Here is a 40731-nt window from a genome sequence, read left to right as displayed (position 1 = left end):
CCGGCGGGCTGCTTGCCCTCGGCGCCACCGCCGCCAGCGCGACGGACACCACGATCGGCTCGGACGGCATCCTGTCCGGCACGCAGATCATCGCCCCGATCAACATCCCCATCAATCTGGGCGCAGCGTCGTTGGGCCTGCTGGGTCAGTCAACGGCAACCAACACGGCTCCCGCGCCGGCGCCTGCTCCAGCACCGGGGGCAACCACCTCCGGCAGCCTCGGTGTGGCAGCTGGAATGCAAGTCGTGCCCCCGGTGACGGTTCAGGCAACCCTGGGCGCCACCTCGGTCGCCATGCTGGGTGCCTCCACGGCAGCAAACCCGGCTCCCGCTCCTGCCCCTGCTCCCGCTCCGGAGCCTGCTCCCGCTCCGGAGCCTGCTCCTGCACCGGAGCCTGCTCCTGCACCGGCGCCTGCCCCGGAGCCTGCACCGGAGCCTGCACCGGAGCCGGCACCGGAGCCGGCACCGGAGCCTGCACCGGAGCCTGCACCGGCGCCTGCACCGGAGCCTGCACCGGAGCCTGCGGTAACCACCTCCGGCAGCCTCGGTGTGGCAGCTGGAACGCAAGTCGTGGCCCCGGTGACGGTTCAGGCAACCCTGGGCGCCACCTCGGTCGCCATGCTGGGTGCCTCCACGGCAGCAAACCCGGCTCCAGCACCAGCCCCTGCTCCCGCTCCGGAGCCTGCTCCCGCTCCGGAGCCTGCTCCTGCACCGGAGCCTGCTCCTGCACCGGAGCCTGCGGCAACCACCTCCGGCAGCCTCGGTGTGGCAGCTGGAACGCAAGTCGTGGCCCCGGTGACGGTTCAGGCAACCCTGGGCGCCACCTCGGTCGCCATGTTGGGTGCCTCCACGGCAGCCAACGCGGCACCGGCCCCTGCTCCGGCACCGACCCCGGTAGTCACAACCCTGGCTGCGACTGTAGTCACTACCCTGGCTGCGTCTGTAACTGGGTCTGTTGGTTGAGCCAGGACTCTCGCCCAGCCAGGCGCTAACATCCAGTGAGGGCTGCTGGCAGGCATCCTGCCTCGGCCAGGCCTGCCGCTGAAGCTAGTGGGACGCAAGTCCCGGCGGCCACCCTCAGGGAGCCGGGACATAGTCGGAAGCCACACTGGTACACTGATGCACTCCGGCCGCCGTCCGCGCACTCAATCTGTTGGGTGCGTGGACGGACCGGCGGCGTCGCGGAACACAGGCCTATCGTTCACAGATCCAGACGGCGTCAACCGCGCTCGGACAGCTGATGCGGCCGCCTGCGGCGAAGGTCGGACAGGGCGGCCCACGGTTTGACAGTGCCAGGCCTGCCCGCCACCTAGTGTCCTGCGCCTGAAGTTCGGTTCAGAAGTCGGCCGATTGATTCGAGGATCTGTTCTGCCGTCTTTGTCCAGGTGAAGGGTGTGGGGTTGGTGTTCCATTCGCTGACCCACTTGCGGATGTCGGCTTCGAGCGACTGGACGCTGCTGTGATCGCTGCGGCGCAGCAGGTCCTCGGTGACGAAGCCGAAGAACCGTTCGACCTGGTTCAGCCAGGAGGAGTAGGTCGGGGTGAAATGCATGTGGAAACGTGGGTGGTTCTGCAGCCTTGTCTTCACGGCCGGAGTCTTGTGTGTCTGGTAGTTGTCGCAGATCAGGTGCACGTCTAGGCCCTCGGGGACCTGGGCGTCGATCCTGGTGAGGAATTTCCTGAACTCGGTGGCCCGGTATTTGCGGTGCTGATGAGGTTCGTAAATCCGGGCATCGTGTCCCACCTGCTGCATTTCCATGGCAACCACATCTGGACCGTGAGCCGCAACGGAACACTGCTCCCGCGCAACGGCGGTTTTTTCACGTCCGAGGGGCACGTGGCGCTGCAGCAGTGGGAGGACGTTACCGAGCTGGGTCCGCTGGAACGGAAGGACGCGATACTGCCGATGAAACGTCCCCGGAGTCCATCGATGAAGTCTGGAATACGCGCAGCGTGGACTGGAAATACCCGATGCACTGCCATTCCGAGCCGTCGCAGACCGCCACCGGCGAGGTGCTGCTGCGTCCCCCAGCACCGGGGAAATATCGACTCACAATCGATCTGGAGCACTGGATCACGCGCAGGGTGCTGGCCCGCAAGGAAATCCCAATAATCGCCGCATAAAGCCGCCTTGGAGGCCTAGGGGAGTTTTTCGCCTGCCTCGACAAAGACGTCGATGGAATTGCCCTTCACCGGCATGGGGCACGTTCCGTACGGGGTGAACGCGCTGGGGTAGTTGATGGCGCGGTTGAAGTCCAGCACCACGCTGCCGTCCGGCCGGGGCCGGGGCACGACGACCTTGCGCCAGTCGTCCGTGGTGTTGCCGTTCGTCTCGTCGTGGAACGTGACGTTCAGGGCACCGAGCTTTTCTGCCTCGGCATGCAGGCGGACCTCGTGGGGCACGCCCGGCACCCGGAACACGATCTCGCCCACGGAACGGTGCACACCGTCCACCAAGGGGTTGGCCGTGGCTATCGGCACATCCACGGGCTCGGGGTAGGCCTCGAACCGTCCCTCGAGCACCCAGGCAGGGTCGAACTCATAGGTGGGAACGCCGTCGAACTCCGTCAGCACGGGCGATGAATCGTCGCGCGTGCGGATGGCGTACTTGTCCGCCCGCATGGCCAGTTCCACCACCACCTGCGTGCCGTCGGAGCCGCCGTACTGCACCCACATGAGCGATTCCTCGTCCTGGAGCGTGGCTGAAATAGTCCCATCGACGGGCTCCCCGGTCTCCACGAGCGTGAGCCCGTCGGTCGCGCCCGCGGTGAGTGTCGCCGTCGTGCCGTCCGTGGACCACAGCCCGGGAACGAGCTCGACGGCGGAAGGCTCGGATTCGAGCCACTGGAACGAGGTGAGTGTCAGCCAGCCGTGCTCGGCCGCGAGCGCCTCGTTGCGGCCTGCGCGGAAGCGCTGCCAGCGTTCCAGCTGGGCGTCGGTTGCGGGGGCTGAGGTGCTCATGGTTCCTCCAGTGTGGCGGGCGGTGTCATTGCCTTCAACCATGCACCCACGGAGGCCATTCCCGGAAGGCCCGGCTGCCCTACCCGGACGCCAGCCGCATCCGCACCGTCCGGTACAGCGCGCCCGCGGCGAACATCACCAGGCCGGCAACGACGGCGGGCAGGGGCAGCGTCGCCACCAGGGCCACACAGGCTGCGGCCCCCAGCAGCTGCAGGAACCACGGGTACCGGCGGTCAGCGCGGGTCTGCGTCCAGGCCGCGATGTTGGCGACCAGATAGTAGATCAGCACGCCGAAGGAGGAGAATCCGATCGCGTTCCTCAGATCGGCGAACAGCACGATGGTGCAGATGACGCCGGCCAGGACCAGCTCGGCACGGTGCGGCACCCGGAACTTCGGGTGGACGGCGGCCAGCCAGCGCGGCAGATCGGCTTCGCGGGCCATCGCCAGGGTGGTGCGTCCGAGCCCTGCAATCAGGGCCAGCAGCGCACCGAGCGATGCCAGGGCGGCGCCGACGCGGACCAGCGGCCCGGCCCAGGACCACGAGCCCGCCACCACGGCGTCGGCCAGGGGTGTTCCGCTCGCGGCAACCCCCTCCGGTCCCAGCACGGAGAGGACCGTGACGGCGATGACGGCATAGACGGCCACGGCAATCCCCAGCGCCAGGACGATCGCGCGGGGGATGGTCCGCCGCGGATTCCGGACCTCCTCGCCCATCGTTGCGATGCGCGCGTAGCCGGCAAAAGCGAAAAACAGCAGCCCGGCGGACTGCAGGATGCCGTACCAGCCATGCCCCAGCAGGCCGCCCGGGCCCTCGGGCACGATCCGTTCCGGATCGGCGGCTCCCGGCACCCACGCGGCCGCCACTACAACGGCGAGCGCCGCGAGCACCGCCACCACAATGATCCTGGTCAGCGCGGCGGTACGGGTGATGCCACGGTAGTTGACCGCGGCCAGAAGCACGACGGCGGCGACCGCCGTCGGGCGCTCCCACCCGGCTGGCGCGGCATAGGCGGCGAAGGTCAGCGCCATGGCCGCACTGCTTGCGGTCTTGCCGATCACGAATCCCCAGCCGGCCAGGAAGCCCGGCCAGGCACCCAGCCGCTCCCGCCCGTAGACGTACGTGCCGCCGGACGCAGGGTATTGGGCGGCCAGCTGGGCCGAGGACGTGGCGTTGCAGAAGGCCACGATGGCCGCGATCACCAGGCCGATCAGCAAGCCGGAGCCCGCGGCTGTGGCGGCCGGCGTGAACGCGGCGAAGACGCCGGCGCCGATCATCGACCCCAGGCCGATCACCACGGCGTCGAACGTCCCCAGCCTGCGGAGCATCGCCGGTTGAGGGCTGCCCATCAGTACTCCATTCCTAGGCCGGGGTGGACACAACAGTGGACACCATGGCGCGTTGTCCCCGGGGGATACCCTAGCCCCCGCAGCTTAACCAGCGGTGGGCCGCCTCCGTGACGCATTTCCCGCCGTCGGGCCCGGGGCGGGTAAGATTCCTATGTAATCCGGCTCACGGTATCCAGCGCAGTGTACGAAGCCACACCCATACTTCGAAGGTACATTCATGGTTGACGCTGCCCATCAAGACACTGACCTCGCGGCGGAGCTGCGCGCCGACGTCCGGCGTGTGTCCACGCTGCTCGGCGAATCGCTGGTGCGCCAGCACGGCCCCGAGCTCCTCGCGCTGGTGGAGCAGGTCCGCCTGCTCACCAAGGAATCCAAGGAAGCCGCGCGGGGCGGCGCCGATGCCACCGGTCCGTGGAGCGCGCACGACGTCGTCGCCCAGGTCCGCGAACTGCTCGCCTCCCTGCCCCTGGACCAGGCGACCGACCTGGTCCGCGCCTTCGCCTTCTACTTCCACCTGAGCAACGCCGCCGAGCAGGTCCACCGGGTCCGCGGACTGCGCACCCGCCAGGAGAAGGACGGCTGGCTCGCCAAGGCTGTCACCGAAATCGCCGAGCAGGCCGGCCCGCAGACGCTGCAGGACGTCGTTAACCAGCTGGACGTCCGCCCGATCTTCACCGCCCACCCCACCGAGGCGTCCCGCCGCTCCGTGCTGGACAAGGTCCGCAAGCTGTCCGATGTGCTGGCCCAGCCCACGGCCGAGGGTACGTCCGCCCGGCGCCGCCAGGACCGCCAGCTGGCCGAAATCATCGACCAGATGTGGCAGACGGACGAACTCCGCCAGGTCCGGCCGACCCCCGTGGATGAGGCCCGCAACGCCATCTACTACCTGAGCAGCATCCTCACCGACGCCATGCCGGAAATGCTCACCGACTTCTCCGAGCTGCTGGCCGAACACGGCGTGGCGCTGCCGGCCCGGAACGCGCCCATCCGCTTCGGATCCTGGATCGGCGGAGACCGCGACGGCAACCCGAACGTCACCGCCGCAGTGACGCGCGAGATCCTGCAGCTGCAGAACCAGAACGCCGTGCGCATCAGCATCGCCCTGATCGACGAGCTCATCTCCACGCTCTCAAACTCCACCGCCCTGTTCGGTGCGGACCAGGAGCTCCTGGACTCGATCGCCGTCGACCTCAAGAACCTGCCCGGCCTGGACAAGCGCATCCTGGAGCTCAACGCCCAGGAGCCGTACAGGCTGAAGCTGACCTGCATCAAGGCCAAGCTCATCAACACCGGCCGCCGCATCGCAGCCTCCGCCTACCACGAGCCCGGCCGCGACTACGCAGCCACCTCGGACGTGCTGGCCGAGTTCGGGCTGCTCGAAACCTCGCTGCGCAACCACTCGGCAGGGCTCGCCGCCGACGGCGCCCTGGCCCGCGTCCGCCGCGCCATCGCCTCCTTCGGCCTGCACCTGGCCACCCTGGACATCCGCGAGCACGCCGACTACCACCACGACGCCGTCGGGCAGCTTATGGACCGGCTCGCCCTGGGGAAGCCCTACGCCTCGCTGAGCCGGGAGGAGCGCTTCGAGGTCCTGGGCGCGGAACTGGCCTCGCGCCGGCCGCTGTCCGGGCACCCGATCAAGCTCGACGGCGACGGCGACCGCACCTACGACGTCTTCCGCAGCATCCGCCACGCCCTGCACACCTACGGCCCGGACGTTGTGGAAACGTACATCATCTCCATGACCCGCGGTGCCGACGACGTCCTGGCCGCCGCGGTCCTGGCCCGCGAGGCCGGGCTGGTCGACCTTTTCGGAGGGGAGCCGTACGCCAAGATCGGCTTTGCGCCGCTGCTGGAAACGGTGGAGGAACTGCGTGCCTCGGCCGAGATCGTGGACCTGCTGCTCTCCGACCCCTCCTACCGCGAGCTGGTCCGGCTCCGCGGCGACGTCCAGGAAATCATGCTCGGCTACTCGGACTCCAACAAGGAATCCGGCGTCATGACCAGCCAGTGGGAGATCCACAAGACCCAGCGCAAACTGCGCGACGTCGCCGCCAAGCACGGCGTGCGCGTGCGCCTGTTCCACGGCCGCGGCGGCTCCGTTGGCCGCGGCGGCGGACCCACCTACGACGCCATCATGGCCCAGCCCAACGGCGTGCTCGAAGGCGAAATCAAGTTCACCGAGCAGGGCGAGGTCATCTCGGACAAGTACTCCCTGCCGGAGCTTGCCCGCGAAAACCTCGAACTGTCCCTGGCCGCGGTGATGCAGGGCTCGGCACTGCACCGTGCCCCGCGTACCTCCGAGGACGAGCGCGAGCGCTTCGCCCACGTCATGGAGACCATCTCGGACGCCGCGTTTGCGCAGTACCGCACGCTGATCGACGACCCCGATCTGCCGGCCTACTTCCTGGCCTCCACGCCCGTGGAGCAGCTGGGCTCGCTCAACATGGGTTCGCGCCCGTCCAAGCGCCCGGATTCCGGCGCCGGCCTGGGCGGCCTGCGGGCCATCCCGTGGGTGTTCGGCTGGACGCAGTCGCGGCAGATCGTGCCGGGCTGGTTCGGCGTGGGCTCGGGCCTGAAGGCTGCGCGCGAGGCCGGGAACACGGCCGAACTCGCCGAGATGATGGGCCGCTGGCACTTCTTCCAGTCCGTGATCTCCAACGTCGAAATGACGCTGGCCAAGACGGACATGGACATCGCCGGGCACTACGTGTCATCGCTGGTCCCGGAGGAACTGCACCGCCTGTTCAAGGTGATCCGCGAGGAATACGAGCTCACCGTGGCCGAAGTGGAGCTCCTCACCGGCGAAACCGAGCTGCTGGAAGCCCAGCCCACCCTGAAGCGCTCGCTCGAGATCCGCGACCAGTACCTGGATCCCATCAGCTACCTGCAGGTGGAGCTGCTGCGCCGCGTCCGCGAGGCCTCCATCTCCGGCGCCGAGATCGACGACCGCCTGCAGCGCGCCATGCTCATCACCGTCAACGGGGTGGCCGCAGGCCTGCGCAACACGGGGTAAGACAGCCGGGGGCGGTCGGGTTCGCCGGGCAACGGCCCTCCGCCGTCGCTTAGACACGGCCGATATGCGCCGCTCCGGTCGCTGAGCGACCTATGCGACGCGATCGACCGCGATGCGCTCCTTCACGGAGGCCCGCGGCCCGTCTCGTGCGGGAGTCACCGCGCGCCTATTAGGGTTGGTGGATGCCGTCGTTCCAAGCCAAGTTGAAGGTCACCGGGCTCAAGCCGGGAAATCCGCCCGAAGCCGTGATGGCCGCCGCCGTGGAGGCCCTGGAAACGCGGCACCACGTGGAGTCGAACCAGCTGGACATTGTGGGCGGCGTCCCCCAGATCAGCCTCCGTTTTCTCGTCGATTCGCGCGACTACCGGGGCGAGAACAGCGAGGCCCGCGAGTCGGCAGCCATGATGCGCGACGCCGTCGAACGCGTTGCGCTGACCGGGAACCTTTACGTGCTGCGCCGCAGCCGCGGCAAGTGGGCGCCTGTCTGAGGGCAGGGATAGGATCTCTGGGAACCCAGTCCCAGAGAAAGACAGCTCCGCATGCCGCACCTTGACGCCACCCTCCCGCTCCACACCCTGCCCCAGATGCTCCTGGACGTTGCCGCCGTCGAGCGCAATATCGGCATCAAGGAGGCCTGGACGCAGGAGCACGGCATGGTGCTGGCGCCGCACATCAAGACCACCATGACCGGTGAAATTGTCCGGCGGCAGCTGCCCGGGTCCTGGGGCGTGACCGTGGCGACCACCGCGCAGGCCGCACAGGCCATGGAGTGGGGCGCCAGCCGGATCCTCATCGCGAACGAGGTGCTGTTCCGCGGCCACCTCGAGCAGCTGCGTGCCTGGCTGGCGGCCTCGCCGGAGCTGGAAATCTACTGCCTGGCCGATTCGGTGGCGGGCGTGCGGGCCATGGCCGAGATGTTCGACGGCGCGCCCCGGCCCCTTAACGTGCTGATCGACGTCGGAACCCCCGGCGGCCGCACCGGCATCCGCAGCGAAGCCGAAGCCGGGCCCCTGGCCGCGGAGATTCTTACCGCCGGCGGGCTGCTGCTGGCCGGCGTCAGCGCCTACGAGGGCGTGGCACCGAACACCCGGACGGATGAAAACCTGGCCGGGATCGATTCGCACTGCCGCCTGGCCCGCGACATTTTCGATGAACTGCACGCCACCTTCGAGGTGGAGCCGCCGGTCTTCAGCAACGGCGGCTCGGCGTTCCAGGACCGTGCGGCGATGTTCCTGCCGCGCAAAGCTTCCGTCAACGTGCTGCGTTCGGGCTGCTACGTGGTGCATGACCACGGAACGTACCAGGGCGTCTCCCCGGTCCCCGGCCTCACCGCCGCGGTGGTGGTCCGGGCGCTGGTGATCTCCGCCCCGGAATCCGGGCGGGTGGTCCTGAACGCGGGCAAGCGCGAGCTGGCGTACGACGCCGGCCTCCCGGTGATCGTGGCCCGGTACCGTGACGGGGCCCTCCTGTCTGCCGGTGCCGGCGCCACACTGACCCGCCTCTTCGACCACCACGCCATCGTGGACGACGCCGCAGGGCTGGAAGTGGGCGACGTCGTGGACCTGGGCATCTCCCACCCCTGCTCGGTGTTCGACCGCTGGCGCGAGGTAGTGGCGGTAGGTGATGACGCCGTCGAGACCTGGCGCCCGGTGTTCTAAGAGGTGCTCCCAGCGGCAGGGACTATTTTGCGTAGGCGCGCATCGCCGACCAGAGCATGGTGGAAGTCGCCCAGCGACTGAGGCCGTGCGGCGGGAGGAAGAGAAGCCCCAAGGACCCGAGCTGAGCTTGCGAAGCTTGGGGAGGGGCTGAACGCTAAGCGCCGGCAAAACAGTCCCTGCCGCGGACCTAGCCACCGCCTCAGTCGGCGCCCGGCTCGTCCACCGGCGAGCGGTTGCCGCGCCGCCGCGTGACGATCACACCTACGCCGACGCCGATCAGCAGACCCACGCCGACGCCGATCAGCGAGCTGGCCCAGAACGGAAGGTTCGTCGTCGAGCCGGCAAAGTAGCCCAGCCCGGTCTGCCACACCGCCCACAGAATCCCGCCCAACCCGGCACAGAGGCTGAATCCCCGCGTCGAAACGTCGGCGATTCCCGCTGCGGCAGAGGTCGCGAGGCGCCCGCCGGGGATGAACCGGGCGCCGATAATGGTGCCGTAGGTGGAGGACCGGCCTGCCTTGGCGATGGCTTGGTGGATGCCGCGGTGCACCTTGCGGCCCCACGCCCAGCGGTCCAGCACATGGCTGAGACGGCGCTTGAAGAGCTGGAAGACCAGCATGTCCCCGACCCATGACGCAGAAGCCGCGAGCAGCCCGATCAGCCAGGGGTTGACGTGCCCGCCTGCCGCCAGCGCGCCGCCGGTGATGACCACCATCTCGGAGGGCACGGGCGGGAAAATGGCATCGCCGAGCACCACGGGGATGATCCAGAGGTAGATCGCGGTTCCCCAGCCCTCGGCGGTGGTCATGTCCATGGGCACAAATTACCGCATGTGGGCCCGCCGCCGCGGGCCGGTCGCCGGCCGCTGCTCAGGTGCCGGCCCGCCAGGAAATACCAGTAGGGCCACGCCAGCCTCTGCCATCCAGTGATGCCGGGTGTCATCCAGAGCTGCCCGGTGGCAGACTGGCGGCATGCGTATCGAGATTGTTGAAGGCGACATCACCGCCCGGCCCGTGGACGCGATCGTCAACGCCGCCAATTCATCGTTGCTGGGCGGCGGAGGTGTGGACGGTGCCATCCACCGCGTCGCTGGTCCCCGGCTGTTGGAGGCCTGCCGTGAACTACGTGCCACGGTGCTGCCGGACGGACTCCCGGTGGGCGCCGCCGTCGGGACCCCCGGCTTCAATCTGCAGGCGCGATGGGTCATCCACACCGTGGGCCCCAACCGTCACGCGGGCCAGACTGACCCCGCGCTGCTGGCTTCCTGCTTCAGCGAGAGCCTGCGCGTGGCCGACTCGCTGGGCGCCCGCTCGCTTGCCTTCCCGGCGGTGAGCGCTGGCGTCTATGGCTGGGATGCCCGCGAGGTCGCGTCAGTGGCGTTCGACGCCGTCCGCGGCTACGGGGCAGCGGCGCCGGACAGCGGCGTGGAGACGGTGGAATTCGTGTTGTTCAGTGCGGAAACCGCACAGATTTTCCGCGCGGTGCTGGGCTAACTTCCGGCCGACGCCGGTATGCCCGGCAACCGTGCAAGCGTCCCGGAATCACCATGCGGTACAGAAAAAGGCCCCGGGCGGGGCCTTTGTCCGGTTGGAGAGGGATGTGGAATGGGTGTGACTCAGTCCTTTGCTCCCGTGGACAGCACCTCGAATTCGTCGTCCGTTACGGTCTGGCCGAAGATATCCTTCGCCTCGGAGATGATGAACGGCAGCGGATCCTTGGAGCAGCGCGGCTCTTCGGTGTCACAGGGAGGATTATCCGAGTGAAGAGCCCGGGCGAGAGTCACCCGCGCGGTGAGGCCGTCAGGCGACACCTTGACGGCGGTCACAACATGGGCGTGGGGAAACCTGTGGTTGAAGTGCGGCACGTTGAAGACAGCCGACGGAATGGCCTCCATCACGCCCCGATCCAAGGGGTTGTTGAACACGGCCTCGACGGTCGTGGCGTCAAGGACCACCACGTTTACAAGCTCCAAAGGCGCGGGCTGCGTTGCGGGGGTCGTGGACACGGCCGCCGCCAACGGGGACAGGAAGGCTACCGAAGCCACGGCGCCCCCGACAATGATTTTGGTGAATTTCTGCATGAGGGTTTTTCTCGTTCCCAGAGAAGGGACGGCCACCCGTAGGAGACCCCGAATCGGCCCCAGTCTTCGATCCCCAGCGGGGCCACATATGGTTCGACATGCCATGTTGTTTCGACATACCAAACTTTACTTCAGCACAGTAATATGATAGCCCCATCCGGCTTGGAAAGCCGCTGACCGTGGTGTCTTATGGAAGATGCCCGTGCAGTCGGCCGGTGTACTCGCTTAGCTCCAGCCGGCTGCGGTATTCCACCGGCTCCTTGGCGATGGGGTCCACGAAACGGATGCCGCGGGCCAGCAGCTGCAGCGGCCTGGTGTAGTCGTCCGGGGCCTTGTCCAGCAGATCGGGGTAGAACGCGTCATTCACGATGCCCAGCCCCAGCGAGGCCATGTGCACGCGCAGCTGGTGGGTCTTGCCGGTGTGCGGCTCCAGGCGGTACAGCGCGCGGCGCGCCGCGCCTGGCCGGGGACCGCCGCGATGACCGTCGCCGCCGTCGGGCATCCCGGCGTCGAACGCTTTCAGCAGCTCAATGCGGGTCTCCGCATTCGGTTCGCCGTCGACCACTTCGGCCAGCAGGTAGCTGCGGGACTTGGTCATGCGGTTGCGCACGACGGCGGGGAACTCGACGGCGGGATACCCCGGCGCAGGTGCGGCGGCCGAGACGCACTCGTACTCCTTCTGCACCTGGCGCTTTTCGAACAGGACCTGGTACTTGCCGCGCGTCTCCGGGTTGGTGGAGAGCAGCAGCACGCCGGCGGTCATGCGGTCCAGGCGGTGCATGGGGATGAGGTCCGGGAGGTCGAGCTGGTTCCGGAGCCGGACAAGCGCGGATTCCTGGATGTAGGTGCCGCCCGGGGTGGTGGGCAGGAAGTGCGGCTTGTCCACCACCAGCAGGTGCTCGTCCTGGTGCAGGATGCTGAGCTCCACCGGCATGCGGGTCTCCGGCGGCAGCGTGCGGTAGTACCAGATGAAGGTGTGCTCCTCGAGCTTGGTGGCCCGGTCTAGGGGGACGCCAGCCTCGCCCACGATCTCGCCGGCGTCGAAACGGTCCTCGATGCCCTGGGGGTCGATGTGGCCCCAGCGGTGCATCATGTAGTCCATCGCGGTGGCCCAGGGCCCCTCGTCCGGGAGGCGCAGACGGGTGGCGTTGACGCCGTCGCGCACGGGGAGGGGGGATTGCATCACCGGTCCATTCTACTTTGACGTGCGGGGGCCGCGTTGCGGGCGTGGGCCCGGGCCTCCCGCCCGTGCCCCCACCGCCGTTTCGATGGTTCCCTTCGTGCCAGATGTTGCCCAACGCCGAACGTGCAGGGAACCATCGAGTCGGATGCCGACGAGGAAAAAGTTCTTGACAAGAAAAGTTGTCGGTAGGCAGAATGGAAGCATGCTGGACATCGAAGTGATCGAGGACCCGGCCGCGGCGGAAGCGTCGCTGGACCCGATCCGCACGCGCATCCTCCGGGAGCTGGCCGAGCCCGCTTCGGCCACGCAGCTCGCCGCCAGGGCGGGCCTGCCGCGGCAGAAGGTCAACTACCACCTCAAGGCCCTCGAGCGGCACGGGCTCGTGGAGCTTGTGGAGGAGCGGAAGAAGGGCAACGTCACCGAACGCATTGTGCGCGCGACGGCGGCGTCGTACCTGATCTCGCCGGTGGCCCTCGCGTCCGTGGCGCCGGATCCCCGCCGCTTCGCCGACCGCTTCTCCGCCTTCTGGCTCCTGGCGCTCGCCGCGCGGACCGTCCAGGAGATGGGCAAGCTGATCGCCGGGGCAGCCGCCGCCAAGAAGAAGCTCGCCAGCTTCGCGATCGACGGCGAAATCACCTTCCGCACGGCCGCAGACCGCGCCGCCTTCGCCGAGGAGCTCGGCGTCGCGGTAACGCGGCTGGTAGACAAATACCACGACGGTGGCCCCGGCGCGCCGACTGGCACCGCGGCGGGCGGGGCACGCAAGCACCGGCTCGTCGTCGTACTTCACCCCACACTCAAAGCAGACACGCAGCACTCACCAGAAAAGGACCAAGGCAATGACTGACAACCACGAATTTGAAATCGTCTTCGACGGCGAAGTCCCCGGCACGCCCGAGCGCGTCTGGGAGGCCGTCACCAACGCCACCGCGGCTTGGCTGTTTCCCACGGATGAGTGGCCGTCGGTCAATACCGTGGAGGAGTACCCCAACCACCTGGTCAACCGCATGGAGGGCCCGGACGGCTGGTTCAACCAGCTGGAGCACGTGATTGAACCGCTCGACGGCGGCCGGGCCAAGCTCCACTACGTCCACAGCGGCATCTTCGCTGACAACTGGGACGAGCAGTACGACGGCGCCAGCAAGCACACAGAGTTCTACCTGCACACCCTGGGCCAGTACCTGCGGTACTTCGACGGCAAGCCCGTGGTCTTCACCGACATCCAAGGCCCTGCTGCCTCGCAGGTCCCGGACGGTTTCGTGGCCTTGAAGCGCGCGCTGGGCGTTGACGGCGTTGCCCAGGGGGCCGTCGTTGAGCTGGACGTCGACGGCGTGGGGCGGCTGAGCGGGGAGATCGACTTCTCCAACCAGCACTTCCTGGGCCTGCGCACGGCCGATACCCTGTACCGTTTCTTCGGCCGTAACTCCTTCGGCGCTCCCGTGGGCATGACCGTGCACGAGTTCAGCGGCAGCGGCGACTCCGAGGCCACAGCCCAGGCCTGGGGCACCTTCCTGGAGAGGGTCTACGCGTAGGACGCGTTCTCAGCGACGCGCATAGCTCCTAGTGACGCGGAAGCGGCCTGGCGACACCCGAATTCGGGTGTCGCCAGGCCGCTTGCGCGTCGTCAGTCAGCTGCCGTGTTCGGAGAAGCCCGCTCAGCGCGCCCAAGCGCGGACCACGGCTTCGAGGGATGCTTCGTAGATGCCTGCCCAGTCCGTCCCGGGGATGTCCATTTGCGCCAGCTCCAGGCTCACCAGCCCGTGGACCTGCCCCCAGATTCCGGTGGCGACGGTTTCCACGCGGTCGTCGCGCATCGTTCCCGCGGCCTGCCCGGCGGCCACCGCCTCGATGAGGGGCAGCATCGCCTCGGAGGCGACGGCCGGCGTCGGGCTGCAGTCCACATAGGCGGCCATGGCGCTGCCGAACATGAGCCGGTAGAGCGCCGGATGCTCCAAGGCCCAGATGCGGTAGGCCCGGCCCAGGGCGAGGAGTCCGCCTCCCGCCGCCGCGCGCTGCGACTCGCCGAAGGAGCGGAAACCGTCGTCGACGGCGGCCGTCAGCAATTGTGCCTTCCCGCCGAAGAGTGAGTAGATCGCCGTCGTGGAGGTCTGTGCGCCGGAGGTGACGTCGCGGAGCGTGACGCGGGCCGGGCCCTCCCGGTCCACGAGTTCGGCGGTCACTTCCAGGAGCCGCTGCCTGAGGGAATCATCGTGCACGATGGGTCTTGCCATGTCATCCATTGTTTCATAACCTTGTTTTATAACGTCGTTACGAAAACCAATTATCAGCACCGGAACTCCGCAGTGGGTTCCCGAGACCGAAGGAACCTCATGGCACAGGAAGTCTTCCCGGGCCGCTTCACGGCCGACCCGGAACGCGAATCCGTGACCGTGTTCCTCATTGGGATGCGCGCCAATCGATGGTGGAAGCTGGGAACGGTACTGCGCGTCGCCTCGGCCATGCCCAGGATGCTGGGGCACCTCGCCGCCAACCCCGACGCCGGGATGCTCGGCTCCGAGCAGTGGTTCGGGCGCACCACCATGCTGCTCAGCTACTGGGAGAGCCCCGAGCACCTGCGTCGCTTCGCCGCGGACCGTGAGTCACCCCACTTGGGGCCGTGGCGGCGCTTCATGAAGGAGGTCGCGGGCAGCGGCGACGTGGGTGTCTGGCACGAGACCTACCAGGTGCCGGCGTCGGGCATTGAAGTGGTTTACAACGGCATGCCGGAATTTGGGCTGGCCAAGGCAACCTCGCATGTGCCCGTCGGCCCGGGCAGCAACACTGCGAAGCAGCGCATGGGCCATGCGGCGGCTCCGCGACGCTAGCAATCAGCGTTCGTTGCTGGGCCTGCTCTACGTCCCCGGATCCCTCCGAAGCACGTAGAGCGGGCCTCGCAACGCAGGGTTGGTGGCTTTGGGCAGGGTTGGGTAACCGGTCAGGCGATCGCCGCGATTTGCGGTTCCTTCAGCGTCCGGCGCAGCTGCGGCGAGGCGTCGAGCCGGGCCTGCGCCGCGCTCAAGGCCCGGACGGCGGTCTCGAGTTGCTCCGGCGGCAGCGTGAACGGCACGCGCAGGTACTGCTCGAAGGCCCCGCCGGCGCCGAAACGCGGCCCGGCGGCCAGCCGGATGCCGAAGTCGGGGGCGATGACGGTCAGGGCCGTGCTCGACGGCGTCGGCAGCCGGCACCAGGCCGTCAGCCCGCCGCGGGGCTGCTCCGGCTGCCAGTCCGGCAAGTGTTCCGCCAGCAGTTCCAGGAGCGCGGCCCGGTTCTCGCGGAGGGTGGACAGCCGGGCGCCGAGGGGCTCTTCGAACGAGCCCACCAGCCGCGCCGCCGCCAGCTGCTCGACGACGGGACCGCCCAGGTCCATCGTGGTCCGTGTGGCGATGAAGCGGCTCAGCATGTCCCCGTCGGCGCGGATCCAGCCGGTCCGCAGCCCGGCCCAGTGCGACTTGCTGAGCGAGCCGATGGACACCACGGCGGGGCTGAAGGCAGCAAGCGGCGAGGTGCTGCCGCCGTCGAGGTTCAACGCCCGCAGGGTCTCGTCCACCACCAGCACCGTGCCGGAGGACTCCGCGGCGCGGACCAGCCGGCGGCGCTGGAGATCGGACATGAGCCGGCCCGTGGGGTTGTGGAAGTCCGGGACGAGGTAGGCCATGGCGGGCCGCTGCTGCTGCAGGGTGGCCACCATGGTGTCGAGGTCCCAGCCCGCGTTCTCGGCGCCCGGTCCGGCTGGCGGCAGCGGCACCGGCAGGATCCGCGAGCCGGAGGCGCGGATGGCGTCGAGCGCGTTGGGGTACGTGGGGTGGTCCACCAGCACCTTCTGCTGCCGGCCCGCGAGTGTCCGCAGCACAATGTTCAGCGCATGCTGCGCGCCCGAGGTCACCAGGATCTGCTCCGCCGTGGTGGGCACGCCCGCGGCGGTGTATCGTTCCGCGATGGCCTCCCGCAGCGCCGGGATCCCGACGGCGTCGTAGCCGAAGCCCGGCAGCAGCGCCGGCAGGTCCGCCAGAGCGTCCGCGAAGGCCCGGTGGACCACCTCGCCGGTGGCCGGCAGCGAGGCGTAGGCCAGGTCCAGGATCCCGTCCGGCAGGGCAATGCCCGGCACGCTCACCGGGATGGTGCGGTGCGGGATGCCCGTCCGGCCGCGGCTGCCCTGGCCCCCGCTGAGGAAACCCTGTTCCCGCAGGCCCGCATACGCGGCCGTGACGGTGGTCCTGCTCATCCCCAGGGTCTCGGCGAGGGCGCGCTCGCTGGGCAGTGCGACGTCCAGCGGGATGCGGCCGTCCAGGATCAGCAGGCGCACGACGTCGGCCAGTTCGCGGTAGGCGGGCGAGGCGCCGGTGTTCCACGGACCGAGGAGCCGGGCCAGCGCGGTGGGGTTCAGGGAAGCGGACATAAGACCAGTATTGCAAACTGGCTATGGAAAACAAGGCCAGTTTTCGGGGAGCATGGTTTCATGATGACCCGCAGAATCACCCAGCTCCTGATCGGCCTCGCGATGTATGGGATCTCCCTGGCCATGTTCATCCGCGCCGGCCTCGGACTGGACCCCTGGGATGTGTTCCACCAGGGTGTCGCGGGGCTGAGCGGGCTGAGCATCGGCACCGTGGTGGTGGCCGTCAGCTTCCTGGTGCTCCTGCTCTGGATCCCGCTGCGGCAGAAGCCCGGCTTCGGGACGCTAGCCAACGCCGTACTGGTGGGCGTCTTCGCCGACGTCGGGCTTGCGCTGATCCCCGCATTCTCGCACCTGGGCGGCCAGATCGCGATGCTCGCCGGCGCCGTGCTGCTCAACGGCATCGCGTCCGCCTGCTACATCGGTGCCCGCCTTGGCCCCGGTGCCCGCGACGGCCTCATGACCGGCCTGGCCCGCCGCACCGGCTGGTCCGTGCGGCTTTCCCGTACGCTGATCGAGGTTGTGGTTCTGGGCGTCGGCTGGCTGCTGGGCGGCTCCGTGGGGGTCGGCACGGTGGTCTATGCCGTGGCCATCGGCCCTCTGGTCCAGCTGCTGCTGCCGCTGTTCACTGTGCCCGAGAAGGTGGTACCGGAGAAGCTCGAGGCTAAAGACGTCGATACTGGGGCCGCCGAAGCGTCGGAGAAATCGGCTCCGCAGGCCCGGGAATCGCTGACGGCCCAGACGACGCAATAGAGATTCCGAGCGTCGTTTCAGGCCCGCGGCGGCACGACGAGGACCGGGCAAGCCGCGTGCCGTACGCACTTTTCACTCACGGAGCCGAGCAGCATCCCGGCTAGAGCGCCCCTCCCGCGGGATCCGACGACCAGCATACGGGCGTCCCGTGAGAGGGCGATGAGAGTCTTGACGGGGCCGGCGTGAACGGCGTGGTAACTGACTTGAACCGTGTAGTAGTTCTCAACGATGGCACGCGAGTCCTGCACCAGTTCGTCGTGGACCGCTGCGGAATACTCATCGAACGAGGGTACATACCCGAATTCCCAACTGGACGGCCGCGCAGCGGTTGCGATCGACCATGCCCGCACGACGACAACGGGGAGGTTCAGCTGCTCGGCAAGCCCGAGCGCCTGTGCCAGTGCGTAATCTGCGCCATCAGATCCATCGTGCCCGACCACAATGCTATGGCTCGGATATGGCACTTGTTTGGCACTGTCGCTCCCTCCTTCATGACTCATTAACGGTCCTACCGGTTCAGATATTCGTCGTGTTTCCGGTGAGCTTCCGCTACCTGCTCACGGATCCTGTCCACGTCCTTGGCCTTGTCGCGGTATTTCAGCTCCATTGTCAGAATCTGGGCTTCCTCCAGAGTCAGGGCGCCGTAGATCCGCTCCCGCTCGGCAGCATCTGCGGTGTAGTCAAGATCGAGGTAGTTGACCGCGTGCCTGCGTGCATTGTTGATGGCGGTCTGGGCTTTGCCCGCCTTGCTTAGCAGCGAGAGCACCACGGTGATGATGAGCGTTCCCACGATGACGCTCAGGGACAGGCCTGTGGAGATTTCCACGACCGGGACCGGCTCGCCGCCGCTGATGAACGGCAGGTTGTTTTCATGGAGGGCATGGAGCACCAGCTTGATGCCGATGAACGCCAGGATGGCCGCCAGGCCGTAGGAGAGGTAGATGAGCCGGTCCAGCAGCCCGTCGATGAGGAAGTACAGTTGGCGCAGTCCCATCAGGGAGAACGCGGTGGCGGTAAAGACAATGTACACATTCTGGGTCAGTCCGAAGATCGCGGGAATGGAGTCCAGTGCGAACAGGATGTCAGTGCCGCCGATCGCCACCATGACCAGCAGCATGGGGGTGAGCGCTTTCTTGCCGTTGTGCATGGTGAAGAGCTTGTCGCCGTCGTATTGCTCTGTGGTGTGGAAGATCCTCTTGGCCAAAACGATCATGAAGTTGTCCGCCTGCTTCTCACCGTGGGGTTCGGGCTTGAGCAGATTGCCTGCAGTGATCAGCAGGATCAGGCCAAAGATGTAGAACACCCAGGCGAAGGAATTGATCAGCGCCGCGCCCAGGAAGATGAACCCGGTCCGGGCGATCAGCGAGAAGACGATGCCGAAGAGCAGCACCTTTTGCTGGTCCTCGCGGGGGACCCGGAAGCTGGCCATGATGATCAGGAAGACAAACAGGTTGTCCACGGAAAGGGCCTTTTCCGTGATGTAGCCGGCGAAGTACTCCGACCCCATGTCGGTACCGCCGAAGAGCAGGACCAAGATGCCGAAGAGGACGGCAATGCCCACGTAGATGGAGGACCAAAGGGCCGCTTCCTTCAGCGTGGGGACGTGCGTCTTGCGGATGTGGAAGAAGTAGTCGAAAGCGAGCAGAGCCAGAATGCCGACGACGGTGATGCCCCAGATCAGAGAAGGAACAGTCATGTCACTCAGCTTACGTAAGGCGTGAAGGGGATCAAGGCCAGCCCACTGGTTCTTTTCGCGGTTTTCGGCTGTTGTCGCGGCCTACATGGCAGCGGGAAGAGCAGCGGTGAGGGTTAGCCGGTGGCGAACCAGGCCTGAGTCTTTCAGACCAGCGGTTGGCAGTGCGGGCAAAAGTAGATGTTCCGTTCCTCGCTGCCGTCCGCTGCGCCCAGCACTCCGCGCCGGATGGGGGTCCGGCAGCGCAGGCACGGCTGGCGTTCGCGGCCGTAAACCCAGTGCGAAGGCCGCCGGGGCACCGCAGACAGTGTGACCCCGACGCCCACCGTCTGCCGTGCCCCGGGACCCAGATTGGCCTCCAGCAGCCGCTTCGCGTTGGCCAGCACAGCGGGCAGGTCCTTGACCGCAGAGACTGGGCTGGCTGGATGCACCCCCGCCAGGTAACACAGCTCGCAGCGGTAGATGTTGCCGATCCCGGCCAGGTTCCGCTGCTCGAGCAGGGCGAGCCCAAGCGGAACCTCCGGCGCCGCGAGCAGCCGGCGCATGGCCTCGGCGGCGTCCCAGTCCGGGCCCAGCAGATCCGGCCCGAGATGCCCCACCGCCTTGTCCTCCTCGGCTGTGGGCAGCACGTCGAGGATGCCCAGAGAGAATCCGACGACGTCGGACGTGCCGGTGCGGAGCACGCACCTGGCCGTGTGGCCGGGCCTCTTCCAGCGCCCGCCGGGTGGGTAGATCTGCCAGGCTCCTTCCGTCTTCAGGTGCGAGTGGATGGTCAGGGCGCGGCGCTTGCTGGCAGGCTCCGGCGGGCTGGGTTCACCTGGAGCGTGCTCCCCGGGCGCCAACAGCCGCATGAGCAGATGCTTTCCGCGCGGCACCACCTCGGCCACCGTCCAGCCGGTAAGGTCCAGCGTGGCAAAGCGGGGTACGCGGAAGTCCGAGGCCGTCAGCACGCTGCCGGCCAGGGCCGCGTGAAGTTCGGCCGCAGCACGCCAGACGGAGTCGCCTTCAGGCACGGATTCTCAGCCCCTTCGGCGTGGAGTAGGCCCCGGCGTGCAGCAGCGCCGCGGCCACCGGGGTGTCCAGGAGGTCGTGGCCGTTGACCTTTTCCATGATCAGTTTGTCCACGGCCCCGCGGTGCACCACCCCCACCAGGGCCGCAGCGGCCGCCGCCAGCACGGCGTCGTCGTGGCTGAAGGCGAGCAGTGTCTTGCCGCCGCGTTCCACGTAGAGCGCCAGGGCGCCGTCGACCATCACCACCAGGGCCCCTGCCTTGCGGCCGGGCCGGTGGCCGGATCCGGCGTCCACGGACATCCCGGGCCAGGGCAGGGCCGCGCCGTAGGGGTTGGCGGGGTCCGTGGCGGCAAGGGCCAGTGCCAGGGGTTCGCCCTTGGCGAGCTGGGAGTCCTCGGTGAAGGAACGCAGCCGGTCCACGGTGGCCGGGACCGCGAACTGGGCAGCGCCGAGGTGCTCGATGAAGTAGCCGCGGCGGCAGCGGCCGGCTTCCTCGAGCCTGGCCAGGACCTTGTACATAAGCCCGAAACCGCCCACGATGTTCTCCGCCATGACCGATCCTCTGGTCACTACGCCGTACCTGTCCAGCAGGAGCTCGGCGGTGCCGCGGGCGTGGATGGTGGGATCGAGTTCCGGCGACGGCAGGGCCGACCAGCGCCCGACCGCCAGCGGCGGGGTGGGCGCCGTGCCGGTGACGGAGCCGTAGCGTCCTCCGCTGAGCCCGGGGGAACCGCCCAGCCCGGGGGATCCCATGAGGCCGGTGCCGTGCGAGCGCCCCAGCCGGCTCATCCGCAGCGACCGTGCCCGCGGCGGCCTGGCCACCTGCTTGTGTGCCGTGCGGCCGCCGGCGATCATCGCCCGGACCGGGGCGAAGGTATCGCCCGTGATGCGGCCCGCCCAGACCAGGTCCCAGAGCGCCGCCACCACGGCGCCGTCGCTCAGGACCGCGTCCATGCCTCCGGCCACCTCCGTCAGTTGGCGGAAGAAGTAGGCGCCGCCGGGCTGAAGGTGCTCGAGGAGCCTGCGCTGGGCATCGCCGGGCTGGTACTCGGGAGCCGGGTTGAGGGTGAGCTCGGCGGACTCGGCCACGTGCAGGCTGAGCCAGCCGTCGTTTCCGGGCAGCGATCCGGCCCCGGACCAGAGCAGCTCCCCGGCCGCCATGAGTTCGTCCAGCATGGCCGGCTGGTAGTCGGCCACGCGGCTGGCAAGAACCAGCGGCTCCCACGCCGACGCCGGAACGGGCACCCCGGACAGCTGGTCCACGGCGGTCATGATGCCGTCCAGGCCGCGCAGAGCCGCACCGTTCCGGGGCCCGCCGGGGACGGAGACGTTCTGCCAGGCCGGCAGGAACCGCCCGTACGCGGAGGTGTCCACGGGCTCCACCTCGGCCCGCAGCGCAGCGAGGGAACGGCGGCGGAGCCTGCGCAGGACCTCGGCGTCGCACCATTCGCTGGCCGGCGGGGCCGCGTTTGAAGGGGCTGCGTCGGGGAACACCCCGGCCTGGACGGGGGCATCGGGTGCGGCCACGGGGTGCGGTCGGAACTCGCCCTCCACCACGCGGCCGTCGGCGGCGAGCCGCTTGAGCGCGGTGCCCACGACGGCGACACCGAGTCCCAGCCGGGCTGCGGCTTCGGCGGCGGTAAACGGCCCGTGGGTGCGGGCGTAGCGGGAGACGAGGTCCCCGAGGGGATCGTGCACCGGCTCGATGAAGGCCAGCGGTACGCCCATGGGCAGCGGCACGCCGATGGCGTCGCGCAGGCGCGCGGCGTCCTCGATGGCGGCGTAGCGGTCCGCCCCGCCGATGGTCACGCGGAGGGCACGGTTGGCCTTGTGAAGTGCCGCGAGGTGTGCGCCCGCCTCGGCGATGCTGGCCCTGGCCGCGTCAGTGGCCGCTGCCGTTTCCGCCGCGGAACCCGGAACAGTTTCCGCCGTCGGACCCGCCGCTCCGGCAGAGGCAGGCTCGAGCCGCGCCGCCACTTCCTCCACGCTGAGCGGTCCCAGCAGCCGCAGGAGATCAGCCACGCCTTCCACGCGCCGGACGCGACGGTCCGGGGCCAGCCGCTGCAGTTCGAGTTCGGTGGCCTCGATGACCTTGGCATCCAGGAGTTCGCGCAGCTCCACCCGGCCCAGCAGTTCGTTGAGCAGCGTGGAGTCCAGGGCGAGGGCGGCGGCCCGGCGTTCTGCCAGCGGGGAATCGCCCTCGTACAGGTACTGGGCCACGTAGCCGAACAGCAGGGACTTCGCGAAGGGCGAAGGCTGCTGGGTGGTGGTCTGCACGATCCGCAGTTCGCGGCGCTCCACGGCGGCGGCAATGTCTTTCAGGGCCGGCAGATCGTAAACATCCTGCAGGCATTCGCGCACCGTTTCGAGCACGATGGGGAACGAGGGGTATTTCCGGGCGACATCCAGCAACTGGGCGGAACGCTGCCGTTGCTGCCACAGGGGCTGGCGCTTGCCGGGGTTCTGCCGCGGCAGCAGCAGGGCCCGCGCCGCACACTCACGGAAGCGCGAGGCGAACAGGGCGCTGCCGCCGACCTCCGCCGTCACGATCTGCTCGAGTTCCTCAGGATCGAACAGGAACAGCTCGGCCCCCGGCGGCTCGTCCTCCATCATGGGCACGCGGAGCACGATGCCGTCGTCGGCGGCCATGGCGGAGCCGTCCAGTCCGTAGCGCTGCTGGAGCCGCTGCCCGACGGCGAGCGCCCACGGCGCGTGCACGGGCAGCCCGAAGGGGCTGTGCAGGACCACGCGCCAGTCGCCGAGTTCGTCGTGGAAGCGCTCGACGACGAGGGTGCGGTCGCTGGGGACCACCTCCGTGGCCTGTTTCTGCTCGCCGAGATACTGCAGCAGGTTTCCGGCGGCGAAGGCATCCAGCCCGCTGGCCTCGCAGCGTTCCATGGCCGGGGCCGGATCCGAGGCGGAAAGCTCACGGATGAAGGCTCCGAGGGCGCGGCCCAGGTCCACGGGCCGTCCCAGGGAGTCGCCCTTCCAGAACGGGAGCTTGCCGGGTTGCCCGAAGGCGGGGGAGACCAGGACGCGGTCGTGCGTGATGTCCTCGATCTTCCAGCTGGTGGCGCCGAGCGCGAAGATGTCGCCCACGCGGGACTCGTAGACCATCTCCTCGTCGAGTTCGCCGACGCGCCGCCCGCCTTTCGCCGCGCGCGCCGCGGCGCTCGGACCGCCGTCGCCGGAGGAATCGGCACCTGAGGAGCCTTCAGTCTCCGTGCCGATGATATAGACGCCGAACAGCCCGCGGTCCGGGATGGTGCCGCCCGAGGTCACGGCCAGCCGCTGCGCTCCCGGACGGCCGGCGATGGTGCCGGCATGGCGGTCCCAGACGATGCGCGGCCGGAGCTCGGCGAACTCGTCCGAAGGGTACCGCCCGGCCAGCAGGTCCAGGGTGGCCTCGAACGCGGACCTCGGCAGGGTGGCGAAGGGCGCGGAGCGGCGCAGGGTGCTGAACCATTCCTCGACGTCGATGCTGCCCAGCGCCGTGGCCGCAACGGTCTGCTGGGCTAGGACGTCCAGGGGATTCGCGGGGATGCTGAAGCGTTCGATCTGGCCGCTGAGCATCCGCTCCACCGTGACCGCGGTGTGCAGAAGATCGGCCCGGTGCTTGGGGAACAGCACGCCCTCCGAGATCTCGCCCACCTGGTGACCGGCCCGGCCCACGCGCTGGAGGCCGCTGGCCACCGACGGCGGGGACTCCACCTGGACCACCAGGTCCACGGCGCCCATGTCGATGCCGAGCTCCAGGGACGAGGTGGCCACGACGCAGCGGAGGCGCCCTGATTTCAGGTCATCCTCGATCAGGGCCCGCTGGTCCTTGGACACCGAGCCGTGGTGGGCGCGGGCCAGGACAGGATCCGCTCCGCTGGTGCTGCCCGCCTGCGCCATCATGTGCGCCGGGGTAGCGGTGGACGCCGGCACCCCCACCGCCATCAGCTGCCGATCGGCATGGATTTCGTTGAGCCGCGCGGTGAGGCGTTCGGCCAGCCGGCGTGAATTGGCGAACACGATGGTGGATTGCTTGGACAGGACGAGGTCCACGATCTTCTCCTCCACATGAGGCCAGATGGACGCCTGCGGCTGGAGCCCGGAGGCCGGGCCGGAGTCGAAGGCGCCGGCGGCGCCCTGGAGATCGGACATGTCCTCCACAGGGACGGTGACGGTGAGGTTCCAGTTTTTCCTCGACGGCGGTGCCACGATTTCTACGGGTGCCTGCCCGGCGAGGAACTGGGCCACGAGCTCGCGCGGTTCCACCGTGGCCGAGAGGCCGATCCGCTGGGCAGGCTTGGGCAGCAGGGCATCCAGGCGTTCCAGGGACACAGCGAGGTGCGCCCCGCGCTTGGTGCTTGCCACCGCGTGGATCTCGTCCACAATCACGGTGTCCACCTCGCTGAGCGTCTCCCGGGCCTTCGAGGTGAGCATGAGGAACAAGGACTCGGGTGTGGTGATGAGGATGTCCGGCGGGTGGCTGAGCAGCGCGCGCCGGTCCGCCGTCGTCGTGTCCCCGGAACGCACGCCCACCGTCACGAGAGGTGCCGGGAGTCCCAGCCTCTTGGCGGTCTGGGTGATGCCGATGAGCGGGGAGCGGAGATTGCGTTCGACGTCGACGCCCAGGGCCTTCAGCGGCGAGATGTACAGGACGCGGGTCCTGCCCTTGGGCCGCTTGGCCCGCCCGGAAACCGGCCCGGACACGGGCTCCAGCCCGGGCAGGGTATCCGAGGGCAAGGAATGCAGGCGGTCGAGCGCCCAGAGGAACGCCGCGAGGGTCTTGCCGGAGCCCGTGGGCGCGACCACCAGGGCATGCGAACCGGAGGAGATGGCGTTCCAGGCGCCGTCCTGGGCGGGGGTCGGCGCGGCGAAGGCACCCAAGAACCACTCCCTGGTGGCCCGGCTGAAGCGGTCCAGTGTGCCCTGCGGTCCGGCCGCGCCGGCTAGCTCCTGCATTCCTCCATCATGCCCCACAGCCCTGACAGAATAGCCGCCGCGGCCGCCCGGGCCCCGGCAGGCTAGGAAGCCTGGAACGTCGTGACGCTCAGAAGCTTGATGACCGCGTTGCTGCAGGCCCGCTGCGGCTGGGCGATGAACAGGGACGCGGTGTCGTTGGGCGGGTAGACGCGGTAGCCCGCGGCGTCGACCGCCGTGCAGTCCGAGTAGTTGCCGGCCTGGGTGTAGCGCAGCACCGCGACGCCGGCCTGGCCGGGGGCCAGCTGCACCTGGACGACCGGCTGTGTTTCGTCGCGCTCGGCCGGCGCACCGATCGGTTCGCCCGTGGCGTCGGCGGTCAGGGAAACTCCGGCGAAGCCTTCCAGGACGCAGGGAGTGGTTCCGGAGTTGGTGAGGAGAAGCTTCATGTAGACGCTGCCGGCAGCTCCGCCGCCGCTGGAATCAAGGGATCCCTTCAGCGAGGCGGCCTTGCAGAGGCCCTCCGTGGCGGAGGTTCCGGTGGCGCTTCCGGTGGGGCTCGGTGAGGCCGACGGCGACGGCGGAGCAGACGTCGATCCGGTGGCCGGGGACGTTGCCGGGCTGGTCGAGCCCTGCGGCTGCGCAGGCCCGCAGGCCGTCGCGGCCAGAACGCACGCCGCCGTCGTCGTGATTAAAAGACCGGTCTTGAATCGCTGAGTCCACATGCGCACCAGCCTTCCGACGGCGCCGGGGCGAGTCAACCGCGCCACGGCGGGAGACGGAAATGGCGTCCGGATCGTGATGATCCGGACGCCATTCTGCGGGTTACTTGCCAACGCCGCCAGCAGCGCCGCCCGTGCTGCCGGCCTTGGCCGCGCGGCTGCGGAAGAAGGCCGCGCCACCCAGCCCCAGGCCCGCGACGCCCGCAATGAGGCCGGCCCAGCTGCGTGCCTGTGAACCGTCGTCGCTCACCGAAGCTGCCTGCGCCGTGCCCTCGGACGTCGATGCGATCCCGGCCGCCGCGGGGGCCCCGTGGCCGTCAGCCTCCGGTGCGGCGGCCGTGACGGTGACCGAGGGGGCCGGGGACTTCAGCGAGTGTGCGTCCTGGCCCTCCTTGGGGATTGCGGCCCAGTCGGTCTGGCCCTGCTCGCAGTTCTGCAGCGTGGGGAAGTACAGGGTCTTCCCGGCGGCGTCGGGCAGCTTCACGGACAGCACCAGGGCGTCGCGCAGCTGCGGGTCCAGGGGTGCCTTGGCCGTATAGACGATCTGGCTGGTGCGTTTGGTGATGGACGTCCCGTCGGCCAGCTTCTTGGGCTCGGCCAGGGTCTGCGTGACCTTCTCCACCGTCCAGTTCGCGTTGACCGTGGGTGTTGCGTCGTCCAGTTCCTCGGGCAGCGTGATGGTCATCTTGGTGGTGCCGAAGGTGTCGCAGCCGTGCGGGACGCCGAACGTCAGCAGGGCGTAGGAGTTGGCCTCGGTCTTGTTCGGATCGATGCCCACGTGCGCGGACGCGGCGGAGAGGCCGGCCAGCATCAGGGCGGCGGTGCCTCCGGCAACGGCGGTAGCAGAGAGGGTGCGGCGGAGCGAGGACGTGTTCATGGTGTTGCCTTTCGGTGGGCGCGAAGGGGCGCCAAAGTACGGGAGGTGCCCGTCACCGTGAAGGGAGGTGCCGGGCGGAATCAGGGAAGTACGACGACGGCGGGCGGGCCGCGGCGGCTGTCTTGCCTGAGGTTCCGCCAGGGGCGGGGGACGAAAAGGGAAGGTGCGCTGGACGCCACCGGCGGGCTGCCGGCGTCGGGCCTGAACACGGGCCGAAGCACGCGCAGGAGCGGCCGGAGCCACGCGGCCAGCTGCCAGAGGGCCTGCTCGCCCTTGGCCAGGGCCAGCGCCGAAGCGGCGCTGGCCAGGATGTGGCCGGCGAGCATGAGCCAGCCCAGCGGGGCGTCGAGCTCAGGCAGATGGGCCGCGCCGGCCTCGACCCCCGGCACGGCGGATCCGCCTCCGAGGTGGTGGCCGGACTGCCCGGGGGCCGCGACGCTGAGCGGGCTGAACGCGGTGAAGGCCTCGTGCAGCACCAGCTGCCCGGCACCCAGAAGGGCAGCCAGGGCAGGGAATCCGAGTTTGAAGCGGGTGGCAGAGGTGGTGACCAGGCCGATCAGCGCGAGGAGCGCGAGCAGCACGGGGGCCGCCGGAAGCTGCCCGCCGGCCAGGACGTGGGCCCCGGCAGCGAGCGCCACGATCGTGGTGGACAAGGCCGCGGACCGCAGGGCGTGGAAGGGGGCGAGGCGCGCGGGTGTTTCAGCGCAGGTCATCCAGCTCTTCGTCCGCCAGTTCCACATCGAAGGCCTTGGGGTCCAAGGTTTCGTCCGGCGCGAGACCCAGCCATTCCCTGATTTCCTCATGGTCTTCGTGCGCGGGGTCGTTGGCGATGGCGACCTTGTCCGCCCAGCCCCATACGCCCCCTGAGTCCTCGGCGGGCGCCAAGCCCCGGCCGCCGGTGCAGCGGGGCAGCTCCTGGCCGTCACCGCCGTCGAGGACTTTTTCAAGGGTGATGACATGCACCCAGTCGTCGCCGAAGTCGTAGACGTAGTCCAACTTGTCCCCGGACTTTGCGAGAACCGCATGCAGGGCAGTCCTGGCTTCGTCGCGCATGCCGTCGTCTCCCCGAGGGCCGTACCTTGTCCCGCGCCGTCCGCCGACGTCGAAGGAGTGAAGGTGGTAGTCCTCCCAGTCAAAGACAGTTTGGATGACTTCGTGGAGTTCGCTCAGCCGCATGCTTGCCGGCACCAGCACACGGCGCCACACGGGCGGCGTGGATCCCTTCAGCTGGATCTTCAGCTGGAACGTTGAATCGTTCTGGACCGGTTTTCCGGCTGTTTTGGCGGGCCTGGCGTCCCGCATGTGAATAACGTTCGACGGCGGTGCTGCCGCCGTCGCGCGGTAAGCCTCACCGTCGCCGTCCGTCAGCTCCGCGAACGCGGCGAAGTCCGGGTCATCGCCAAACTCCTCCGCTGCGAAGTCTTCGTCCACTTCCATCAGGACCAGCGCGATCGCTGGAGGCAGGCTCCCGATGACCACAGGGGGCACTGTGTAATGGGTTCCGGCCGTGATCAGCCCGAGCTCGGCAAGGTCCGCCAGCTTGGGGCGGGCGCGCATGGCCGCGATGGTCATGAAGATGTCTCCGCCGGCACCGTTCTCTGCCATGTCCGCAATCTCGGAGACTTCCAGGGGCTCCGCTGAGGAGCCCTTTACCAGGACCATGGCAAGCACGTTGTCCAGTTCGGGTTCATTGGACCAGAATCCACCGGACGTGGTGAGGGCATCGACGAGGAATGCCGTCAGGAAGACCCGCAGGTTCCTGATCCTGGCCGTGAGGTCCTTGCTGTTCCAGTGGGCCGCTTCCGCGCCAGGCACGGCCCGGGTCGCTCCGACGGACAAGATGCCCGATTGGGCCAGCGCCAGCCAGATCTCGCGGAGCACGGGAACATCGTGCATGGACCCGACCTCCAGGACGGCACTGAGGTTCTCCTCGTCACCTTCCCACAGCTCCAGTGGCCGCTTGGCGTTTTTCCTGCCCTTGGCCTCGACGCCGACGGCGGCCGCCGCGGCCTCGATGTCCTTCAGCCGGAGCGCACCCGTGCTGGTGACGTCTTTGCCCGCCCCGATCCATTCCAGCAGACGGGTGGTCCGCTTGATCAATGGAAGCTCGGAGAACGCCCGGAGCTGTTCTTCGTCCGTGAGTTCCGGAATCTTGATGTCCGGAAGATCCGGGCCGTTGTCATCCGTTTCGTCGGAAAGGAGGGCATGAACGTGGTCGTAGTCTTGCTGGCTTCCGGTCCATTGGCCCGATTCCTTGAGGTAGTCCACATAGACGTGCAGCGCGTCGTAGAGCCCGTCCAGGATGCCGTCGTCGTCTCCTGCGAGTGTTCCCGCAAGTGTCTCGGCAACTTCCTCGAGGTCTGCTTCCTGCAGGTGGGTGGCTGTGCTCCCGGAGCCAAGGGCCTGGCCCGTGGTGAGGAACAGCCTGACGACCTCAAGGCACTGCATGGCATCGGCGGCCTCGCCAATTCCACCTTCGAACCAGTGGACAAAGTCCGGGGTCAGGGAATCCACCACCCGCAGGTTCAGCGCAAGCTGCAGCGGCATCTTGTTCGCCGAAGGGACGCTGCTGAGGTGGCCGCCGGGCTTGCGGCCCGGCCTCTTGCTTTTCTTCGACATTCCTGCGCCTTCTGGGGATCCATGGTTCGTACGGGCTCCGTTGCATGCCGCACGGATCCCTCCCGCGTGGCACACTGTCGCTCCGAGAGTACCCGACGTCCCGTTTTCCCGCAGTCCGTGAACTGCGTGAGTCGGCTGGTGCCGGGGCCATCCAAACCTGTCACAGTCAAGCGTCCCTGTTCCTGTGAGCCAGAGCATAAAGGAAGGTCCGCCGACAGGCATCGACGGACCTTCGAATGCACCCAACGTGCGGAATTGCGAATTCAAGTAGGCCAGACTGACCGTGAGACGTCTGTCCGCCTCGGGGGCTGCTCCGGCATCAGCAGGTCAGTGCCACCTGTCCGGTCAGCCCGGTTGAGTTGCTAGCGGAGCACCTGAAAATTTCCTCACCCACAGGCTGTTCAATCACGAGCAGTATGGAGGTCACCGTCAGTACAGGATTAACACCTGTCCAGTTGGGGTTCGGGCAACCAGCCTCAGCCCCCGTGACTGTTTCTCTCGTGGTCAGGAGCGCGGGTTCAGTGACAAGGGTCAGGTTGCCGTTCTTGAACGCACCGCTGTCGATCTCAGTGGGCGCTGTTGCAGGGCCTACAAGGACCTTGTTCTGCCCGGGCGCAACGTTGCCACCCTGATTCTGGCACTGGTAGACGGCGAAACCTGAAGTGGTCACCGTGGCGAGCAAATCATCATTACCGAGTCCGGCGATTACCGCTCGGCAGGTTGTGGACGCGGACGCCCCTGATGTTGTGATCGTACAGACCGGAGAGCCGTTCTTTTTGAAGTGCGGGCTGGCGGCCTGTGCTGCGGACAGCCCTGTCGTGAAGACGAGGAAGATGGCTGCGAACAGCATGAGTAGTGGTCGGAGATGGCTTTTCATGACTTGTCTCTCTGAAAGAGCATGAATTTCTTTAGCCGCAGTCGCGTTTTGGCGACTCGGCGAATGGCCGATCCGTTGCCCCAGCTGCGTGGGCCGAAACCGGGCGCTCATTCCAGCAACAAGAACCCTCAACATAAGCAACCGCAGCATCTTGACTACTTCAAAAATCTGCTGTTGCAAGAGATAGATTACTGAGCTGCAGAGCCGCCGTCCAAGCCCCAGGCACATAAAAAATGGATGTGCCCCTATCGTCTAAAGCGAGCGCTGCCCACAACCAGGATGACGCGGCCAGGCGCAGGTCAACGCTGTGCTGACCCAGTCGTCCCGAGTACTCGGGGTCGGCCTGCCGCGCCGGACCTCTACAGTGTTTCGGGGATCGGGCGTCCCGGGAAGAGTGTCGCGTATTGCCGCCGGTACATCTTGCGGCCGATGAGACGGTAGCCAAGGCGGACAGGGGCGGGGATCTCTTTGAAGAATATTTCCCTTCGGTCGTCGGGCGGGTTCGTGGCCAGAACCATTCCGAGGTAGGTGACCAGGAACTTCTTGTCGTGCTGCTTGACCCCGTGCTGCACGAGTGCTTTCAGTTCCTTTTCCGTCATTACCCGATCTACGGCGGGCATCACCTCGGTGACCTCGCGGCGCAGATGCTCGTTGAGAACGGACTGCACGTCTTCGTAGCCTTTTGCGAGTTCTTCTCTGTTCTCTGCGTCTGCCGTCTGCATCCAGCGCTTACGGACGGGCTCGATGCTTTGGACGCGTTCTCTGACCTGCTTGTGGTGGTCGAGCATCTGCTCTACGTGTGACGCGCTTGCCGGTGCCCGCTCGGCCAGTTGCGGGTACATGAACAGGTCCTCGCCCTCCTGATGGATGAGGAGCACCTTGTCGAAGTTTCCGAGCACTTCCCCCACGTAGGCGGCGCGGGCAGTGTCTCCGGGCGCGGTCGAACGCACCAAGTTAGGCGCCTCATCGTATGCCCAGAGGAGGAAGCGGTGAACCCGCCGCATGCCAGTCGACCCTGTAGACAGGACGGGCCCCGGTGGCACAGGAGCTGCGGTCTCGCCGGGCTGCATGGTGAAGAAGTCGGTCATTGGGTGGCCTCCATTTCAGAAATCAGGCGAGACCCGCCCCGCTCCCGCGGAAGCATTCCAGGAGCTCAGCCAAGCGGGGGGATGACGGCGCACGTAATCAGCCGGCGTCTCACGCAGGCAGGCTGCGGCATGGTGGTTCCGGGCTGGGTCTCGGTCACGTTGTGGTCCTACCGGGCGCGTAGAGGACGCCGGTGTGCGCCGCGGGTTCCTGACCGGATGAGGAGGGTATCGCATGATGAACCCGCGGGAATGCCCGGGCGCTACACGAGGATCGAGCGCCGTAGGCTGGAGGGATGACAGCTATGCCTGCCATGGACACACCATACTACTTCCGTAGTGACATGTCACTACGGAAGTAGTATGGACTATGTCTACTCGTGAACGGGTTCTGGAGGCCGCCGTAGAACTGCTCGGCACACAGGGTCTGAGAGCCCTCACGCACACCAGGGTTGACGAGGCGGCCGGGGTACCGAGGGGCTCGACGTCGAACTATTTCCGCACTCGTGCCGCGCTCCTGACCGGTGTGGTCGAGTGGCTTGCGGAGCAGGATCTGGCCGCGCTCGGAGCGCCACCAAGCCCGCCGGCCGATGTCGCCGCCTTCGTCGCTCTGCTGGCCCACACCGTGGAGACCACCACCACCGCATCCCGGACCCGGACCATTGCCCGGTATGTGCTCTTCCTCGAAGGCACGCACAACGAAGACGTCCGCCGCCCGCTACTCGCCGGCCGAGTGTACTTCCGGGCCTTTGTCGAAACCGCAATGGCGCGCCTCGGAGCGCCTGATCCCGTGGCAGCGGCGACTGCCATCACCGCAGTGGGCGAGGGCATGATCATCCAGCGGGTGGCGGTAGACCCGGATGCGGACGTGCTCGCGCCCATTGATGCGGTCGTGCGGGCGTTTGTGCCGCACCGACGCGGTCGCGCATCGAGGTGAGACGAAGCCAGGAGCGGGTCGCGGTGCCCGTCCGTCCGATCACGATGCCCGCCAGCAGCTGGCCGAGCACCACGGGCAGGTGCCATTTACGCGGCAGCGCGAGCAGGGGTCCCAACAGCGCGACGGCGGAGATCAGCGAAAGCTGGAAGAACTGCACCTTCCTCCTTTCCGCCGGCGATGTGGGCGCCGTGATGCGGCTCAGCGGCCCTTTTGCCCGCCGCGGCGGGCGAGCCAGGCGAAGGTGGGGCCCGGCGGCTTGGGGATCCTTCCGGGATCCGTTCCGGCCCGACGTCGGCGCAGCTCAAGTGCCAGGCTTTCCTGTCCGCGGGCCATGGCCCAGTGGTGGTTGGCGGAGAACGCCGGTTTCAGGAGCCAGCTGAGGCGCCGGAGCAGGGGCTTGGCGGTGCTGACGATCCAGTCGTACCGGATGACGACCTCCGGGCCGTCCTTTTCGAAGGTCCAGCGGCCGGTCCCGTTGAGGTCGCCGGCGGCGGTGAGTGCGAAGCCGTGGGTGGTGATGGGTTCGGTGACCGTGAGTTTCCAGCGGAGCGTGTAGGGCAGCCAGCCCTTGGTGAAGAGGTCCACCACTTTTCCGGTGCCATCGGGGTTTCCCGGGTTGAGGGTGGTGACGTTGAGGTAGACAGAGGGCCACCAGCGGCCCAGCGAAGCGGCGTCGCCCAGGACGTCCCTGACCTCCTCCAAGGTGCCCGCAACGCGCCAGACCGTAACGAATTCGTAGTCGGTACTGCTCCTGGACGTTCGGCCCACAGTTGCCTCCACGGCCCCATTTGGATAGTGGATTCACAGTACTCAGGGCGCTGCGGGTGGTCAACGGTGCCGGTGCTCCCGGCCGGCGCAGGGCTGGTAGTTTGGGTGCTACCCAACCCCCAGGAGTCTTCTCGATGGCGCGCCCGCTCACACCACTGATCTCCATCGACGCCGTGGTGACGGCCGCCCTGGAACTCATCGACGAGTCCGGCGACTTCAGCCTTCCCAAACTGGCGAAGCGGATCGGCGTCAGCCAGTCTTCCATCTACAACCACGTATCCGGCCGGGAAGAGATCCTGGAACTGGTCCGCGGGCGGCTGCTTGAGGAGAGCCCGCTGGTGGTAGCTGCCGACGCCGGCTGGGAAGACGTGCTGCGCGAAGCGATCCGCGTGTACCGCGGGAGTTTCGCCCGGCATCCGCGTACGGCGCCGCTGATGGTGATGCAGACGGTCCGGGACCCACAGGCCATCGCGCTCTATGAGCGGATCGCCGGCGCGCTGGAGGCAGCGGGCTTCGAAGGGGCGGACGTCGCCTCGGCGATTGCCATGATCGACAGCTTCGCCCTCGGCTCGGCCCTGGATCTGGCCGCTCCCGGCAGTGTCTGGGAGGCCGCACAGGGCTCCTCGCCGGCGCTTGGCCGGGCAGTTGAAAGCGCCGCCAGGCTCGGGAGCAGGGCCGATGCCGCCTTCGAATTCGGGCTCGAGATCCTCATCGACGGCCTGCGGCTCCGGCACGAGCGGGCAAACCACATCTAGAAAGTTTCCTCCGGGCTCTTGTGCGGAACGGGAATGCGTTTCATACTAAACGAAAGCCTTTCGTTTAGTGATCCGGCTCTCACCCCAACTGCATCCCCTGCCGCAATGACGCGGCGATCCGCAACAGACGTGGAGACCTCCTGTGAGCAAGACTTCCCCTTCCCTTGATTCCGGGGGCCGCGTGCCCCTGACCTTCAGCCGAGGAATCTCGACCTTCGGCATCGGCGTGGTCGGATTCATGGCTGCCAACCTCGTGCCGCTCATGATCATTGCCCTGATGGACGGGCACGGCCTCAGCCCCACCGCGGCCGGCACCATCATGACCGCCTGCCTCCTGAGCTCGGCGGCCAGTTGCCTGCTTACCTCGCGCTGGACGGCCCTCACCGGCCGGTACGTGGTGGCCCGGGCCGGGCTGCTCCTCGCCGCGGCGGGCTTTGGCGCAGCCGCTCTCATCCCGTCCACGCCCGTGGCCATCGTCGGCATCATCCTCGGCGGCCTGGGCGGCGGCGGCGCCGTCTCCGCCGGTGGTGCGGCCCTCGCGGCCCTGCGGAACCCCAACCGCGTTTCCGGCATCAGCGGCCTGGCCAACCGTGCCGTCGTCACCGTGGTCCTGGCGCTCATCCCGTTGTTCGGCACCGGCATGCTCAGCGCCTTCGGGTTCCTGGCCTGCCTGGCCTTGGCGGCCTTCTTCAGCGCCGGGTGGCTGCCGGTGGCCGAGGCAATGCCCGCCCGAAACGTTCCGGCCGCCCGGGAGACTGGCGGAAGGCCCGACGTCGGGCGCTCGCCTGCCGCCCCGCGGCGCCTGACGCTCGCCGGCTTCACCCTGCTGGCGTGTTTCGCATTGTGGGCGCTGGGCGAGGACTCGCTCTGGGCCGTGGCCGGCTCGATGGGCACGGCCCAGGCGGGTGTGGGGGAGCAGGAATTGGGGCTGGTCCTCAGCGCCTCCACCGCCGGCGGACTCGTGGCCGGTGCCGCCATGACCTACGTGGGCAACCGGCTGGGCCGGACGGTGCCGCTGGCCGCCCTCCTGGTGCTCGGCGGGGTCCTCAAGCTTGCGGCCGGCCTCGCCACCGACCCCACCTGGTACATGGTGTCCGTCATCGCCTGGAACACCGTCTACGCGATTGCCTTCATGTACGTGGTGGCGGTGGCTTCGGCGCTGGATGCCTCCGGGCGCTGGTCGGCGCCGCTGCTGGGCGTGTACCTCATTGGCTCGGCCTTCTCCCCGCTGTTCGGCACGCTCATCGCCGAGACCCTCGGCTACGTTCCGCTCGCCGTCATCCTGGCAGGCTTCAGCTTCGTCCTGCTGGTGCCGTTCGCGGTGATCGCCCGGCTGTCCACCCGGGTGGAGCGGGAGGCCTCGGTCTCCCAAAGCCCCGGATTCAACCACGCCGCCATCGCCTGAGCCCCCGCTTAGCCAAGACCCAACCGCCTGAACCAGAAGGACCACCTGTGACCACCGCAGCCCGCACCCTGTACCGCAACGCCAAGATCTTCACTGCCGACGGCCCCGCCATGGCCGAGGCCATGCTCGTCGACGGCGACCGCCTCGCCTACGTGGGCGAAGAATCCACGGCCCTCCGCCTGGCCGGAGCTGCCGCGCAGGTGGATCTGGGCGGGGCCTTCGTCCTCCCCGGCTTCATCGACGCCCACACGCACCTGCTGATGATGGGCCAGGCCATGCAGAAGGTGGAACTGCGCGACGCCGCCAGCCTCGCCCAGATCCAGGAACGCCTCCGTGAGGCCGCCAACGCGGCTCCGGACGCCGCCCGCATCCTGGGCCGCGGCTGGCTGTTCCCCGCGATCCCCGGCGGGATGCCGACGGCGGCGATGATCGACGTCGTGATCCCCGACCGTCCGGTTTACCTCGACTCGAACGACGTCCACTCCATGTGGGTCAACAGTGCCGCGCTCGCCGAAATGGGGATCGACCGGGACACGCCGGACCCCATCGGCGGCAAGATCCAGCGCGATCCGGCCACCGGCGAGGCCACGGGCCTCCTCTACGAAACAGCGGCGCAGCAGTACGCCTGGCCCACGCTGGCATCCGTAACCACCGACGCCGAACGGGACGCGCAGCTGGCGGGCGCCTTCGGGCACTATCTCTCCACCGGCGTCACGGGCGGGATCGACATGGCCATGGGCGAGGACGACCTCGCAGCGATGCGGCGGGCGCTGACGGCGTCCTCCGGCGGGCCCGACGGCGGCGGGACCCTGCCGCTGCGCGTCACCGGGCACTGGCTCATCACGCAGACCGGCAGTGTGGCGGGCAACCTCGCCCAGGTGGCCCGCGCCGTGGAGCTGAGCCGCGAGGTCAACTCCCCGTGGCTGCGGATTGCCGGGATCAAGATCATTGTGGACGGCGTGATCGACAGCTGCACGGCCGCCATGAAGGAACCCTATGCGGACGGCAGCAACGCCGGGCTGATCTGGGAGCTCGAGGACCTGACGCCGGTGGTGGCCGCGGCCGACGCCGCAGGGTTGCAGATTGCGATGCACGCCATCGGCGATGCCGCCTCTGACGCCGCGCTGGACGCCCTCGAGCACGCCTGCCTGGTGAACGGGGAGCGGGACCGGCGGCACCGGATCGAGCATTTGGAGACGGTCACGCCTGAGAACGTGCAGCGACTGGCCCGATTGGGGGTGGTGGCGTCGATGCAGCCGGTGCACTCTGACCCGGCCATCCAGGACAATTGGCGGGCCATGCTCGGCGACCACCGCGTTGACCGCGCCTATCCCTGGACGGAGTTCACCGACGCCGGGGCCACCCTGGCTCTGGGCTCGGATGCACCCACTGCTCCGCACCAGCCGCTGCCCAACATGTACGTTGCCACCACCCGGAAGTCGGCCCTGGACCAGAGCCTGCCGGCCAATCTGCCGCAGTACGCCCTGGGGCTCGCCGAGGCCCTGGGCCATGCCACCCGGGACGCCGCGTTTTCCTGCGGTATGGAGCAGGAGCTCGGCCGCCTGGCCACGGGGATGCTGGCCGACTTCGTGGTGCTGGACACCGACCCGTTCGACGCCGGCCTCGACTCGCTGCTGACGGCGTCCGTTGCGCTCACGGTGGTGGGCGGACAGGTGCGGTACCGGGGGTAGCTGCGGGCTGCGTGGTTGTTTCCCGGCGGCCCGCGCAGGTCACCGGTAGATGGCCAGCACATCCAGCATGAAGGCCGGGCCCTCCAGCCAGTTCTGTTCCTGGCCCGGCGCGGGGCCGTTCTGTTCTGTTTCCCGGCGTTTTTCGCGGGCGGCGGGGTCCATGCCGGGCGTTGAGATGAGTGGCTTCCACCGGCCCGCGTCCCACTGCGTGGTGACCTTGCCGACTACGTGCGCGTAGCCGTCGATGTCACCGCGCAGGTGTGTGCCGAGGAGCTTCCCGGCAATCCGCACGTCTGTTCCTTCGAGTTCGCCGACAAACACCAGGTGCGATCCAAACGGAGCGCCCATGCCCTTGGCCGCGCGGAAGTGTTCCTGCATGTTCCGCTTGGCTCCGGGGTTCATCATGCCCGCAAACGGCGGCCAGTATGCCTCCAGCTGTTCCATGAGCTGCGGGAACGAGGCCCAGGGGGAGAAAGCCTTGGCGGCGTCGGGCACGAAGATCTCACATTCGAGCTCCAGGATGGCGCCCCGGTGGGCTTCCTTCAGATCGGCGTCGACGTCTGTCACGTCGATCCACGCGGTGGCCTTGGCATGCCGCCGTGCCAACTTCAGCAGCTGCTCGAACTTGGCTTCTGGGGTGGCGGTTCCGTCTGTTCTTTCGTGGCTGTCCTGCTCCAGGCCGGACCCCGTACTGGGGGTCTTCGGGCTACCGGTTCCGAGTGCGCTGAGGAAGCCGTCCAGCATGGGTTCGTTGAGGTAGAGAAAATTCTTCAACATGATGCAGTCTATGGCGGGGCACGTGGGCATTTACAGGGCTGTGGGGAGACGAATCCGCCGAACTGCAAGGTACCACCAGAAGGCCGGCGTCGGATTCTGCACGATCATTCGCCTTTCCGAGTCTGGCTGCCCCGTGATTCCAAGGCTCCGAACCGTGCCAACCTGAATGATTGAGCAGAATCCGACGCAGACCGAGCGGCTTCGTTGAAGCTACCCCCCAGCGGCTCCTACACCAGCCGCAGCGGCCGTTCGCCCAGTTGCACCGTGATTTCCTGGCCCCAGGATGCGGTGAGGCGGTCATCTTCCATGCCGTCGCCGAACACCACGAGCTGATCGGATGCCACGGTGATCCGCAGTGTTTCGCCCGCCTCCAGCATGCCTTCGGTCAGGGAGGTGCCAGTGATGGGGGAGGGCCAGGCTTCGCGGACGAACCAGGCCAGCCGGGGATCCGTGGGTGCCGGCAGCGCCCGTCCACCGCGTTCGATGGCGATGGATGCGCACCAGCCGGTGGCGCCCGTTCCGGTGGAGATGATCAGCCCGGAGGAGGACTGCCGTTCGGTCCGTCCGTCCGGTGCCGTGAGTTGGTACCTGGCCGACTGGTGCGAGGCGTGCCCGATGAAGACCTCGTTGAGTCCCGAGAGTTCCTGTCCGTCGTCGAGCCATGCCGTCACGGTGGCGAGTTCCTGGCAGCGCAGCCGCTCCGGCCCGGCCGGGGCGGCATCCTGGAGCAGCTTTGCCGCGGCGCCGGGCGTGTGCCGGACCAGGACTCCCGGGTTTGTTCCCGGCTCCGGGTCGATCCCGATGACTGGCTGGCCGTTGAGGTATTTGGCCGCGTTGGCCACCAGCCCGTCCTGGCCCACCACGGCGATGATGTCCTCCGGCGTGAGCAGGAAGCGGCTGAGGTCCGCGCTGCTATCAGGATGTCCAGTCCGGGGGAGTGTCGTAGGGCCTTCCCCAGACCGTGGGGGTTTCGTGCGGTCCGTCGAGCGGCGGCGTGGATCCTGAATAGAGCCATTCATCAAAGCCATCTCCATGGATGCCCACTGCGGCTCCCAAGACCCATCCCGACATGGTGGTTCTCCAGAACCAGATGATCTTGCCGTCCGGGGAAAGGCTTGTGTGGATGCCTGGGTCGGCTGGCAGCCCGGCTTTCACGAAGTCCTTTACCGTATATACGTTCCCAACCAGATCCCGCCGCAGTTCTCCCGTTGAGGCGAGCCAGCCCATGGCTGATGTGAGCAGTTTGCGCAGGAAGTCTTTGGTTTCGCGGAACTCGCGGTTGTCTAACCGTCGACCGTTCGCGTCAACGTCCTGGCTGCCGGCCGACGCGGATTCCCGTTCTCTTCGGAGTCTTTGTGCTTCTTGCTGAGCCATGGGCCGTGCCCACTGAACGAGAGCATCGAGCACGGACCAGTACTTTGCGGAGTTCACGCGTGTGTCATAGGCCAGCTCGCGACCATGTGCGACGCCATGACGGGACAGGCTGCCCGCTGCCTGCGTCTGGCTTACGCCTTCGCCGAGAATCTTCTGTAGCGTGGCGAGGCAAGCTTCGATGCCGACGAGTTGCAGTGGGTCCAGCAGGTCAGCTTTGTATTTGGGATCCTGTGTAAAGAACTTCCTTCCACCTGCAACGTCCATCACGAGCCCCTCCATCTGGTTTTGCATCAGTGGAATGGACGCTTCGTAGTTTCCTGCTTCGTGATGTTCCTTGGCCTTTCGGACAAGTCTGGCCCTGTCTTGGAAAAGGGCGTGATACTCAGTCTGTCCTTCGCCGGCGCCAAGGACGGAAACACGTTGCCATACCTGCTTGGTTCGCCAACTTCCTTCGCCGTCCCATTGATCGGCCAGGAGCTCGTCTGCATTGACACCCTGCCCGGCCTCTATGAGCCTGATGGCTTCAGCTACTACGCTGCTGTCCATTCGAAAAGGTGCCCAGCCTCTGGGCACCAGGAGCCGGAGGGCGTCCTCCATGGAAGCAAGGAGCTGCCGGTATCCAGCAGCATGTCCGCCCAACTGGGCCCACTGGTCTGAGAGTCCCTCCTTTAATGCCGTCAACCATTCCGGCAGCTCAGGAGAGGCCTCTACGGCTTCAACCAACTTAAACTGTTCGCCGGATGGATCGACGGCTTTACGGATTTGCTCCCTGAGAGTGCGGACGTTTGGACTGTCAGGCCCTGCCTTCGACAATGGGTGTCGTACCTTTCGCTTGTGGCTCACCCGGCGGTAGTAACGTCGGTGCTTGTGACTCTAACGGTACCGATTACCGTAGCCCAGCGTGACGGGCGGGCCGCGGCTGGGAGCGCGTGCCGTAGGAAAGCATTGCCAATTCTTTGCCCTGAGTCCATTCCGGTCAAAGCAAAGGCCCCTGCTTTCCTTGTAAACAAAGGGAAGAAGGGGCCTTGCCACTTGGCGGTGACGGCGGGATTTGAACTTTCGCAGAAGCCCAGGCGGCAGAGCGATTTCGTTGAAAAGACGCGTTCGTTGATGCCGCCTCAGCGCTGCCAATGTCTGCTGATCACAATGAATTGCGCTTAAAAATGCGCTCATGTTGTCTGCCGGAACAAATGGGATCCGAGAGAGACCCGTGGGCGCTACCGCTCGCCATGCTGACCATGAGTATGAGCCCTCCACCAGAGTGCGCGGGTTCGCCGCGAACCGGTCAAAAAATGAGTGGTGCGCCGCGAACCTGAGATCGGCTGGGTTCGCGGGTTGTCACCGCGCACCTGTTCGCCCTGCCTCAGTGCGATGTGGGGTGGGTTCGCGGGAGTTCGCCGCGAACCGTCACATGTCAGTTCGCGGGTTCGCGAGTGCCTTTAGGCGCGCACGCGCGCACGCGCACACACGAACACGCGAGCAGTAGAGAAAAGCACAGCGGTAAATCTGGGCATTTGAGGGGGCTGCTGCTGATCGATTGCATTGGTTGGGTGCAGTGACTAGCGGCTACCGTACAACCGTGGACTTGAATGATTGGCTCTTGCCCGTGCTGTCGCTGATTGGTGGTGCTGCTGGTGCGGCTGTCATTAATTTCGGCTTTGGCCTATGGAAACTGAAGGCGGACCGGAAGGACGAACATTCGAGATGGCTTCGGGACCAGAGGCAGGTCGCCTATGTGGACTACCTCGAGTCAACCCGACGCCTCTTTGAGTGGGTCAGTTTCAGGGAGCTCGCTAGTGTCAACGGCAACTTAGAAATGACCGGTGGTGGCATGTTGG

37 protein-coding genes are annotated in these 40731 nt (G+C 67.5%); 15 read left to right on the top strand and 22 right to left on the bottom strand.

Going from position 1 to position 40731, the window contains the following annotated elements:
- On the top strand, nucleotides 1–962 hold a 962-nt coding region (locus J1902_RS17390), incomplete at its 5' end, for a chaplin family protein (protein WP_207617622.1).
- Between the two features lie 346 nt (nucleotides 963–1308).
- Here J1902_RS17390 and J1902_RS17385 read toward each other — a convergent pair.
- Nucleotides 1309–1758 carry a transposase gene (locus J1902_RS17385; protein WP_372434586.1) on the bottom strand — a complete coding sequence of 150 codons (450 nt, stop codon included), beginning with the start codon at nucleotides 1756–1758 and terminating at the stop codon, nucleotides 1309–1311.
- Nucleotides 1759–1952: 194 nt separating this feature from the next.
- Between J1902_RS17385 and J1902_RS17380 the strand changes: the two genes are divergently transcribed.
- Nucleotides 1953–2123, top strand: coding sequence for a hypothetical protein (locus tag J1902_RS17380; RefSeq protein WP_207617619.1), 171 nt, complete (start codon nucleotides 1953–1955; stop codon nucleotides 2121–2123).
- Between the two features lie 15 nt (nucleotides 2124–2138).
- Here J1902_RS17380 and J1902_RS17375 read toward each other — a convergent pair whose 3' ends face one another.
- Nucleotides 2139–2960: a DUF1684 domain-containing protein gene (locus J1902_RS17375; RefSeq protein WP_207617617.1), complete on the bottom strand. Its 822-nt coding sequence runs from the start codon at nucleotides 2958–2960 to the stop codon at nucleotides 2139–2141.
- A gap of 79 nt (nucleotides 2961–3039) precedes the next feature.
- Nucleotides 3040–4308, bottom strand: coding sequence for an APC family permease (locus tag J1902_RS17370; protein WP_207617615.1), 1269 nt, complete (start codon nucleotides 4306–4308; stop codon nucleotides 3040–3042).
- A 217-nt stretch (nucleotides 4309–4525) separates the two neighbouring features.
- Here J1902_RS17370 and ppc point away from each other — a divergent pair, with 217 nt between their 5' ends.
- The 3 genes from ppc to J1902_RS17355 all read left to right on the top strand — a co-directional run bounded on the left by ppc (nucleotide 4526) and on the right by J1902_RS17355 (nucleotide 8982).
- Complete coding sequence (ppc, locus tag J1902_RS17365) at nucleotides 4526–7324, top strand: phosphoenolpyruvate carboxylase (protein ID WP_207617613.1); 2799 nt, start codon at nucleotides 4526–4528, stop codon at nucleotides 7322–7324.
- A 182-nt stretch (nucleotides 7325–7506) separates the two neighbouring features.
- Nucleotides 7507–7812 carry a hypothetical protein gene (locus tag J1902_RS17360; protein WP_207617611.1) on the top strand — a complete coding sequence of 102 codons (306 nt, stop codon included), beginning with the start codon at nucleotides 7507–7509 and terminating at the stop codon, nucleotides 7810–7812.
- Between the two features lie 51 nt (nucleotides 7813–7863).
- Entirely contained in the window at nucleotides 7864–8982 is a 1119-nt protein-coding gene (locus J1902_RS17355) for an alanine racemase (RefSeq protein WP_207617609.1), read from the top strand.
- 199 nt (nucleotides 8983–9181) lie between these two features.
- Here J1902_RS17355 and J1902_RS17350 read toward each other — a convergent pair whose 3' ends face one another.
- Entirely contained in the window at nucleotides 9182–9796 is a 615-nt protein-coding gene (locus tag J1902_RS17350; RefSeq protein WP_207617607.1) for a DedA family protein, read from the bottom strand.
- Between the two features lie 157 nt (nucleotides 9797–9953).
- Between J1902_RS17350 and J1902_RS17345 the strand changes: the two genes are divergently transcribed.
- Entirely contained in the window at nucleotides 9954–10475 is a 522-nt protein-coding gene (locus J1902_RS17345) for an O-acetyl-ADP-ribose deacetylase (protein ID WP_207617605.1), read from the top strand.
- Between the two features lie 122 nt (nucleotides 10476–10597).
- On the opposite strand, the gene J1902_RS17340 is transcribed toward J1902_RS17345, so the two are convergent.
- Together J1902_RS17340 and J1902_RS17335 are read right to left on the bottom strand one after the other, a co-directional pair.
- A complete protein-coding gene (locus tag J1902_RS17340; RefSeq protein WP_207617603.1) occupies nucleotides 10598–11062 on the bottom strand; it encodes a hypothetical protein in 465 nt (154 codons plus the stop codon).
- 187 nt (nucleotides 11063–11249) lie between these two features.
- Nucleotides 11250–12245, bottom strand: coding sequence for a pseudouridine synthase (locus J1902_RS17335; RefSeq protein ID WP_207617602.1), 996 nt, complete (start codon nucleotides 12243–12245; stop codon nucleotides 11250–11252).
- Nucleotides 12246–12447: 202 nt separating this feature from the next.
- Between J1902_RS17335 and J1902_RS17330 the strand changes: the two genes are divergently transcribed.
- Both J1902_RS17330 and J1902_RS17325 read left to right on the top strand, forming a co-directional pair.
- On the top strand, nucleotides 12448–13092 hold the full coding sequence (locus J1902_RS17330; RefSeq protein WP_207617600.1) for an ArsR/SmtB family transcription factor: 645 nt from the start codon (nucleotides 12448–12450) through the stop codon (nucleotides 13090–13092).
- Complete coding sequence (locus J1902_RS17325) at nucleotides 13085–13777, top strand: SRPBCC family protein (RefSeq protein WP_207617598.1); 693 nt, start codon at nucleotides 13085–13087, stop codon at nucleotides 13775–13777. The genes J1902_RS17330 and J1902_RS17325 overlap by 8 nt, the downstream gene beginning before the upstream one ends.
- Nucleotides 13778–13900: 123 nt before the next feature.
- Here J1902_RS17325 and J1902_RS17320 read toward each other — a convergent pair whose 3' ends face one another.
- Nucleotides 13901–14476: a TetR/AcrR family transcriptional regulator gene (locus J1902_RS17320; protein ID WP_242702158.1), complete on the bottom strand. Its 576-nt coding sequence runs from the start codon at nucleotides 14474–14476 to the stop codon at nucleotides 13901–13903.
- A 99-nt stretch (nucleotides 14477–14575) separates the two neighbouring features.
- On the opposite strand from J1902_RS17320, the gene J1902_RS17315 reads away from it, so the two are divergent.
- The gene (locus J1902_RS17315; protein ID WP_207617594.1) at nucleotides 14576–15070 is read left to right on the top strand and encodes a DUF4188 domain-containing protein; all 495 of its coding nucleotides are present in this window, start codon (nucleotides 14576–14578) and stop codon (nucleotides 15068–15070) included.
- Between the two features lie 110 nt (nucleotides 15071–15180).
- On the opposite strand, the gene yczR is transcribed toward J1902_RS17315, so the two are convergent.
- A complete protein-coding gene (yczR, locus tag J1902_RS17310) occupies nucleotides 15181–16641 on the bottom strand; it encodes a MocR-like transcription factor YczR (RefSeq protein WP_207617592.1) in 1461 nt (486 codons plus the stop codon).
- Nucleotides 16642–16701: 60 nt separating this feature from the next.
- On the opposite strand from yczR, the gene yczE reads away from it, so the two are divergent.
- A complete protein-coding gene (yczE, locus tag J1902_RS17305) occupies nucleotides 16702–17391 on the top strand; it encodes a membrane protein YczE (RefSeq protein ID WP_242702157.1) in 690 nt (229 codons plus the stop codon).
- Between the two features lie 17 nt (nucleotides 17392–17408).
- Here the strand turns inward: yczE and J1902_RS19935 are convergent, their stop codons facing one another.
- The 10 genes from J1902_RS19935 to J1902_RS17255 form a co-directional block, all read right to left on the bottom strand.
- Complete coding sequence (locus J1902_RS19935) at nucleotides 17409–17891, bottom strand: universal stress protein (protein WP_207617590.1); 483 nt, start codon at nucleotides 17889–17891, stop codon at nucleotides 17409–17411.
- Nucleotides 17892–17899: 8 nt separating this feature from the next.
- The gene (locus J1902_RS17295) at nucleotides 17900–19087 is read right to left on the bottom strand and encodes a TerC family protein (RefSeq protein ID WP_207617588.1); all 1188 of its coding nucleotides are present in this window, start codon (nucleotides 19085–19087) and stop codon (nucleotides 17900–17902) included.
- Between the two features lie 143 nt (nucleotides 19088–19230).
- Nucleotides 19231–20097, bottom strand: coding sequence for an Fpg/Nei family DNA glycosylase (locus J1902_RS17290; protein ID WP_207617586.1), 867 nt, complete (start codon nucleotides 20095–20097; stop codon nucleotides 19231–19233).
- Nucleotides 20090–25048 carry an ATP-dependent helicase gene (locus J1902_RS17285; RefSeq protein WP_207617584.1) on the bottom strand — a complete coding sequence of 1653 codons (4959 nt, stop codon included), beginning with the start codon at nucleotides 25046–25048 and terminating at the stop codon, nucleotides 20090–20092. The genes J1902_RS17290 and J1902_RS17285 overlap by 8 nt, the downstream gene beginning before the upstream one ends.
- A gap of 62 nt (nucleotides 25049–25110) precedes the next feature.
- On the bottom strand, nucleotides 25111–25731 hold the full coding sequence (locus J1902_RS17280; protein WP_207617582.1) for a DUF4232 domain-containing protein: 621 nt from the start codon (nucleotides 25729–25731) through the stop codon (nucleotides 25111–25113).
- A 100-nt stretch (nucleotides 25732–25831) separates the two neighbouring features.
- Entirely contained in the window at nucleotides 25832–26605 is a 774-nt protein-coding gene (locus J1902_RS17275) for a YcnI family copper-binding membrane protein (RefSeq protein WP_207617580.1), read from the bottom strand.
- Nucleotides 26606–26685: 80 nt separating this feature from the next.
- Nucleotides 26686–27318, bottom strand: a complete 633-nt coding sequence (locus J1902_RS17270) for a hypothetical protein (RefSeq protein ID WP_207617578.1) — start codon at nucleotides 27316–27318, stop codon at nucleotides 26686–26688.
- On the bottom strand, nucleotides 27305–29224 hold the full coding sequence (locus J1902_RS17265) for a plasmid pRiA4b ORF-3 family protein (RefSeq protein WP_207617576.1): 1920 nt from the start codon (nucleotides 29222–29224) through the stop codon (nucleotides 27305–27307). The genes J1902_RS17270 and J1902_RS17265 overlap by 14 nt, the downstream gene beginning before the upstream one ends.
- A gap of 319 nt (nucleotides 29225–29543) precedes the next feature.
- On the bottom strand, nucleotides 29544–30281 hold the full coding sequence (locus J1902_RS17260; RefSeq protein WP_207617574.1) for a hypothetical protein: 738 nt from the start codon (nucleotides 30279–30281) through the stop codon (nucleotides 29544–29546).
- Between the two features lie 179 nt (nucleotides 30282–30460).
- A complete protein-coding gene (locus tag J1902_RS17255) occupies nucleotides 30461–31189 on the bottom strand; it encodes a hemerythrin domain-containing protein (protein ID WP_207617572.1) in 729 nt (242 codons plus the stop codon).
- Between the two features lie 367 nt (nucleotides 31190–31556).
- On the opposite strand from J1902_RS17255, the gene J1902_RS17250 reads away from it, so the two are divergent.
- Nucleotides 31557–32123 carry a TetR/AcrR family transcriptional regulator gene (locus tag J1902_RS17250; protein ID WP_207617570.1) on the top strand — a complete coding sequence of 189 codons (567 nt, stop codon included), beginning with the start codon at nucleotides 31557–31559 and terminating at the stop codon, nucleotides 32121–32123.
- Nucleotides 32124–32321: 198 nt separating this feature from the next.
- Here J1902_RS17250 and J1902_RS17245 read toward each other — a convergent pair whose 3' ends face one another.
- Complete coding sequence (locus J1902_RS17245) at nucleotides 32322–32891, bottom strand: SRPBCC family protein (RefSeq protein ID WP_207617568.1); 570 nt, start codon at nucleotides 32889–32891, stop codon at nucleotides 32322–32324.
- Between the two features lie 134 nt (nucleotides 32892–33025).
- On the opposite strand from J1902_RS17245, the gene J1902_RS17240 reads away from it, so the two are divergent.
- From J1902_RS17240 to J1902_RS17230, 3 genes are all read left to right on the top strand, one after another.
- Nucleotides 33026–33646 (top strand): TetR/AcrR family transcriptional regulator C-terminal domain-containing protein, encoded by a 621-nt coding sequence (locus J1902_RS17240; protein ID WP_207617567.1) that lies wholly within the window; start codon nucleotides 33026–33028, stop codon nucleotides 33644–33646.
- 142 nt (nucleotides 33647–33788) lie between these two features.
- Nucleotides 33789–35051 carry an MFS transporter gene (locus J1902_RS17235; RefSeq protein WP_207617566.1) on the top strand — a complete coding sequence of 421 codons (1263 nt, stop codon included), beginning with the start codon at nucleotides 33789–33791 and terminating at the stop codon, nucleotides 35049–35051.
- Between the two features lie 47 nt (nucleotides 35052–35098).
- Nucleotides 35099–36742 carry an amidohydrolase gene (locus tag J1902_RS17230; RefSeq protein WP_307794485.1) on the top strand — a complete coding sequence of 548 codons (1644 nt, stop codon included), beginning with the start codon at nucleotides 35099–35101 and terminating at the stop codon, nucleotides 36740–36742.
- A 39-nt stretch (nucleotides 36743–36781) separates the two neighbouring features.
- Here the strand turns inward: J1902_RS17230 and J1902_RS17225 are convergent, their stop codons facing one another.
- The 3 genes from J1902_RS17225 to J1902_RS17215 all read right to left on the bottom strand — a co-directional run bounded on the left by J1902_RS17225 (nucleotide 36782) and on the right by J1902_RS17215 (nucleotide 39439).
- Nucleotides 36782–37519, bottom strand: a complete 738-nt coding sequence (locus J1902_RS17225; RefSeq protein ID WP_207617565.1) for a DUF6414 family protein — start codon at nucleotides 37517–37519, stop codon at nucleotides 36782–36784.
- Between the two features lie 227 nt (nucleotides 37520–37746).
- On the bottom strand, nucleotides 37747–38382 hold the full coding sequence (locus tag J1902_RS17220) for a diacylglycerol kinase catalytic domain-containing protein (RefSeq protein WP_242702156.1): 636 nt from the start codon (nucleotides 38380–38382) through the stop codon (nucleotides 37747–37749).
- Between the two features lie 52 nt (nucleotides 38383–38434).
- Entirely contained in the window at nucleotides 38435–39439 is a 1005-nt protein-coding gene (locus J1902_RS17215; protein WP_207617564.1) for a hypothetical protein, read from the bottom strand.
- A 1033-nt stretch (nucleotides 39440–40472) separates the two neighbouring features.
- Here J1902_RS17215 and J1902_RS17210 point away from each other — a divergent pair.
- Nucleotides 40473–40731 (top strand): hypothetical protein (locus tag J1902_RS17210; RefSeq protein WP_207617563.1); only part of this gene is annotated, 259 nt, incomplete at its 3' end.

The sequence above is a fragment of the Arthrobacter cavernae genome (assembly GCF_017368795.1).
Lineage (GTDB): Bacteria > Actinomycetota > Actinomycetes > Actinomycetales > Micrococcaceae > Arthrobacter > Arthrobacter cavernae.
The sequence above is the reverse complement of the archived record's forward strand: the minus strand, read 5'-3'. Positions and strand labels throughout refer to the sequence as shown.

What these genes read in the sequence shown, in the direction of transcription:
- J1902_RS17385 (WP_372434586.1), bottom strand. Translation starts at nt 1,758, where the DNA reads ATGGAAATGCAGCAGGTGGGACACGATGCCCGGATTTACGAACCTCAT.
- J1902_RS17375 (WP_207617617.1), bottom strand. Translation starts at nt 2,960, where the DNA reads ATGAGCACCTCAGCCCCCGCAACCGACGCCCAGCTGGAACGCTGGCAG.
- J1902_RS17370 (WP_207617615.1), bottom strand. Translation starts at nt 4,308, where the DNA reads ATGGGCAGCCCTCAACCGGCGATGCTCCGCAGGCTGGGGACGTTCGAC.
- ppc (WP_207617613.1), top strand. Translation starts at nt 4,526, where the DNA reads ATGGTTGACGCTGCCCATCAAGACACTGACCTCGCGGCGGAGCTGCGC.
- J1902_RS17360 (WP_207617611.1), top strand. Translation starts at nt 7,507, where the DNA reads ATGCCGTCGTTCCAAGCCAAGTTGAAGGTCACCGGGCTCAAGCCGGGA.
- J1902_RS17355 (WP_207617609.1), top strand. Translation starts at nt 7,864, where the DNA reads ATGCCGCACCTTGACGCCACCCTCCCGCTCCACACCCTGCCCCAGATG.
- J1902_RS17350 (WP_207617607.1), bottom strand. Translation starts at nt 9,796, where the DNA reads ATGGACATGACCACCGCCGAGGGCTGGGGAACCGCGATCTACCTCTGG.
- J1902_RS17345 (WP_207617605.1), top strand. Translation starts at nt 9,954, where the DNA reads ATGCGTATCGAGATTGTTGAAGGCGACATCACCGCCCGGCCCGTGGAC.
- J1902_RS17340 (WP_207617603.1), bottom strand. Translation starts at nt 11,062, where the DNA reads ATGCAGAAATTCACCAAAATCATTGTCGGGGGCGCCGTGGCTTCGGTA.
- J1902_RS17335 (WP_207617602.1), bottom strand. Translation starts at nt 12,245, where the DNA reads ATGCAATCCCCCCTCCCCGTGCGCGACGGCGTCAACGCCACCCGTCTG.
- J1902_RS17330 (WP_207617600.1), top strand. Translation starts at nt 12,448, where the DNA reads ATGCTGGACATCGAAGTGATCGAGGACCCGGCCGCGGCGGAAGCGTCG.
- J1902_RS17325 (WP_207617598.1), top strand. Translation starts at nt 13,085, where the DNA reads ATGACTGACAACCACGAATTTGAAATCGTCTTCGACGGCGAAGTCCCC.
- J1902_RS17320 (WP_242702158.1), bottom strand. Translation starts at nt 14,476, where the DNA reads ATGGCAAGACCCATCGTGCACGATGATTCCCTCAGGCAGCGGCTCCTG.
- J1902_RS17315 (WP_207617594.1), top strand. Translation starts at nt 14,576, where the DNA reads ATGGCACAGGAAGTCTTCCCGGGCCGCTTCACGGCCGACCCGGAACGC.
- yczR (WP_207617592.1), bottom strand. Translation starts at nt 16,641, where the DNA reads ATGTCCGCTTCCCTGAACCCCACCGCGCTGGCCCGGCTCCTCGGTCCG.
- yczE (WP_242702157.1), top strand. Translation starts at nt 16,702, where the DNA reads ATGATGACCCGCAGAATCACCCAGCTCCTGATCGGCCTCGCGATGTAT.
- J1902_RS19935 (WP_207617590.1), bottom strand. Translation starts at nt 17,891, where the DNA reads ATGAGTCATGAAGGAGGGAGCGACAGTGCCAAACAAGTGCCATATCCG.
- J1902_RS17295 (WP_207617588.1), bottom strand. Translation starts at nt 19,087, where the DNA reads ATGACTGTTCCTTCTCTGATCTGGGGCATCACCGTCGTCGGCATTCTG.
- J1902_RS17285 (WP_207617584.1), bottom strand. Translation starts at nt 25,048, where the DNA reads ATGCAGGAGCTAGCCGGCGCGGCCGGACCGCAGGGCACACTGGACCGC.
- J1902_RS17280 (WP_207617582.1), bottom strand. Translation starts at nt 25,731, where the DNA reads ATGTGGACTCAGCGATTCAAGACCGGTCTTTTAATCACGACGACGGCG.
- J1902_RS17275 (WP_207617580.1), bottom strand. Translation starts at nt 26,605, where the DNA reads ATGAACACGTCCTCGCTCCGCCGCACCCTCTCTGCTACCGCCGTTGCC.
- J1902_RS17270 (WP_207617578.1), bottom strand. Translation starts at nt 27,318, where the DNA reads ATGACCTGCGCTGAAACACCCGCGCGCCTCGCCCCCTTCCACGCCCTG.
- J1902_RS17265 (WP_207617576.1), bottom strand. Translation starts at nt 29,224, where the DNA reads ATGTCGAAGAAAAGCAAGAGGCCGGGCCGCAAGCCCGGCGGCCACCTC.
- J1902_RS17255 (WP_207617572.1), bottom strand. Translation starts at nt 31,189, where the DNA reads ATGACCGACTTCTTCACCATGCAGCCCGGCGAGACCGCAGCTCCTGTG.
- J1902_RS17250 (WP_207617570.1), top strand. Translation starts at nt 31,557, where the DNA reads ATGTCTACTCGTGAACGGGTTCTGGAGGCCGCCGTAGAACTGCTCGGC.
- J1902_RS17240 (WP_207617567.1), top strand. Translation starts at nt 33,026, where the DNA reads ATGGCGCGCCCGCTCACACCACTGATCTCCATCGACGCCGTGGTGACG.
- J1902_RS17225 (WP_207617565.1), bottom strand. Translation starts at nt 37,519, where the DNA reads ATGTTGAAGAATTTTCTCTACCTCAACGAACCCATGCTGGACGGCTTC.
- J1902_RS17215 (WP_207617564.1), bottom strand. Translation starts at nt 39,439, where the DNA reads ATGGACAGCAGCGTAGTAGCTGAAGCCATCAGGCTCATAGAGGCCGGG.